The 57,292-nt window shown below is 62.5% G+C and carries 53 protein-coding genes (2 of these 53 running past the window's edge); 27 read left to right on the top strand and 26 right to left on the bottom strand.

Features of this window, described 5'->3' with window-relative positions; all coding sequences use genetic code 11:
* The 6 genes in view from AC244_RS07900 to AC244_RS07880 are tightly spaced (at most 52 nt apart) and all read left to right on the top strand, a layout consistent with a single transcriptional unit that may run on beyond the window.
* Positions 1 to 2,714 carry the 3' portion of a DUF4159 domain-containing protein gene (locus AC244_RS07900; RefSeq protein ID WP_053248214.1) on the top strand. Its footprint begins 94 nt before the window's first position, so 2,714 of the gene's 2,808 nt are visible here — the last part of the coding sequence; its start codon lies off the left edge, out of view; its stop codon occupies positions 2,712 to 2,714.
* 10 nt (positions 2,715 to 2,724) lie between these two features.
* Entirely contained in the window at positions 2,725 to 4,794 is a 2,070-nt protein-coding gene (locus AC244_RS07895; RefSeq protein ID WP_053248213.1) for a hypothetical protein, read from the top strand.
* A complete protein-coding gene (locus AC244_RS07890; protein ID WP_053248212.1) occupies positions 4,791 to 5,264 on the top strand; it encodes a GNAT family N-acetyltransferase in 474 nt (157 codons plus the stop codon). The genes AC244_RS07895 and AC244_RS07890 overlap by 4 nt, the downstream gene beginning before the upstream one ends.
* Before the next feature lie 52 nt (positions 5,265 to 5,316).
* Entirely contained in the window at positions 5,317 to 6,510 is a 1,194-nt protein-coding gene (locus tag AC244_RS07885; protein ID WP_053248211.1) for a glycoside hydrolase family 5 protein, read from the top strand.
* An 8-nt stretch (positions 6,511 to 6,518) separates the two neighbouring features.
* Positions 6,519 to 6,641, top strand: coding sequence for a hypothetical protein (locus AC244_RS38590; protein WP_268750763.1), 123 nt, complete (start codon positions 6,519 to 6,521; stop codon positions 6,639 to 6,641).
* A 23-nt stretch (positions 6,642 to 6,664) separates the two neighbouring features.
* Positions 6,665 to 7,036, top strand: coding sequence for a GNAT family N-acetyltransferase (locus tag AC244_RS07880; RefSeq protein ID WP_053248210.1), 372 nt, complete (start codon positions 6,665 to 6,667; stop codon positions 7,034 to 7,036).
* Between the two features lie 21 nt (positions 7,037 to 7,057).
* Here the strand turns inward: AC244_RS07880 and AC244_RS07875 are convergent, their stop codons facing one another.
* The gene (locus AC244_RS07875; protein ID WP_053248209.1) at positions 7,058 to 7,618 is read right to left on the bottom strand and encodes a GNAT family N-acetyltransferase; all 561 of its coding nucleotides are present in this window, start codon (positions 7,616 to 7,618) and stop codon (positions 7,058 to 7,060) included.
* Positions 7,619 to 7,875: 257 nt separating this feature from the next.
* Here AC244_RS07875 and AC244_RS07870 point away from each other — a divergent pair, with 257 nt between their 5' ends.
* A complete protein-coding gene (locus AC244_RS07870; protein ID WP_053248208.1) occupies positions 7,876 to 8,853 on the top strand; it encodes a glutathione S-transferase family protein in 978 nt (325 codons plus the stop codon).
* 54 nt (positions 8,854 to 8,907) lie between these two features.
* On the opposite strand, the gene AC244_RS07865 is transcribed toward AC244_RS07870, so the two are convergent.
* On the bottom strand, positions 8,908 to 9,417 hold the full coding sequence (locus AC244_RS07865; RefSeq protein ID WP_053248207.1) for an NUDIX domain-containing protein: 510 nt from the start codon (positions 9,415 to 9,417) through the stop codon (positions 8,908 to 8,910).
* 68 nt (positions 9,418 to 9,485) lie between these two features.
* Here AC244_RS07865 and AC244_RS07860 point away from each other — a divergent pair, with 68 nt between their 5' ends.
* Both AC244_RS07860 and AC244_RS07855 read left to right on the top strand, forming a co-directional pair.
* Positions 9,486 to 10,388, top strand: coding sequence for a metallophosphoesterase family protein (locus tag AC244_RS07860; protein ID WP_053248206.1), 903 nt, complete (start codon positions 9,486 to 9,488; stop codon positions 10,386 to 10,388).
* A gap of 202 nt (positions 10,389 to 10,590) precedes the next feature.
* On the top strand, positions 10,591 to 11,142 hold the full coding sequence (locus tag AC244_RS07855; RefSeq protein WP_053248205.1) for a tetratricopeptide repeat protein: 552 nt from the start codon (positions 10,591 to 10,593) through the stop codon (positions 11,140 to 11,142).
* Positions 11,143 to 11,206: 64 nt separating this feature from the next.
* On the opposite strand, the gene AC244_RS07850 is transcribed toward AC244_RS07855, so the two are convergent.
* The gene (locus AC244_RS07850; protein ID WP_082366766.1) at positions 11,207 to 12,106 is read right to left on the bottom strand and encodes a DUF3313 domain-containing protein; all 900 of its coding nucleotides are present in this window, start codon (positions 12,104 to 12,106) and stop codon (positions 11,207 to 11,209) included.
* Positions 12,107 to 12,395: 289 nt separating this feature from the next.
* On the opposite strand from AC244_RS07850, the gene AC244_RS07845 reads away from it, so the two are divergent.
* The 5 genes from AC244_RS07845 (at position 12,396) to AC244_RS07825 (ending at position 15,264) form a co-directional block, all read left to right on the top strand.
* On the top strand, positions 12,396 to 12,914 hold the full coding sequence (locus AC244_RS07845) for an RNA polymerase sigma factor (RefSeq protein WP_053248203.1): 519 nt from the start codon (positions 12,396 to 12,398) through the stop codon (positions 12,912 to 12,914).
* Positions 12,915 to 12,917: 3 nt separating this feature from the next.
* Positions 12,918 to 13,745 carry an anti-sigma factor family protein gene (locus AC244_RS07840; protein ID WP_053248202.1) on the top strand — a complete coding sequence of 276 codons (828 nt, stop codon included), beginning with the start codon at positions 12,918 to 12,920 and terminating at the stop codon, positions 13,743 to 13,745.
* Positions 13,746 to 14,224: 479 nt separating this feature from the next.
* Positions 14,225 to 14,434, top strand: a complete 210-nt coding sequence (locus AC244_RS07835) for a cold-shock protein (RefSeq protein ID WP_053248201.1) — start codon at positions 14,225 to 14,227, stop codon at positions 14,432 to 14,434.
* Between the two features lie 187 nt (positions 14,435 to 14,621).
* A complete protein-coding gene (locus AC244_RS07830; protein WP_053248200.1) occupies positions 14,622 to 14,846 on the top strand; it encodes a hypothetical protein in 225 nt (74 codons plus the stop codon).
* Positions 14,847 to 14,883: 37 nt separating this feature from the next.
* Positions 14,884 to 15,264 carry a DUF6481 family protein gene (locus AC244_RS07825; protein WP_053248199.1) on the top strand — a complete coding sequence of 127 codons (381 nt, stop codon included), beginning with the start codon at positions 14,884 to 14,886 and terminating at the stop codon, positions 15,262 to 15,264.
* A gap of 116 nt (positions 15,265 to 15,380) precedes the next feature.
* On the opposite strand, the gene leuA is transcribed toward AC244_RS07825, so the two are convergent.
* Together leuA and AC244_RS07810 are read right to left on the bottom strand one after the other, a co-directional pair.
* Positions 15,381 to 17,090, bottom strand: a complete 1,710-nt coding sequence (gene leuA, locus AC244_RS07820) for a 2-isopropylmalate synthase (RefSeq protein WP_053248198.1) — start codon at positions 17,088 to 17,090, stop codon at positions 15,381 to 15,383.
* 445 nt (positions 17,091 to 17,535) lie between these two features.
* Positions 17,536 to 18,120 (bottom strand): ATP-dependent Clp protease proteolytic subunit, encoded by a 585-nt coding sequence (locus AC244_RS07810; protein ID WP_053248196.1) that lies wholly within the window; start codon positions 18,118 to 18,120, stop codon positions 17,536 to 17,538.
* A gap of 240 nt (positions 18,121 to 18,360) precedes the next feature.
* On the opposite strand from AC244_RS07810, the gene AC244_RS07805 reads away from it, so the two are divergent.
* Positions 18,361 to 18,939, top strand: a complete 579-nt coding sequence (locus tag AC244_RS07805; protein WP_053248195.1) for a HupE/UreJ family protein — start codon at positions 18,361 to 18,363, stop codon at positions 18,937 to 18,939.
* A 50-nt stretch (positions 18,940 to 18,989) separates the two neighbouring features.
* Here AC244_RS07805 and queF read toward each other — a convergent pair whose 3' ends face one another.
* The 3 genes from queF to AC244_RS07790 form a co-directional block, all read right to left on the bottom strand.
* Positions 18,990 to 19,454 carry a preQ(1) synthase gene (gene queF / locus AC244_RS07800; RefSeq protein ID WP_053248194.1) on the bottom strand — a complete coding sequence of 155 codons (465 nt, stop codon included), beginning with the start codon at positions 19,452 to 19,454 and terminating at the stop codon, positions 18,990 to 18,992.
* Positions 19,451 to 20,371 carry a cation diffusion facilitator family transporter gene (locus tag AC244_RS07795; protein WP_053248430.1) on the bottom strand — a complete coding sequence of 307 codons (921 nt, stop codon included), beginning with the start codon at positions 20,369 to 20,371 and terminating at the stop codon, positions 19,451 to 19,453. The genes queF and AC244_RS07795 overlap by 4 nt, the downstream gene beginning before the upstream one ends.
* 153 nt (positions 20,372 to 20,524) lie before the next feature.
* Complete coding sequence (locus tag AC244_RS07790) at positions 20,525 to 22,075, bottom strand: MFS transporter (protein WP_053248193.1); 1,551 nt, start codon at positions 22,073 to 22,075, stop codon at positions 20,525 to 20,527.
* A gap of 182 nt (positions 22,076 to 22,257) precedes the next feature.
* Between AC244_RS07790 and AC244_RS07785 the strand changes: the two genes are divergently transcribed.
* Positions 22,258 to 23,181, top strand: coding sequence for a LysR substrate-binding domain-containing protein (locus tag AC244_RS07785; RefSeq protein WP_053248192.1), 924 nt, complete (start codon positions 22,258 to 22,260; stop codon positions 23,179 to 23,181).
* A 76-nt stretch (positions 23,182 to 23,257) separates the two neighbouring features.
* On the opposite strand, the gene AC244_RS07780 is transcribed toward AC244_RS07785, so the two are convergent.
* The 3 genes from AC244_RS07780 to AC244_RS07775 all read right to left on the bottom strand — a co-directional run bounded on the left by AC244_RS07780 (position 23,258) and on the right by AC244_RS07775 (position 27,827).
* A complete protein-coding gene (locus AC244_RS07780) occupies positions 23,258 to 25,447 on the bottom strand; it encodes an anthranilate synthase (RefSeq protein ID WP_053248191.1) in 2,190 nt (729 codons plus the stop codon).
* A gap of 113 nt (positions 25,448 to 25,560) precedes the next feature.
* On the bottom strand, positions 25,561 to 25,605 hold the full coding sequence (gene trpLE, locus AC244_RS37450) for a trpE operon leader peptide TrpLE (protein ID WP_178385073.1): 45 nt from the start codon (positions 25,603 to 25,605) through the stop codon (positions 25,561 to 25,563).
* Between the two features lie 119 nt (positions 25,606 to 25,724).
* Complete coding sequence (locus AC244_RS07775) at positions 25,725 to 27,827, bottom strand: TonB-dependent receptor domain-containing protein (protein ID WP_053248429.1); 2,103 nt, start codon at positions 27,825 to 27,827, stop codon at positions 25,725 to 25,727.
* A gap of 454 nt (positions 27,828 to 28,281) precedes the next feature.
* Here AC244_RS07775 and AC244_RS07770 point away from each other — a divergent pair, with 454 nt between their 5' ends.
* Entirely contained in the window at positions 28,282 to 29,214 is a 933-nt protein-coding gene (locus AC244_RS07770; RefSeq protein ID WP_063934081.1) for an extensin family protein, read from the top strand.
* Here the strand turns inward: AC244_RS07770 and AC244_RS07765 are convergent.
* On the bottom strand, positions 29,211 to 29,663 hold the full coding sequence (locus AC244_RS07765) for a thioesterase domain-containing protein (protein WP_053248189.1): 453 nt from the start codon (positions 29,661 to 29,663) through the stop codon (positions 29,211 to 29,213). The genes AC244_RS07770 and AC244_RS07765 overlap by 4 nt on opposite strands.
* Positions 29,664 to 29,894: 231 nt before the next feature.
* Between AC244_RS07765 and AC244_RS07755 the strand changes: the two genes are divergently transcribed.
* Positions 29,895 to 30,401, top strand: coding sequence for a DUF1993 family protein (locus AC244_RS07755; protein WP_053248187.1), 507 nt, complete (start codon positions 29,895 to 29,897; stop codon positions 30,399 to 30,401).
* Between the two features lie 96 nt (positions 30,402 to 30,497).
* Here AC244_RS07755 and AC244_RS07750 read toward each other — a convergent pair whose 3' ends face one another.
* The 9 genes from AC244_RS07750 to AC244_RS07710 all read right to left on the bottom strand — a co-directional run bounded on the left by AC244_RS07750 (position 30,498) and on the right by AC244_RS07710 (position 41,011).
* The gene (locus AC244_RS07750; RefSeq protein ID WP_053248186.1) at positions 30,498 to 32,177 is read right to left on the bottom strand and encodes a formate--tetrahydrofolate ligase; all 1,680 of its coding nucleotides are present in this window, start codon (positions 32,175 to 32,177) and stop codon (positions 30,498 to 30,500) included.
* A gap of 122 nt (positions 32,178 to 32,299) precedes the next feature.
* On the bottom strand, positions 32,300 to 33,526 hold the full coding sequence (locus AC244_RS07745; protein WP_053248185.1) for a DUF2333 family protein: 1,227 nt from the start codon (positions 33,524 to 33,526) through the stop codon (positions 32,300 to 32,302).
* 3 nt (positions 33,527 to 33,529) lie between these two features.
* A complete protein-coding gene (locus tag AC244_RS07740) occupies positions 33,530 to 34,819 on the bottom strand; it encodes a DUF6638 family protein (RefSeq protein ID WP_053248184.1) in 1,290 nt (429 codons plus the stop codon).
* A 132-nt stretch (positions 34,820 to 34,951) separates the two neighbouring features.
* Positions 34,952 to 35,359, bottom strand: a complete 408-nt coding sequence (locus tag AC244_RS07735) for an endonuclease domain-containing protein (RefSeq protein ID WP_053248183.1) — start codon at positions 35,357 to 35,359, stop codon at positions 34,952 to 34,954.
* Between the two features lie 112 nt (positions 35,360 to 35,471).
* Complete coding sequence (locus AC244_RS07730) at positions 35,472 to 37,388, bottom strand: AAA family ATPase (protein ID WP_053248182.1); 1,917 nt, start codon at positions 37,386 to 37,388, stop codon at positions 35,472 to 35,474.
* A 2-nt stretch (positions 37,389 to 37,390) separates the two neighbouring features.
* Entirely contained in the window at positions 37,391 to 38,539 is a 1,149-nt protein-coding gene (locus tag AC244_RS07725) for a hypothetical protein (protein WP_053248428.1), read from the bottom strand.
* Between the two features lie 72 nt (positions 38,540 to 38,611).
* Positions 38,612 to 39,700, bottom strand: a complete 1,089-nt coding sequence (locus tag AC244_RS07720) for a hypothetical protein (protein ID WP_053248181.1) — start codon at positions 39,698 to 39,700, stop codon at positions 38,612 to 38,614.
* 165 nt (positions 39,701 to 39,865) lie between these two features.
* On the bottom strand, positions 39,866 to 40,252 hold the full coding sequence (locus AC244_RS07715; protein WP_053248180.1) for a c-type cytochrome: 387 nt from the start codon (positions 40,250 to 40,252) through the stop codon (positions 39,866 to 39,868).
* 162 nt (positions 40,253 to 40,414) lie between these two features.
* Positions 40,415 to 41,011 carry a thymidine kinase gene (locus AC244_RS07710; protein ID WP_053248179.1) on the bottom strand — a complete coding sequence of 199 codons (597 nt, stop codon included), beginning with the start codon at positions 41,009 to 41,011 and terminating at the stop codon, positions 40,415 to 40,417.
* A gap of 271 nt (positions 41,012 to 41,282) precedes the next feature.
* Between AC244_RS07710 and AC244_RS07705 the strand changes: the two genes are divergently transcribed.
* From AC244_RS07705 to AC244_RS07680, 6 genes are all read left to right on the top strand, one after another.
* Positions 41,283 to 42,239 (top strand): choline ABC transporter substrate-binding protein, encoded by a 957-nt coding sequence (locus AC244_RS07705; RefSeq protein WP_053248178.1) that lies wholly within the window; start codon positions 41,283 to 41,285, stop codon positions 42,237 to 42,239.
* Between the two features lie 82 nt (positions 42,240 to 42,321).
* On the top strand, positions 42,322 to 43,167 hold the full coding sequence (gene choW / locus AC244_RS07700) for a choline ABC transporter permease subunit (protein ID WP_053248177.1): 846 nt from the start codon (positions 42,322 to 42,324) through the stop codon (positions 43,165 to 43,167).
* Positions 43,164 to 44,213, top strand: coding sequence for a choline ABC transporter ATP-binding protein (choV, locus tag AC244_RS07695; protein ID WP_053248176.1), 1,050 nt, complete (start codon positions 43,164 to 43,166; stop codon positions 44,211 to 44,213). Before choW ends, choV begins: the two co-directional genes overlap by 4 nt.
* 89 nt (positions 44,214 to 44,302) lie before the next feature.
* Positions 44,303 to 45,046: a HugZ family protein gene (locus tag AC244_RS07690; protein ID WP_053248175.1), complete on the top strand. Its 744-nt coding sequence runs from the start codon at positions 44,303 to 44,305 to the stop codon at positions 45,044 to 45,046.
* 119 nt (positions 45,047 to 45,165) lie between these two features.
* Complete coding sequence (locus AC244_RS07685; protein WP_053248174.1) at positions 45,166 to 45,510, top strand: ArsR/SmtB family transcription factor; 345 nt, start codon at positions 45,166 to 45,168, stop codon at positions 45,508 to 45,510.
* Between the two features lie 238 nt (positions 45,511 to 45,748).
* Positions 45,749 to 46,795: a Gfo/Idh/MocA family protein gene (locus AC244_RS07680; RefSeq protein WP_053248173.1), complete on the top strand. Its 1,047-nt coding sequence runs from the start codon at positions 45,749 to 45,751 to the stop codon at positions 46,793 to 46,795.
* Here the strand turns inward: AC244_RS07680 and AC244_RS07675 are convergent.
* Both AC244_RS07675 and AC244_RS07670 read right to left on the bottom strand, forming a co-directional pair.
* On the bottom strand, positions 46,790 to 47,926 hold the full coding sequence (locus tag AC244_RS07675; RefSeq protein ID WP_053248172.1) for a Gfo/Idh/MocA family protein: 1,137 nt from the start codon (positions 47,924 to 47,926) through the stop codon (positions 46,790 to 46,792). The genes AC244_RS07680 and AC244_RS07675 overlap by 6 nt on opposite strands.
* A 12-nt stretch (positions 47,927 to 47,938) precedes the next feature.
* Positions 47,939 to 50,197, bottom strand: coding sequence for a glycoside hydrolase family 9 protein (locus AC244_RS07670; protein WP_234716869.1), 2,259 nt, complete (start codon positions 50,195 to 50,197; stop codon positions 47,939 to 47,941).
* 344 nt (positions 50,198 to 50,541) lie between these two features.
* Here AC244_RS07670 and AC244_RS07665 point away from each other — a divergent pair, with 344 nt between their 5' ends.
* Positions 50,542 to 51,870: an aspartate aminotransferase family protein gene (locus AC244_RS07665; RefSeq protein ID WP_053248171.1), complete on the top strand. Its 1,329-nt coding sequence runs from the start codon at positions 50,542 to 50,544 to the stop codon at positions 51,868 to 51,870.
* Between the two features lie 87 nt (positions 51,871 to 51,957).
* The gene (gene ade / locus AC244_RS07660; protein ID WP_053248170.1) at positions 51,958 to 53,655 is read left to right on the top strand and encodes an adenine deaminase; all 1,698 of its coding nucleotides are present in this window, start codon (positions 51,958 to 51,960) and stop codon (positions 53,653 to 53,655) included.
* Positions 53,656 to 53,670: 15 nt separating this feature from the next.
* Here ade and aac(6') read toward each other — a convergent pair whose 3' ends face one another.
* The gene (aac(6'), locus tag AC244_RS07655) at positions 53,671 to 54,135 is read right to left on the bottom strand and encodes an aminoglycoside 6'-N-acetyltransferase (protein WP_053248169.1); all 465 of its coding nucleotides are present in this window, start codon (positions 54,133 to 54,135) and stop codon (positions 53,671 to 53,673) included.
* A complete protein-coding gene (locus AC244_RS07650) occupies positions 54,135 to 55,772 on the bottom strand; it encodes an alpha-glucosidase family protein (protein WP_053248168.1) in 1,638 nt (545 codons plus the stop codon). Before AC244_RS07650 ends, aac(6') begins: the two co-directional genes overlap by 1 nt.
* A gap of 179 nt (positions 55,773 to 55,951) precedes the next feature.
* Between AC244_RS07650 and AC244_RS07645 the strand changes: the two genes are divergently transcribed.
* A complete protein-coding gene (locus AC244_RS07645) occupies positions 55,952 to 56,866 on the top strand; it encodes a sugar kinase (RefSeq protein ID WP_053248167.1) in 915 nt (304 codons plus the stop codon).
* A 54-nt stretch (positions 56,867 to 56,920) separates the two neighbouring features.
* On the opposite strand, the gene der is transcribed toward AC244_RS07645, so the two are convergent.
* Positions 56,921 to 57,292 carry the 3' portion of a ribosome biogenesis GTPase Der gene (gene der, locus AC244_RS07640; protein ID WP_053248166.1) on the bottom strand. Its footprint extends 1,062 nt past the window's final position, so only the last 372 of its 1,434 coding nucleotides appear in the window; the start codon falls outside the window, past its right edge; its stop codon occupies positions 56,921 to 56,923.

The raw sequence follows: 57,292 nt of genomic DNA, 5'->3' as shown, positions 1-57,292 counted from the left end.
CGAAGCCGGCGGCCGAGGTGTTTCCGCCGTTGCGCATTCTCGCCTCGGTGCTCAAGCGCGAGGAGACGCCGTCGAAAAGCCCATGGTGGCTGACCCTGCTGCGCATGCTGATGGCGGCCGCGGTCATTCTCGCGATCGCCGATCCCGTCGTGAACCCACGTCAGAATACGCTTGCGACCGGCGGCCCACTCGCGATCGTCGTCGACAACAGCTGGGCCACTGCCACCGATTGGGAACAGCGCGTCGACGCCGTAAGCACGCTGATCGATGATGCGGAAGCGCGCGACCTTGCTGTCTCGATCGCCTTCACCGGCGATCGCCAGCACGATGCCACGCCAGGCTCGGCCGCGACTGCGCGCAACAGGCTTGCCGCTGCCGCCCCCATCCCGCTTGCCGTCGACCGCGGCCAGGCGATAGCCGCGCTGAAAACCGCATTTGAGGGCACGAAACCCGGTACGCTCGCCTTCGTCAGCGACGGCATCGAGGCAACGGACCAGAAGACGATGGCAGCGCTTGCTGAGGTTGGTGCTGCCGAATTGCGGCTGATCGAGGCCGATGGCAGCCGCACCGTGGCGCTGACCGATACCAGTAACGGTTCGACCGGCATGTCGGTGACGGCAACGCGCCTGCGCAAGGACGGTGCGCTGACCCTGCCGATCGTCGCCTATGATACGCGCGGCCGCGCCATCGCCGACGGACAGGTCGCCTTTGCCGCCGGCGATGGCGTTGCGAAAGGCAGCATCGAAGCGCCCTTCGAACTGCGCAACGACTTTGCCCGCATCGGCATCGAGAATGCGGCGACCGCCGGCAGCGTGCACCTGCTCGACGATGGCTTCCGCCGTCGCCGCGTCGCCCTGTTGAGCGGCGAAGCCCGCGACCTGTCGCAACCGCTTCTGTCGCCGCTCTACTACATCAATCGCGCTCTTGCACCCTATGCCGATCTCGTACAACCGCACGAGACGGATCTCGCCGTCGCCATTCCGGAATTGCTGGAACAGAAGCCATCCGTGCTGATCATGGCCGATATCGGCCGGCTGCCGGAGGAGATCTACCCGAAGCTGTCGAAGTGGATCGACAATGGCGGCATGCTCATCCGCTTCGCCGGCCCACGGCTTGCCGCTGCTCCCGCCGACGATCCGCTGGTGCCGGTGACGCTGCGCCAGGGCGAACGCGCCCTCGGCGGCGCGCTTTCCTGGTCCGAACCGCAGCCGCTGGCCGACTACCCGGCCAACAGCCCGTTTGCCGGCATGGCACGCCCGAACGACATTCTCGTCAAACGGCAGGTGCTGGCCGAGCCGACCGCGGATCTTGCCGAGCGCACCTGGGCAAGCCTTGCCGACGGCACGCCGCTGGTAACGACCTCGGCCCGCGGCGCCGGTCGCATCATCCTCTTCCATGTCAGCGCCGAGGCCACCTGGTCGAACCTGCCGATCTCAGGCGACTTCGTCGAGATGCTTCGCCGCAGCGTCCAGCTTTCGCGCGGCGGCGGCGTTGCCAACGAGGGCAAGGCGCAGCAGCAGACACTCGCGCCTTACCGGCTGCTCAATGCCGACGGCGTGCTCGTGGCCGAGACCGGAAATGCCCGGCCGCTTGACGTCATCCCCGGCAAGGCGCCGGTTGCTACGGCGGAAAACCCGCCGGGCCTCTATGGCTCGGAAGACGGGTTCACCGCGCTCAACCTGCTGCCCCGCAACGCCGAATTGCAGCCGATCGACATGACAGCCGCCGGCGCTCACACCGTGCAGCAATTGGCCGGCTCCGAGAGCTGGTCGCTGAAGCCGGCATTGTTCACACTGGCGCTGCTACTGCTGCTTGTCGACGCGCTGATCGTGCTGTTCCTGGGCGGCGCCTTCTCGCGGCCGCGCGCAGCAAAGGCAATGACCGCAGCCCTGCTGCTGGCAGCAAGCGCCTTCCTCGTTTCGCCGCCGGATGTTCTGGCCGACGACAGCCGACCGGAAGACGCGGCCATTCTCGAACGCCTCGACACGACGCATCTGGCCTATGTCGTGACCGGTGAAAGCGAAGTCGACCGCCTTTCCGACCGGGGCCTGATGGGGCTCACCGACTTCCTCACCTATCGCACGACGCTGGAGCCCGGCACACCCGTCGGCCTCGACATCGCCAAGGACGAACTCTCCTTCTATCCAATCATCTACTGGCCGGTTTCCGCATCGGCGCCGATGCCGAGCCCACAGGCCGTCAGCCGCATCGATGCCTATATGCGCGCCGGCGGCACCGTGCTGTTCGACACGCGAGACCAGTTCTCCTCGCTCGGCGCAGCGTCCGGCGGCACCAGTCCGAACACCGAGAGGCTGCAAGCGATCCTCGCCAACCTCGACATCCCGCCGCTGGAGCCGGTGCCGACCGATCATGTGCTGACCAAGGCCTTCTACCTCCTGTCGAACTTCCCGGGGCGTTACACCGGTAGTCCGCTCTGGATCGAGGCGCAGCTCGACAATCGCGAAGAGGCAAGCAATCGCCCAGCCCGCTCGGGCGACGGCGTGACGCCGATAATGATTACCGGCAACGACTTTGCCGGCGCCTGGGCGGTGGACGCCAATGGCATCGCGCTCTTGCCGACGGTGCCGCCGGACGAGATGCAGCGCGAATACGCCTTCCGCTCCGGGGTCAACATCATGATGTATATGCTGACCGGCAACTACAAGGCCGACCAGGTGCACGTGCCGGCCCTGCTCGAACGGCTCGGACAGTGAGGGCCGATCGATGACCGCCGATTTCTCACCTTTCATCCCCTGGCCCTATCTTGCAGTGCTTGCCATTGCAGCCGCGGTTCTCGCCGCACTCGGCATCTGGCGTGGCGTGCGCGGCGCCTGGGTTCGTGCCGCAGCCCTTGCGGCTTTCTGCCTGGCACTTGCCAATCCGATCCTGTTTCAGGAGGAACGCGAGCCACTGTCGACCATCGTTGCGGTCGTCGTCGACCGCAGCCAGAGCCAGGACTATGCGAGCCGGCGCGAGCAGACCGACAAGGCGCTTGCCGACCTCAAGGACCGGCTCGCCCGCTTCCCGCAGATCGAGACCCGCATTGTCGAGGCTGCCGACAGCGAGGACAGCGAAGCACCATCGACGCGGCTCTTCTCCGCATTGACTTCCTTGCTTGCCGATGTCCCGCCGGCGCGGGTCGGCGGCGCGATCTTCATCACCGACGGCCAGATCCACGACGTCCCCGACATCAATCAGAAGCTCGGCTTCGACGCGCCGATCCATGGGCTGATCAGCGGCAGACCGGACGAGTTCGATCGCCGAATCGAGATTGTCAGCGCACCGCGTTTCGGTATCGTCGGCGAACAGCAGAAGCTGTCCTTCCGCGTCGTCGATGACGGCGCGGCACCGGGCGGAACCGCCGAGGTGACCATCCGCCTCAACGGCAACGAGATTGCCACCGAGGTCGCCGAACCCGGCACCGACGTGCCTTTCAGCTTCACCGTGCCGCGCGGCGGCAACAACATTCTCGAATTCGCGGTGAACGGCGTCCCCGGCGAAGTCACCGAAACCAACAATCGCGCCGTCCATGTGCTCGACGGCATCCGCGAGAACCTGCGCGTCCTGCTCGTCTCGGGCGAGCCGCATGCGGGCGAGCGCGCCTGGCGCAATCTTTTGAAGTCCGATGCCGCCGTCGACCTCGTGCACTTCACCATTCTGCGGCCGCCGGAAAAGCAGGACGGAACCCCGATCAACGAATTGTCGCTGATCGCGTTTCCGACGCGTGAACTGTTTGTCGACAAGATCAGCGAGTTCGACCTGATCATCTTCGACCGCTACCAGCACCGCGGCGTCCTGCCGATCCTCTACTACGACAACATCGCGCAATATGTGCAGAACGGCGGCGCGCTTCTGATCGCCGCCGGGCCCGAGCATGCCGGCAACGACTCCATCGCCGCAACGCCCCTGTCGGCCGTGCTGCCGGCGAACCCCACGGGCGTCATGAACGAAAAGGGCTTCTACCCGCGCCTCTCGGACGAGGGCAAGAAACACCCCGTCACCCGCGGCCTCGAAGGTGCGGCAAGCGAGCCGCCGCAATGGGGCCGCTGGTTCCGCACCGTCGACGTCGACCGGCCGCTCGGCCAGACCGTGATGGAAGCGGCCGATGGCAAGCCGCTACTGGTGCTGAACCGCGTCGGCAAGGGACGCGTCGCCATGCTCCTGTCCGACCAGGGTTGGCTCTGGGCTCGCGGCTTCGAGGGCGGCGGCCCGCACGTCTCGCTCTATCGCCGCACTGCCCACTGGCTGATGCAGGAACCGGCGCTGGAAGAAGAAGCTCTGACGGCGCGCGCCGCCGGCCGCACGCTGGAGATCACCCGCCAGACCATCGAAGGCGACCCCGGCCCCGCCACCCTCACCTACCCCTCGGGAAAGACCGAGGAACTGACGCTGACCCAACGCGAGCCCGGCCTTTACCGCGCCGAAGTCAAGACCACGGAGACCGGCCTGTTCGAAGTCGCCAATGACGAGCTGACGACGCTTGTTCACGTCGGCAATGTCGACGCGCCGGAGTTCAAGGCGGCAATCTCGACCGAGGACAAGCTGCGCCCCTGGGCTGAAAAGACCAAGGGGCTGGTGCGCCGACTGGCAAGCGCCGACGGCGCCATCGACCTGCCGTCGATCCTGCCGGTGCGCGGCGCGATCCGTGTCGCCGACGACCAGCGGCTGTCGCTGCGCATGACCGACGAGACGGTGCTTAGGGGCATCAACTCGCTGTCGCTGTTTACCGGTCTCTTCGGCCTTGCCGCCCTGTTGTTCCTGATATCGGCGACCTGGTACCGCGAGGGCCGATGACCGATCCGAGCCTCGCCATCAGCAACCTGCGCGATGTGCCGTATTTTGCGGATGATATCGCCGACCGCGTCTGGCGGGCCTGGTGGGAGCCGCGCGGCTTTCCGCGCGGCCATATCGCCGAGCTGGTTGCCGGCAGCCTTGGCGACGATCACATTCCTTTTGCCATCGTCGCCCATCGCGGCGCGACCTTCATCGGTACCGCATCGGTGATCGAATCCGATCTGGACGAGAGGCCGGCGCTTGGCCCCTGGGTCGCGGCGGTCTGGGTAGAGCCTACCTTTCGTGGGCTGGGCATCGGGGCAAGCATCGTTCGCCATGCGGCGCAAGCGGCTTTGGCCACCGGCGTCGAGAGCGTTTATCTCTGCGCCTTGCCACAGAAGCGCGCGTTCTACCAACGCGGCGGCTGGCAGCTCGATGAAAAGGATGTGGGTGAAAGCCGGCTTGACGTCTTCAGCATGCGCCGTTCCTGATTTAGGCCATAATGACTGTCGACATCGCAGGGACAATTTTGGAGCCCTGTACATGCGTTTGATAGCCTCCTCCCTCCTCGCCCTCGCCTTAACTGGTTCAGCTGTCACCGGGCCGGCCCACGCTGCCGATCTGATCGGCTTCTGGGACAAGCCGCAGCATGGCGGCAACAGCTTCAACCGGCTGCCACCGGACGAGGCCTATTTCAAGGCGTTGTCCGACTACGGCGCCACCTGGGTTCGCCTGTCCTACGACAAGTGGAATCCGGCCAAGCGCGACTATCTGATTGGCGACGCCGACAAATATGAGGGCATTCCGGCCGCCGACCTTACGACGCTGAAAGAAACCCTCGACCGCGCCGACAAGGCCGGCTTGAAGGTCGTCATCACCCCCTTGTCGCTGCCCGGCATGCGCTGGTCGCAGAACAACGGTAACAAGTTCGACGGCCGCATCTGGCAGGACAAGGCCTGGTGGGCTCAAGCCGCCAGCTTCTGGCGCGATCTTGCCCGCGAGCTCAAGGACCATCCTGGTGTTGCCGCCTACAACATCATCAACGAACCGGCGCCTGAAAAGCAGAATGGCCTTGCAGAACATGCAGACAGCAAGGCAATGCTTGACTGGTATGCGGGCAAGAAGGGCGGCGCCTCCGACCTCGTCGCCTTCTACGAAACGGTGATTGCCGCGATCCGCGAAGTCGATCCGGCCACCCCGATCATGGCCGACGCCGGCTGGTATGCGGCAGCCGACGGTTTCAACTATTGGCCGTCCGGCCTCGGCGACCAGAAGGTGCTCTACAGCTTCCACATGTACGAGCCCTACGCGGCCACCAGAGCGCCCAACATGAAGCGCGAAAAGCCCTACGCCTATCCCGGCAAGGTGCCCTTCGGCGAAGGCGAGGAAAACTGGGACAAGGCGCGGGTTGCATCCTACCTCGACCGGCCGGTGCAATGGGCGAAAGCCAAGGGCATTCCGCTCAACCGCGTCGTTGCCGGCGAGTTCGGCTGCATGCGCCGGTGGACCGGCTGCAAGGCCTATCTCGAGGACGTTCTGACGACGCTCGACAAGGACAGCCTGCACTGGGCCTTCTACAGCTTCCGCGAAGACAGCTGGGACGGCATGGACTACGAACTTGGATCGAAGAAGGTCCACTGGAAATACTGGGACGCGATCGACGCCGGCACACCGGATCCGGTCAAGCGCACGGCAACGCCGGAGTTCGAGCCGATAGCCAAGCGGCTGGCAAAGTAGGAGTACCCATGTTCGAGATCACCGACGCACCGCCGGCCGCAGCACTACTGCATGTTTCCTTAAATCGTATCCGATTTAAGGGTAAAAACATGCAGCAGTTCAAAGTGCTACAGCGACCTTTGCGCGTCTGATAAGACGCGCGGCGCTGTAGGCCATCAGCAACGGGCTGACGGCCTTCAACGCCTCCGATGTCGGGCCATCCGAGCGGCGGGCGCTGGCGGTGCTCGTCGGCGGTCCCGACCTCGAGGGAAAACGCGGAGGGCTCAGCGGCTACACCGCCTGGGGCTGGCTGTTCGTGCAATGGCTGTGGCTACCGGAAGACCTGCGCGGACAGGGCCTGGCGGGCAAACTGCTGGCGGCGGCCGAAGAAGAGGCCGTTCGCCGCGGCTGCCACGGCGCTTGGATCGACACGTTCAACCCGCAAGCCCGGCGCGCCTATGAACGCCAGGGCTACGAGGCCTTCGGCGAGCTGCCCGACTTCCCGCCGGGCCGCAGCCGGGTCTTCCTGAAGAAACGGCTGGCTTAGTGGTTAGCGGCGGCGGCGTTATCAGACGGCAAGCGCCAGTTCGATATCAGCCTCCGATGCAGTTGCACCGTGGGCCGCCGCATCATCCCGCCAGCCGATGACACCGGAAAGGCCGGCATGCACACCGTCTGCCATCGGCACCACCAGCACCCGTGCCGGATCGACCGGGCCTGGAAATTCCAGCGCCGCGTAACGGACCTTCTCAAAACCGAGCGGCTGATAATAGGGTGGGTCGCCGACGAGGATGACGGCGTGTGATCCCTTCCGCCGGGCGGCCTCGACGGCGATGCGCACGAGTTCCCGGCCGATGCCCATGTTCTTGTGCGACGGCCGCACCGCAAGCGGCCCAAGCAGGTGACCCTTGATCGAACCGGCCATCACGGGCGTCATCCGGACCGAGGCAATCGTCTCGCCATTGTCGGTGCAAATAAAAGACAGCGACCGATCATGCGGACCCTGTTCGCGGATACGCGCAGCCGCCCGTGCAAACCGGCCGGGGCCAAAGGCTTCTTCGTTGATGATTTCGATGGCTGCGTCATGGGACGCGTCTTCGGTCAGATAGACGAGGTCGTGCTTTTTCATGGGATCAGGAACCAGGCATACGAACGGACATGGGGATGGCTTCGCCGAAGGGGCGTTGGCAGCATCAGCGTCGTCGCAGGTTTCCCAAGAAGGTCATGAGTACGGTTCGTTCCGGACACAGAGAAATTTTCTGAAATCGCCGATACCAGAAAATTGCCCGATGTCAAAGCCCAAAACGCACTGTTCAGAAATCGATACCTACCGCAGGCCGATAAAGCCGTTATCTATGAAAAACGAAAACCCGAAGGAGATCGCCCATGGGCAGGCTTGTAGACGGCGTCTGGCAGGACGTCTGGTATGACACGGCGGCGACGAAAGGCCATTTCAAGCGCAGCGAATCGCAGTTCCGCAACTGGATCACATCAGATGGTTCGCCAGGCCCATCCGGCGAAGGCGGCTTCAAGGCCGAGGCCGGGCGTTATCACCTCTACGTCTCGCTTGCCTGCCCCTGGGCGCATCGCACGCTGATCTTCCGCAAGCTGAAGAAACTCGCAGACCTCATCTCGGTCTCGATCGTCGATCCACTGATGCTGTCGAAGGGCTGGGAGTTCAAGGGCAAGGACGGCGGCACGGTCGATCACCTCTTCGGCTTCGACGCCCTCTGGCAGGTCTATGTCCGTGCCGATCCCAGCTATTCCGGCCGGGTAACCGTACCAGTGCTGTGGGACAAGCAGAAAAACACCATCGTCTCGAATGAATCCGCCGAAATCATCCGCATGTTCAACTCCGCCTTCAACGGACTGACAGGCTCGAAGGACGATTTCTATCCGGAGGACCTGCGCACCGAAGTCGACGAGTTGAACGGCCGCATCTATGGCGCAGTCAACAACGGCGTCTACAAGGCAGGCTTTGCCACGAGCCAGGAGGCCTACGAGCAAGGCGTCACCCCACTGTTCGACATGCTCGACGAACTCGAAGAACGGCTCTCAACCCGACGCTACCTGACCGGCAGCAAGCTCACCGAAGCCGACTGGCGGCTGTTCACGACGCTGGTGCGCTTCGACCCTGTCTATGTCGGCCACTTCAAGTGCAACATCCGCCGGATCGCCGACTACAAGAACCTGCACGGCTACCTGTGCGACCTCTACCAGGTGCCGGGTGTGGCCGAGACGGTCAACATGCATCACATCAAGGACCACTATTACCGCAGTCACACGATGATCAACCCGACCGGCGTCGTGCCCGTTGGCCCGATCCTGGATCTGACCGCGCCGCGTGGGCGGGAAACCATCTAGGCGGCAGCTTAGGGCGCCGTCGCGCGTTCAGGGCGCACGGCGGCGCTTTGCACCCTACCAGTAAGTGTCGAAAGCAGCGCTGCCCGCCAGCTCGGCAAGCCGGCGGCGGGTGGCCGGAGTGGCATCGTCAGGCAGATCGCCCAGCGCGAAGAAGCCGCTTGCGGCGATCTCGAGATCCGGCACCTTCACCCTTGTCTGGCGCACGCCGTCGCAGCGGTAGAAGACCACGTGATCACGACGGCTCGTGCGCCTGTTGTAATAGACCTGCACCAGCGTCGGCGGGACCGTCGTCTCCAGATTGCCCTCCTCGCGCAGTTCGCGCAGCAGGCCTTCGAGCGCGGTCTCGTTCCGGTCCAGCCCTCCGCCCGGCAGGTGCCAGCCGGGAAGATAGGAATGCCGCACCAGGAACACGCGTCCCTCGCCGTCAAAACAGGCGGCGCGCACGCCGATCGTCATGCCGCGCGACAACGCGTAATAGCCATGGGCCAGACGCATCAGGACGCGAAGATACCAGCGCCGCATCTCCGGTGGCCGCTGCTGTTCCAGATGCCATTCCTCCCGCATTTACTGCCAGACCGGATTAATCCGGCGACATGATTCCCCTCAACCGGAATATGCGCTAGACGGGGACGATGTTCAAACTCGCCCATATCTCCGATGTCCATCTCGGCCCTCTGCCCGACCTCTCCTTGAGGGAGCTTGCCTCCAAGCGCATCACCGGCTTCGTCAACTGGCACCGGAACCGTAGAAGGCACTTGTTCACGGGCACGCTCGACTGCCTGATGGCCGATATCGAGAAGCACGATCCCGACCACATGGCGATCACCGGAGACCTGGTGAACCTCGCCTCGTCGCGGGAGATCACGGCGGTCACCGAGTGGCTCGAAGACGCCGGCGATCCCGCCAACATCTCGATCGTCCCGGGCAATCACGATGCCTATGTACCCGGCGCCTACGAGAAGACGACGCGCGCCTGGTATCCCTATATGCGGGCCGATGGCGCCCCGACCAATTGGCACGAGGGCCACCGTTGTTTCCCCTATATGCGGGTGCGCGGCCCGGTGGCGCTGATCGGCTGCTCGACCGCAGTGGCGACACCGCCCTTTGCCGCCAGCGGGTATTTCGGCCAGAGGCAGGCGCGCGCCACCGTCAACCTGCTGCGCCAGGCGGGCGATGCCGGGCTCTTCCGCGTGGTGATGATCCACCATCCGCCGATCCGCGGCGCCACCTCGCTGCACAAGCGCATGCTCGGCATCCGCCGGTTTGCAGCGACGATCTCGTCGGGCGGCGCCGAACTGGTGATCCACGGCCACACGCACCTGAACACCGTCTATACGCTGAAGGGCCCGAACGGCCCCGTGCCGGTCGTCGGCATCTCCTCCGCGTCGCAGGGCCCGGGCGGCCACAAGCCGCAGGCCGCCTACAACCTGTTCACGATTGCCGGCGAGGCCGGCAACTGGCACCTCACCCGCGAGCGCTACGCGCTCAACGCCGATGCGACCGGCGCGACGTTGGTCGAAACCACCCGGTTCTAACACATGCTGTGTGCATTCGCTCTCGTGCAAGGCGGTTGAGCGAGCGGCCGGGCCGGACTTTGCCGGAATCTCGTCGCCGGGCGAATAATTGCGCATCGTCATGCGTCACACTCCCGTTCGGGTTCCCACAACCGGCAGAGCGATCTATTCTCTGTGCCGGAAATGGCGTGCTCGGCGCCGTTGCAGATGATGGGAGATAGGCATGATGTACCGCAAGACCATTCTATGTGCCCTGTTTATGGCCAGCACAGCTGCCTTTGCAGGCCAGACGGCCATGGCCGCCGGCGAGGACACCAGCGAGCCGCCGAAGAAAACCAAGACGAGCAGCGAATGCACCAACGGCAAGATCTGGGATGCCAAGAAGAACGCTTGCGTCAACGCCAAGAAGAGCGACCTCGGCGACGACATCCTTTTCGAGGCCGCCCGCGAGCTTGCCTATGCCGGCCAGTATGAGAACTCCATCAAGGTTCTCGGCGCCGTCAAGGATCAAAAGAGCGCCCGCGTCCTGAACTATCTCGGTTATGCCAACCGCAAGGCCGGCCGCATGGAACTCGGCATGCAGTATTACAAGCGCGCGCTTCAGGCCGACGAGAACTATGTCCTCGCCCGCTCCTACATGGGCCAGGCCCTGATCGAGCAGGGTCAGATCGAGGATGCCCGGGTGCAGCTGGTCGAGATCCGCGATCGCGGCGGCGAGGATAGCTGGGCCTATCGCTCGCTGCTGCAGTCGCTCGGCGGCGTCAGACAATATTGATGCATGCCCTCTGCCTTCCCCAACATGGGAAGGCAGCCGCGGCATCGACCCAAGAAGCCTTTCCTCAGCTGCGCTTCTCCTCGGTCCATTCCGGCGGCAGGCCCAGCGCGCCGCCGACGATGCCCGTCACGCCCGAGCCACGCCCGAAAATGGCGCAATCGGGATCGGTCGACTTGCCGGTGACGGCATAGGAGACGCTGTTCGAGACGTTCTTCATCGACGGCAGCTCGAAGCCGGACTTCATCGGGTCGTTCGATTTTGCCAGCAACGCGCTGAAATCGTCGGAAAAATCGCCGGCCAGTTCGAACGCGTCGGCGGCGGTCGACGCGCGCGAACCATTGGTCAGGATGTTGGCTCCGCGCGCCCATGTCAGCCCGGCGATCTGCTTGCCCTTCGCATCGAAGGCCTCCGCCTCGACGGCGAGACTGCCAAGGCCGATCGGAATGCGCGGTACCGGCACAGGGGCGACCGCCGAGGTCACGGTCGACACGCCGGCGACGACGGCATTCGTCGCCTTGACCTTGCTGACCACGGAGCGCACGGCCATATCCGCCGGCTTCGATACCGGCACGACATCGAAATGTGCGCTCAACGCCTCGCATAGCGACCGGTCGATGGCCGTTGCCACCAGTTTCTTCTGCGGATCGCCGAGCTTGCCGACATCGGCATTGGAGGCAAAGGTTGTCGGAATCAGATGCACGGTCTTGACGTTCTTGGTCGAACCTGAATCCACCCGATACTTCGTCTTGGTCACCATGCCATCGCTGGCGACGAAATCCTTGTAGGACGACAGCGAACCGGTTTCGCTGAGAGACGCGCTCTGGCAGGCGGCAAGGCCTGCCAGCAACGCGGTGAGCCCCGTGATCCGGATGCAGGCCAGTGCTGGCCGCAACCGATCAGGACGCGATCGCCCCGTGGATCGCCGACCGTCAAGGCCTGCACTACCGCATTCTTGTTTGTTCATTCACACTTCCCCCGGCAACGACCTGCAGTTGTGCGGATGAGTGCCGATCAGATTCGGGCCGAACTTTGACGCAATGCCGGCCGGGCCTTGCAGTTTACCGTAACGACTACCCGGCAGCGCGGGTGCGGACGAGCGAAGGTTTTTGGGATAATGGCGCGCGAAAGAACAGATTTCGCTTTCCGATCCGTGACTTCCCTTGCAGACTAAGGACCAAATGTTTCATATCATTCGCCGTGGATATTACTTGGCGAATAAAGACACGATCCCGCACGTTTCATTTGGAAGAGCAATGCGCCCAGCGGCAGAAACGAAGGACTTCAGACGCGACTTGGTCAGCCTGCTGCCCAAATTGCGCCGTTTCGCGATGACATTGACGCGCAATGCACATGATGCCGATGACCTTGTCCAGGAAGCTTGCGAAAGAGCGATTACGCGCAGTCACCTCTGGAACGGAGAAGGCCGCCTCGAAAGCTGGATCTACGCAATGACGCGCAATCTTTGGGTCGACGAAATCCGCAAGCGGAAGGTCCGCACCGGCAGCGGCACGATCGATGTGTCCGACCAGGATGAACTGAGCGTCGAGGCCTCGGCCGAGAAAGCGGTCTACGCCAACCAATTGCAGAAGATGATCCTCTCTATGCCCGAAGGCCTGGCAAGCACCTTCCTTCTGGTCAATGTCGAAGGCCACAGCTACCGCGAGACCGCCGATATCCTCGGCATCCCCATCGGCACGGTGATGAGCAGGCTGTCGACGGCGCGCCTGAGGCTCGCGGCGATGATTTCCGAGAACACCGAAAGGAGGGCTTGACCGTTGCAGCAGACGAAAGGTCACGCGCTCGAAATCCGGTTGTGCGCCTACATAGACGGCGAACTCGGCGAGGCAGAGAAGACTGAACTCGAGACACTTCTCGCTCGCGACGAGGACGCCAAGGCGTTGTACGAAAAGCTGAAGGCGGGCAGCGCCTTCGGCAACACGGCTTTCGAAGATTTCTTGCACGATCCCGTTCCGCTGGCTCTGGTGCGCCAGATCAAGCAGGGCTCCGGCATTAACCCCAAGGCGGAACGCGTAACGATCGCGGCCGCCAATGTGCGCAGTGCACGCATCTGGCCGCGCGTGGTGGCGGCATCCGTGGCGCTGGTGTTGGTCGGTGGCGCCACCGGCTTTATCATCGGCACGGCCAACAACGTCGCCGAGCCGACGAAGCTGGCGTCGGCTCGCACCTGGCTTGACGACATCGCCGATTACCACCGCATCTATTCGCGCCAGAAGGAACGCCTCGTCGAGGTTCCGGCCTCCGACGCGCCGAAGATCGAGACATGGCTCGCCTCCAGCGTCGGTGTCCCGTTCACCATCCCCAATCTGACCGGCAAGGGCCTGAACTTCGAAGGTGCGCGCCTGCTTGTCGCCAACAGCAAACCCGTCGGACAGCTCATCTATCGCAATGCCGATGGCGATGTGTTTGCGATCTGTTTCCTCAAGGACAGCAACAGCCCGCAATCCGACAAGTTCTCCGAAAGCATCCGCGACGATCTCGGCATGGTTTCCTGGCAGCGTGGCGGCGCGTCTTTCGTCGTCGTCGGTCCGTCGTCCAGCGTCGGCCTGCACGAGCTCGCCGAAGCGGTCGCAACGACGATCTGAGCCAACGCCTTCTCAGCCTGGTTGAGCCGCAACCTCCGCCAAAATTCGGGAACCGATCCACGGCAGCGCCTGTTCCGAAGGCGGATTTCGATGTCATGAAAATCATGACATCGGCCACCGCAGGGCAGAAAGCATAATTCGTGCGACCGTATTTGGATTAAGCAGAAATTTGTGTAGGCAACCAAACGGTTACGCCCGCGACCACGCCGCAAAATACATATGCCGCAACGGCCAAATATTGAGTTCGAATTGGGTTGCCACAGCCACCGAAAAACTCGTAAAATCCGGCAAGAAAAAACCAACGGTTGACATTTCAATACTTTGTCTCTATCTCTGGCAAATCGATATTTGCTTGCTGAGCTTTGGTTACCGCGCATTTAGCAACCGCGCCCTGAACGAACCTTCCTTTCAAAAATCGCTATCACCATCCGCAACGCTTCCGCGTCGCGGTCGTTCAATATGCTATGAGAGGGTTCATCATGACCACCGGCACAGTTAAATGGTTTAATTCCACCAAGGGCTTCGGCTTCATTCAGCCTGACAACGGCGGCCCGGACGCATTCGTCCACATCTCCGCCGTCGAGCGCGCTGGCATGCGCGAAATCGTCGAAGGCCAGAAGGTCTCCTACGACATGGAGCGCGACAACAAGTCGGGCAAGATGTCTGCCTGCAACCTTCAGGCAGCTTAAATCGGTATCGGCTCTCCCTTGACCACGGATGTACTGGCACTGTCGAGAGCATGATACCCATCAAGGTCAGGCAAAATGCCTGGCCTTTTTTCGTTTTCGTGCACCGAATGCACGCCCACCGCGACTGCATTGCGCATCGGGAATGATGCCAGAAAACGTAGGCGCGCCTGAAAGATCGGGATCCCCAATGACAGAGACCCATAACAAATCGCGCCAGCGGGCTGAGATTGCCTTTGCCAAGGAGCAATCGCAGTTCTTTGCCCGTGACAGCGCGGTCGAAGAGCTCGACGCCATCGTCCAGGCTCGCGAAGAAAAGACCCTGCGCCTGCGCGAAGCTCGTCTGGCAAAGGAGTTGCAAGATCGCCTGGCGGCCGCCGCCGCCCCCGTTTCGAAACGTGTCAGAAAGGCCTGACTTTCAGTCAGGGTGACACCTCAACTGGAATAGAGACTTGAGAAACATCAGAAACAGTGAACTCACCGACCGTCGCAGCGCCGCTGCCGATGCGAAGAAAGCGCTTCTTCAAGCCTATCGCGCCGCAAAAGAGGCCGCAGAACCGACCGAACTCGCCCGTCAGGCTCAGCGTCAGGCCGTCGCTGCCGCCCGCGAGGAGCGGCGTATCAACCGCGAACGCGTAAAGATCGAGGAGCGCGAGCGTCTGCAAGCCGAGGCGGCAGAACGCGAAGCGGCAATCACCGCTGCCGCGAGAGCCGAGGCCGAAGCGCGCGAAGCCGCCGACAAGAGCCGCATCTCACGCGTGATCGAGGACGAAGCGGCCCGCAAGGCAGAGCGCGACCGGCGCTACGCCAACCGCAAGGCGCGACAGGGCTGAACGCCTAGAATGGCCCAAAGCCATCATCGCCGGCCTTGCCGGAAGACCGCCTTTCAGTGAATTAGATTCCGAATGAAAGCGCCGCGCGTCGATCTCGACGCGCGGCGTTTTGCTGATCAGGCGTTTTTCATCTCCAACACGCGGTTGGCAGCCGAGACGATCGCTTCCAACGAGGCCGCCACGATGTTGGTGTTGATGCCGGCGCCGAACAGCTTGCCGCCGGGATGCTCCATCTCGACGTAAGCAATGGCGGCGGCGTTCGAGCCGTGCTGCAGCGAATGCTCGGAATAGTCGGCGACCGAGAGATCGACGCCGAGATAGATCGACAGCGCGTTGATGAAGCCGTCGATCGGACCGGTGCCCTTGCCCTCGATGCGCTTGATCTCGCCGTTGTCGGCGATCTCGGCCGAAACCACGCGCACACCCTTGTGTTCACCCACCGGATAGGTGTGGTGATCGACGAACTTGATGCGCGCGCCCGGCTGCTCGACATAACGCTCGATGAAACGCTCGTGGATGCGCTTGGAGGGTAGCTCCTTGCCTTCCTCGTCGGTGATGCGCTGGATGTCTTCGCGGAACTCCACCTGCAGGTTGCGCGGCAGGTTGATGCCGTAGTCTTCCTGCAGGATATAGGCGATGCCGCCCTTGCCCGACTGCGAATTGATGCGGATGATCGCCTCGTAGGAGCGGCCGACGTCACGCGGATCGATCGGCAGGTACGGCACTTCCCACAACGGCTTGTTGGCGGTCTTGATCGCCTTCATGCCCTTGTTGATCGCATCCTGGTGCGAGCCGGAGAACGCCGTATAGACCAGCTCGCCGACGTAGGGGTGGCGCTCCGGAATGACCATCTGGTTGGAATACTCGTAGACTTCCTTGATCCGCTCGATATCGGAGCAGTCCAGCTTCGGATCCACGCCCTGGGTGAACATGTTCAACGCCAGCGTCACAACGTCGACATTGCCCGTGCGCTCGCCATTGCCGAACAGCGTACCTTCGACGCGGTCGGCACCGGCCATCAGGCCGAGCTCGGTCGCCGCGATGCCCGTGCCGCGGTCGTTGTGTGGATGCAGCGAAATGATCAGGCTCTCGCGATTGTCGAGGTTGCGGCACATCCATTCGATCTGGTCGGCATATATGTTCGGCGTCGCCATCTCGACGGTCGACGGCAGGTTGAGGATCAGCTTGTTGTCCGGGGTCGGCCTGATGATCTCGGTGACCGCGTTGCAGATCTCCAGTGCCACTTCCAGCTCGGTGCCGGTGAAGCTCTCCGGCGAATACTCGAAGCGATAGCCGCCGCCGGCCTTGGCCGCCATGTCGGTGATCATCTTGGCCGCGTCGGTTGCGATCTGCTTGATGCCGGCAACGTCCTTGGCAAACACCACCCTGCGCTGCAGTTCACTCGTGGAATTGTAGAAATGCACGATCGGCTTGTGGGCGCCCTGCAGCGCTTCGAAGGTCCGGGTGATCAGCTCCGGCCGGCACTGCACCAGCACCTGCAGCGACACGTCTTCAGCGACGTTGCCCTCTTCGATGCACCAGCGGGCGAAGTCGAAGTCCGTCTGCGAGGCCGAGGGAAAGCCGATCTCGATTTCCTTGAAGCCCATGTCCAGCAGCAGCTGGAACATGCGCGCCTTACGGTCATGGCCCATCGGGTCGACGAGCGACTGGTTGCCGTCACGCAGGTCGACCGAGCACCAGATCGGCGCCTTTGTGATCGTCTTCGACGGCCAGGTACGTTCGGCAAGCGCAATCTGCGGGTAAGGCTGATACTTTACCGCCGCTTCCGGCATGCCGTTCTTGATGGAATGGGATTTCTGGATCATTGCAGCTTCTCTTCATCACTGAGCGCTCTGGCCGCTTTGCCATAACCGATCGGGGATCGGATTGCGATGGCAAATGCCGCGGCGGGCGCGTTTGTCCTAAAACTCTATGGGATTCGAGGAGCATCTGCCGGCATGGCTTTTCGGCCGCCGGGCGCTCCTCAGCGAACCCGGCAACCGCGAGTAAGGCCGAGAAGAAGAAGCGAGGCGAAGGCGCGCAGCGGCGCACGATTGTCATCGTGTGCGGCAGAGATCGTAGCGATCTGATATGCGTTAGCCTTGGTCATGCCAAAGCCTATACACGGCTTGCCGAAACGGAGCAAGGCTCCGCGGAGCTGAAACATGACGAGGGCCGCCCCTCGCGCGATGCTCGGCAAAGCAAAAGGGCACCGGCGCTTCCGCCGATGCCCTTTGCGATCTCAACGCCGTTGCCGACGGAATGCCGTCCTCAGATATCCGAAACCGAGGTGATGATGCGCGAGACGAGACCGTAATTCTTGGCCTCTTCAGCCGACAGCCAATAATCGCGTTCCGTGTCCTTGGCGATCTTTTCGACCGTCTGGCCGGTCGCTTCGGAAAAGATCCTGTTCAGGCGCTCGTTCATCTTGATGATTTCGCGTGCCTGGATCTCGATATCGGAAGCCATGCCGCGGGTGCCGCCCGACGGTTGGTGAAGCAGGAAGCGGGTGTTCGGCAGGCAAACGCGACGCTCCTTGGGCACGCCGACATAGATCAGCGCGCCGGCCGATGCGACCCAGCCTGTGCCGATCGTCCAGACCTTCGGCTTCACGAACTTGATCATGTCGTGAATGCTGTCGCCGGATTCGACGTGGCCGCCGGGCGAGCTGACGAAGAGGCGAATGTCGTCATCGCTGGCAGACGCAAGCGCCACGAGCTGCGAGCACACCTTCTGCGCCAGTTCCTGCGTGATCGTGCCGTAAATGAAAATCGAGCGCGACTTGAAAAGGTTCGCCTCCGTTTCCTTGCCCAAGGGCAATTCGGTCTTCTTGTCTTCCTCGTCGTTGTCGTTCATCCGTGTTTCTCCGGCGTCTCATGAATTTCTCTGTCAAAGTCAGATAATGCGACTCGACCGCGAAGACAATGCAACAAACCGGAGGGGCGACAAAGCGGCAAACCGGACTGTGCCTATGGTAAACGCTGCCACCGCCAAATGCCGTATGGACAGAGACCCAAAGCCCAATAAGATCGATCCCGTCAAAAAGCAGCAAAGACGGGGCTTCCTCCCAGGCCCTGTCGATCCATGGGGACAGACATGAACAGACGCATCCTGATTGCGGCGGCGGCGCTGATGGCATCCACAGCACCCGCCTTCGCACACCTCAGCCCGGACGAGCACGGCTCGTTTGCGGCCGGCTTCTCGCATCCGCTCTTCGGCCTCGACCATATCCTGGTCATGATCGCCGTCGGTCTCTGGGCGGCGCAGATCGGCGGTCGGGCGCTATGGATCGTGCCGACGGCCTTCGTTTCGATGATGGCCGTCGGCTTCACGCTGGCAACCGCCGGCATCGGTCTTCCCTTTGTCGAGCCCGCGATCCTCGCCTCGGTCGTCGCACTGGGGTTGCTGGTGGCCATGGCCGTACGCCTCGATACATCAGCGTCGGCAGCGATCGTCGGCCTCTTCGCGCTCTTCCACGGTCATGCGCATGGCGGCGAGCTCGGCAGTGCCGGCGCGCTTGCCTTCTCGGTCGGCTTCCTGATTGCCACTACCGCCCTTCACGCAGCCGGCATCGGTCTTGGGATGATGCTCGGTCGCCTCTCGGGCGGCGGCGCGCTGGCGCGCGTTCTCGGCGGCATCACGGCTCTCGCGGGCGCAACCTTGATCTTCGGCTGACGGTCGTAACAAGGCGCAAAACGAAAATGGCGGGCCAGGCCCGCCATTTTCTATCCGCGACCGCGATAGGTGGGAACGCCCTGGTCGGGCAACCAGAGCCCTTCCGGCGGCTTGCCGGTCTGCCAGAAGACATCGATCGGAATGCCGCCGCGCGGATACCAGTAGGCGCCGATGCGCAGCCATCGTGGCGACAAGAGCGTCACCAGCCGCTTGGCAATGTCGATGGTGCAATCCTCGTGAAAGGCGCCGTGATTGCGGAAGGAATGCAGGAACAGCTTCAGCGACTTCGATTCCACCAGCCATTCATCCGGCACGTAGTCGATGACGATATGGGCGAAGTCAGGCTGGCCGGTCATCGGGCAGAGCGAAGTGAATTCCGGCGCGGTGAACCGCACCAGGAAGTCCGCGCCCTGGTTGCCGCTCGGCACGCGCTCAAGCACCGCTTCGTCGGGGCTCTGTGGCAGGTCGACCTTCGCGCCCAATTGCGACAGGCCGGATACGTCAGTCTTGCTCATTTCCGTGGTGCTCCACTCACTTTTACGCGCACGCCGTGCGCCTTTTCACCTTCCGGCTCGACATGGATCGCGATCTTGGCGCCGGGATGAACGGCGCGGATCGCGTCCTCGATCCGATCGCAGATATCATGCGCCTCGCCCACCGGCATCATTTCGGGCACGACCATGTGGAAATCCACAAAGATCACCGGGCCTGCCTGGCGGCTCTTGAGGTCATGCACCCCGAGCGAACCCTTGGCATTGGCGGCAATCGCAATCTTGATCGCCTCCTCCTCGTCGGCTGGCACAGCCCGGTCCATCAACCCGTCGATCGAGCGCGATATCACCATCCAGCCCTGGAAGAGGATGTTGCAGGCGACGATCACGGCGAGCAAGGGATCGAGGATCGCGTAACCGGTGGCAATGGCAAGAACAAGGCCGATCAAGACGCCGATCGAGGTCACGACGTCGGAGAGAATATGATGGCCGTCGGCGCTCAATGCCGGCGAGCGATGCTTCCGGCCGGCGCGGATCAGCACATAGGCCCAGATGGCGTTGACGACACCCGCTGCGAAGTTGATCGCCAAACCCAGCGCCGGGGCCTCCAGCACCACCGGCGCCATCATCGCCGGCACGGCTTCCCAGACGATCAGCAGAGCGGCAACCACGATCAGCACGCCCTCGATGACGGCGGAAAAATACTCCGCCTTGTGATGCCCGAAGGGATGGCCGGCATCCGCCGGTTTCGCCGCATAACCGATCATCAGATAGGCGATCACCGCCACGATCACATTGACCGTGGACTCGAGGCCATCGGACAGAAGGGCCACCGAGCCCGTTACCCACCAGGCGAGAAGCTTCAGCCCCAAGACGGCCAGAGAAAGCGGAATGCCCCAGAAGGCAAGCCGCAGGACGGTTCGGTTTTCGGATCCAGACATCTTCTTCATTCCTCATGCAGATGCAAACGAGTTGCAAACGCAAGCCCATTGAAACGCAAAACCGCCCGCGCGAATTTCGCGCAGGCGGTTACTGGAAAACATATGTGCCAATGATGCCGGCTTGTCAAAGGGTTGATCGGCTCACTCCCGCTTTCACGGGTCCATAACTGTGGTCCGCAGCGGGCCGGGTTCACCGGCTGCGCCGTCGATCACGTCGGCGCTCTTCCCAAGATACAGAAAGACGACCACGGCCGTTGCCGCAGTAATGGCGGACAAAAGCCAGAGCAGTGCGCTGAACGCATCATTATAGGCCTGAAGCATAGCGGCCCGCGCCATCGACGGCACCATGCTGCCCGCCGCCGCGACGTTACCGGTGCCAAGCCGCTGGGCGGCACCAGCGGCATGTTCGCCCGCCGCCGGGCCCAGATTCATCTGCGTGAAGGCAGAGAGAAGTGCCGTCACCACCGCAAGCGCGACACCTTCGCCTGCAACACGGGTGGTGCTGAAGATCCCCGTCGCCATTCCTGCCCGCTCCTTCGGCACCACGCTGACCGCAAGACCATCCATCAATCCCCAGGGCAGGCTGATGCCGATGCCGACAAGCAACAATGGCCAGACCAGTAGCTCCGGCTGCGAGCCCACGGGAAACTGGCTGAGCCAGGCAAGTCCGGCGGCCGACAGCAGCAGCCCCGTCCCGCAGATGACCGCCGGCGCAAACCAGCGCGTCAACAGACCGGCGGCGATCGGCAAGACGAGAAGCGGAGCGGAGAGCGCAATCATCATCCGCCCTCCGGCAATTTCGCTCATGCCTTCGATGCCGATGAAGCGCACCGGCAGAAGAATGAGCAGGACAACGAAACCGTAGGCCGGCGCCGCGGCGAGCAGTTGCACGCCGACGAACCGCGGATATCTGAACAGCGACAGGTCCAGCATCGGCCGCGCCACGGAACGCTCGATCCGGTAGAAGGCAAAGAAGAAGACAACGGCGGCCACCAGTACAGCGAGGACGAAAGGATCGGTCCAGCCAACGTCGGGCATCTGCAGGATGCCGTATGTCAGAAATGCCAGCGCCAGCGTGAAGGTCGCCGCCCCTTTCCAGTCAAGACCCGCGGCATTCGGATCGCGCGTTTCCCGGAGAAAGACTGCGCCGAGCACGAGGGCAAGGGCCGCAAGCGCAACAACGAGCAGAAAGATTGCCGGCCAGCCAAACGCCTCGACCACGAGGCCTGAGGCGATCGGGCCGAAGGCAAGGCCCACGCCAAAACTCGCGCCGACCACGCTGAACGCCCGCAGCCGTTCCCCCTCTTCAAACTCCTGCGCCAATGACGCCATGGCGCCGGAAAACGCAGCGGCCGCTCCGACACCCTGCAGGGCTCTGAGAATGTCGAACCAGACAATGTCGCTGGCGAAAGCAAGACCGAGCGAGAACAGGCCGAAGGCTGCCAGCCCGCCAAGGAACATGCGCTTGCGGCCATAGGTATCGGCAAGCGCGCCAGCCGCCATCAAGGTGCTGCCGAAGGTCAGCATGAAGGCGTTGGTGACCCAATTGAGCGCCAGCGGGCTTCCGCCCAGCGTGCGACCGATCGAAGGCAGTGCCACGGCCGGTCCGGTGAAAGTCAGCGGCATCGCCGCGGCGGCGCAGCAAACGGCGACAAGAACGAACACCCGTCCGGCGTTGCCCCCACTCCTGATCTTCTCTCTCATGTCTTGTGATTCCGCTGTGTTCGAGCAAATGAAAACCCGCCGGGCGGACGCAAGATGGCCGGCCGAATGATCCGTGTCAGTGGGTACCGATTGACGTGAGCAGGATAGATTGGACACAATGGGCGGAAAATACCGCCATCACTCCGGTCATGGCGGAATAAAACGCTCGAATAGGAGAGGACATGGATCGCTTGAGCGGGCTGACGGCCTTTGTGCGAACCGCCGATCTCGGCAGCTTTGTCGCCGCTGGACGGGTGCTTGGCTTATCCGCTTCGGCCGTCGGCAAGGCGGTGACAAACCTCGAGAAGCAGCTTGGCGTCCGTCTCTTTCAACGCTCGACACGCAGCCTCCGGCTGACGGAGGAAGGGCGGCTGTTTCACGAGCGCTGCCGCCGTGTGCTCGACGATCTCGACGATGCTGAGGCCTCGCTCGCCCGGGCGGTCGCGGCGCCACGCGGGCGCCTGCGCGTCAGCGTGCCGATCGTCAGCTATCACCTGCTGTTGCCGGTGCTGCCGGACTTCATCGAACGCTACCCCGAGGTCGAACTCGATCTCGATTTCAACGATCGCATCGTCGACCTGATCGACGAGGAGGTTGATGTCGCCATTCGCAGCGGCGACCTGCCGGATTCCCGTTTGATGTCGCGAGCCCTCAGGCCGTTTCGGCTTCTGCTTTGCGCCGCCCCGACCTACCTGGCCGATCACGGCGCTCCCGAATGCCCACGGGATCTCGACGGTCACCGCGCGGTTCGCTTTCGGTTTCCCAACAGTCGCAAACTACAGGATTGGCCGATTGTCATGTCAGGCCCGGGCACCATGCCGCTGATGCAAACGGTTTTGACCTGCAACAACATGGAGGCATTGCGGGGCGCCGTGATCAGCGGTCTCGGCATAGGCTGCATGCCGGATTTTCTGGCGCGCGGACCGCTTGCCGATGGCACGCTTCGAACGGTGCTCGACGCCCATCTCGACGTCCCTGGCCAGTTTCATCTTCTCTGGCCGTCGAACCGGCATCTCTCGCCGAAGGTCCGCGTCTTCGTCGATTATCTGAGCGAGCGGCTGTTTGCCGATCGCTGCGAAATTCCTGCTGCGCCCCTCGTCCCATGAAGACGCCTGAAAACCCAACAACGAAAAGCGCCGCCCCTTGTTACGGAGGCGGCGCCTGACTGTCTGCCAATGCTCCTTAAGCGGCCTTGACCTTCGCCCGCTTGGCGAGATGCGCGACCACGTTTTCGATCATGCGCATGCCGGCATCACCACCGAGCGTCATGATCGATTCCGGATGGAACTGCACGGCGGCCACCGGCTCCTTGGTGTGCTCGATGCCCATGATCGTGCCGTCTTCGCTTTCGGCGGTGATCATGAAATCGCGCGGCAGGCTGGATGGATCGGCAAAGATCGAGTGGTAGCGACCGACGGTCACTTCCTTGCCGAGGCCGGAAAACACGATGCCGGGCTCCAGCACGCGGATGCGCGACGGCTTGCCGTGCATCGGGATCGCCAATTGCCTGAGGTCGCCGCCATAGGCTTCGGCAAGTGCCTGCAGCCCGAGGCAGACGCCGAAGATCGGCAGATCGCGGGCGCGCGCCTTCTTGATCGTCGCCTTGCAGTCGAAATCCTTCGGATTGCCGGGTCCCGGCGAAAGCACGACGAGATCCGGCTTCACCCGATCGAAGATCTCCTCGGCCACCGGCGTGCGCACCGTCGTCACCGTCGCCCCCGTCTGGCGGAAGTAATTCGCCAGCGTGTGCACGAAGCTGTCCTCGTGGTCGACGAGCAGGATGTTGACACCCGCGCCGACGGCAGCGACGTCGCGGCTGGCCTTGCCGCTGTTGGCGGATTTCGCGTCGCGAATGGCTGCGATCATGGCAGAGGCCTTCAGTTCGGTTTCGGCTTCTTCTTCTTCCGGGTTTGAATCGTAGAGCAGCGTCGCGCCCGCCCTCACCTCGGCAATGCCATCCTTGATGCGGATGGTGCGGAGCGTCAGGCCGGTGTTCATGTCGCCGTTGAAGCCGACCATGCCGATGGCGCCACCATACCATGCGCGCGGGCTCTTCTCGTGGCTTTCGATGAAGCGCATCGCCCAGAGTTTCGGCGCACCGGTCACGGTCACGGCCCAGGCATGGCTGAGGAAGCCGTCGAAGGCATCCATGTCGTCGCGCAGGCGGCCCTCGATGTGGTCGACCGTGTGGATCAGCCGCGAATACATCTCGATCTGACGGCGGCCGATGACCTTGACCGAGCCTGGCACGCAGACGCGGCTCTTGTCGTTGCGGTCGACGTCCGAGCACATGGTCAGCTCGGATTCGTCCTTCTTGGAGTTCAAGAGCTTGAGGATCTGCTCGCTGTCGGCGATCGGGTCGTCGCCGCGCTTGATCGTGCCCGAAATCGGGCAGGTCTCGATGCGGCGGCCGGATACGCGCACGAACATTTCCGGCGAGGCGCCGACCAGATATTCCTGGTTTCCGAGGTTGATGAAGAAGGAATAGGGCGACGGGTTGATCGCCTTCAACCGGTTGGAGATCTCCGACGGCTTGCTGTCGCAGCGCTCGAAGAATTTTTGGCCGGGAACGACTTCGAAGAGGTCGCCGCGGCGGAAGCTCTCCTTCGCCTTGACGACGAGTTCGGCATATTCGCCGGGACGATGGTCGCCATGCGGCGGAATGCTGTCGACGGTCTGGAAGGGTTCGCTGGCGATCTCTTCCGCCTTGCCTTCGGTCGAAAGCCCGTCCTTGGCGAAATCATAGCGGTCGATCCAGGCTTTGGCGGCATAGTGGTCGACGACGAGAATCTCGTCCGGCAGGAACAGCACCATGTCGCGCTGGTCGTCCGGGCGCTTCAGCTTCAGGTCGATGGCGTCGAACTGGAAGGCGAGATCGTAACCGAAGGCGCCGTAGAGGCCGAGGCTCGCATCCTCGGCCGAATGGAAGAGATTGGTGACGGCCCGAAGCACGGTGAAGACCGTCGGCATCTTCGAACGCTCTTCCTCGGTGAAGACGCGGTCGGGCGCGTTGATCGTCAGGTCGAGACGGGTCGCCGTCGAGGCGACGAGTGTAATGTCGGCAACGGTTTTCAGATGCCCTGCGATGATCGACAGCAGCACTTCGCCGCGGCCGTTATAAGCTTCGATCCAGAGCGAGCGGCCGAAGGAGGAGATGCCGAGCGGCGGATCGACGACGGCGGTGTCCCAGCGGGTGTAGCGGCCCGGATATTCGTAGTTGGACGAAAACACCGCGCCGCGGCGCTCGTCCAGCCTGTCGACATAGCTTGAAATCGCATCCGCATAGGAGGCTTCGCGCCGCCGGCGGATGACGACGATGCCGCCCTTGGTGGTATAGCTTTCCGCGCCGTCTTCGAGAATTGCCGTTGCCATTCGTCTCGCTCCGTAAAAGCCCGGTTTTCCCACGCGGCCAGAATACGAAAAAGCCGCCTCGAAATCTCCGGGCGGCTTCATGTCTCAATCACGCATGACTGGTCAAGGCCGCCTCAGCGAGCCCACCACCAGATCGAAATGTTGCGTGCATTTGTCATGGGCGAAAGTGTTAGCGCGGGTTGCGCCCCTGCGCAAGCGGGAAAAAGCGACGTCGCAGAGGCAAAAGAAAAGGCGGCCACAAGGACCGCCTTTTCGACTGGAGCGCGTCTGCAATCGCTCAGAACTTGGCCTTCGCCGTGACGAGGAAGGTTCGGCCGCGGCCGGTGTCGATCGTGCTGCCGGCAATGGTGCTCGACGACGGAGTGTAGGTCTTGTCGAACAGGTTCGTCACCGTCGCCGTCACTTCGAAGCCGTTCTCGAACTTGTAGTTCGCGAACATATCGACCAGGCCGTAACCTGGAACGGTCGGCGGTGTGCGGTTGATCGCACCGACGTCGGCATTCGATACGGCGTAGAAACGTGTGCCGACAGTTAGGCGCTGGTCTTCGAGGAAGCGGGCACCGAGCGTGGCGCTGACGATATTGTCCGGCAGAAAGCTCTGCACACCGAAACCGTTGATCTGTGACGGCAGCTTGCTATCGGTATACGTATAGGCAAGGTCGCCGAAGACGTAACCGGCATCATAGGCCGCCTGCAGCTCGAAGCCCTGGACGGTCGACTTGCCAGGATTGTTGATGAAGAAGACCTGGCTACCACCGTTGCGCAAAGCAGCCGTGATGTAATTATCGATGCGGTTGTGGAAGTAGTTGGCCTTCAGGCGCAGGCTGTCACTGGAGTCGAGCAGGCCGTCGAAGGTGAAATTCGCACCGATTTCCCAGCCCTTCGAGATTTCAGGCTCGAGGAACGGATTGGGGAAGAACATCTGGAAGCCGCCCGGGTGGGAGCCGCCGGCAAAGGTCTCGTTGACCGTCGGCGAGCGCGAGGTCTCGGCATAGGTCACATAGGGCTGGAACCAGTCCGTCGGGTTGAGTGCGAGCGTGACGCTCGGGTTGAGACGACCGTCGGACTTGTCGACCGTGTAGGGGCCGGCCGGAAGGCCGATTGGATTGCCGGCAGAGACGGCGCCGGAGCCATCGAGGCTGTAGTGGTCCCATCGCAGGCCAGCCGTCAGGTCGGCGATGCCATAGGTGAAGGTCGTGTTGCTGAAGACGCCGGTCGTGGCATTGGTGCCGCTGCCGTTGACGCCACCGGCCGGCCGCGCCGCGCTGTTGATGACATCGTAGTCGTCACGGAAATATTCGACGCCATAGTTGGCCTTGACCGCGACGTCACCGAGATCGAACAGCGAGGTGTTGGAGATGTCGAAACCCTTGCCCGTGTCGGTGATGCGGCGACCGGCAGCAGAGCCACCACCGGTGATGTTCGCGTCGTACTTCATCCTCAGCCGGTTCCAGTAGGCGTTGGCGCGGAAATCGATAAGCTCGTTATCCGGCGTATAGGAGTAGCTTGCAGCCAGCGTCTGGTTCTTCACGTTCTGGAAGTAGGAGTTGGCGAAGAAGTCGTTGTCGTAGGTGATACCGCTGAACTTGAAGGTATGGTCCTCGTCCGGCGTCACCTCGAACTTCAACATGCCCGACAGCAGGTCTTCCTCGGTGAAGGGAACCTGACGGCCATCGCCATTGTCATAGTTGCCGGGGTCCGCCTTGCTAATGCCACCCAGCACCGAGAAGACGTCGTTGAAGCGGTAGGCGCCGATCAGCGATTCCGACCAGCCGGCCTCGTTGCTGCCGTAGGTGGCAGAGGCGATGCCGCCATAATTCTTGCCGTCCTGGATCAGGTCTTCGACGTCATAAGTCCTAAAGTTGACCGAACCGGCCAGCGCGCCGCCGCCGACGCCGTTGACGGCACCGCGGGTCACGTCGATCTCAGACAGGAACGCCGGATCGAAGTAGGCAAGACCTTGCGCTTCGTGACCGGTGAAGCGGAAGTTCTGGCGCACGCCGTCGATCATCATGTTGACGCGGCCGGAACCTTCGAAGCCGCGAATGTTGACGGCCACGCCCGGATTCTGCGGATTGTTCGCCGTCGAAGTACCGGGCACGCCGCGCAGCAGATCGTCGGTTTCAAGCCCGGACTGGAGGTCGATCTGGTCGGTCGTCACCACACTGACGGGGCCGGCCTTGGCATAGGGATCGCCCGTGCGCGCGCCCTTGACGACGATCGGCGAAAGGAAGGTCTCGCCCTTTTTGGTGGCCTCGGCCTTCTGCTCGTTTGCCTTTGGCTCGTTCGTCGCGGTCTGCGCGAAAGCACCAGTGGCAGCGGAAAGAGCAAGTGTAGTCGTGCAAGCCAGAAGAGCCAGGCGACGGTGCCGGTTAAGCATGGACCAATCCTTTGAAATCATGGGCCGGGCTTGCTGTTGAGCGGCGAACTCAAGGGGCTGGCTGGGCGTGGGTTCGAATGTGTTGCGACATTGCGTCGCCTCATTTATGCCGCATAAAAAACATGAGTATTATTGTCAACATAGAAACGCATCCCCCACAATTTATGGGATCGTCCCAGTTCGGGGCGTTGCCGAACTGCAACGCTCTCATACCAAGTCTCGACGATAGAAACCTATAGGATGGCCCATGGCTGGTCTCTGGCTAGGCGCGGTGCGCAGGGCGATGCTGACGCATCGAGCAAGCATCGCAACGACGCCAGAGACCAACCATGGACCATCCTATAGGTTTCTATCGTCGAGCCTTGGTATTAGCCATCAAGCCGATGAAACCAGATGCCCTTCCATGCGTTCCTCTCCCTCGGGGCCTGCCCCGCGGACATGTGAAAGGAAACGCATGCGTTGCCATATCCCCCTGATTTTCTTGTCGTCATTGCTGCTCACGGGCGCAAGCCTTCCCAAAACCGGCCCCCTTCCCTCCAACAAACCACCGACCGACGCACAAGCCGAGGCACCGATACCCGCTCCGGAAAAGAAGCCGGAGACGCCGGTGAAGGAAGAGGACGGAAATAAGAGCCAGCCGCCGCCAGACGGAGAACAGGGCAGCCAAGCGCCGACGCCTGAACCGAAGCCGACGGAAGGCACGGAAAACGGGAAGGTCGACGACAAGGGAGCCGACGGGAAGAAGGGCGACGCCGCCGGAGAGGAAAAGAGCAAGGACGACAAGGCGGACGAGGTCCCTGTCACCTACCCGCCTGTCGAAATCGAAAATCCAGCCGATTACGCCAAGTGTCTGTCGGAGCTGAAAACATTTGGCACCGTCTTCACCGAAGCCAAGCGGATCGACGATGGCAAGGGCTGCGGCATCGACAAGCCGCTCGATGTCACCAGCGTGTTGCCCGACGTCAAGCTGGCGCCGAAGGGATTGATGCGCTGCGAGGCCGCACTGGCATTGGCGCGCTGGACGAAAGAAGCAGTGCTGCCGGCGGCCGACGTGGCGTTTGCCAAGGGTACGACGGTGAAAACGTTGAACCAGGCCTCCACCTATGTCTGTCGCCTGCGCAACAATGGCGCGACGGGCAAGATCTCAGAGCATGCGCATGGCAACGCCGTCGACATCGCTTCGCTCACGCTCAGCGACGGCAAGACCATCGAGATCCAGCCTCGCGACGAGGATGGCACTATGACCGGCGCCTTCCAGCGCGCAATCACCGCTTCCGCCTGCCTCTATTTCAAGACCGTGCTCGATCCGGGCAGCGACGCAGCGCATGAGACGCACCTGCATCTCGACGTGATCGAGCGCAGGAACGAATATCGCTATTGCCGCTAGTCCACACTATGACCCAGGGCGACGAACTCGCCTTCGAAACGCCCGGCAAGGTCGCCGCCATCGAGCAGATCTGCGACGACGACGATGCGTGCCTTGCCCCGACGGTGAAACAGCCGCAGGAAGCCCGGCCATTGCCCCGTGTCTGCCAGGGTTGACCGGGCGGAGAATGCACCGGCAACCGGCTTCAGATACTCCATCCGGTTGCTCTGGATCACAAGGCGGGCCGTAACGCCGGCGCGGCTCAAGCGCACGTGCAGCAGCGACCAGGCGGAAAGGATCGACAGCGCCGAGGCGCTGCCGCCGAACACGGTTTCACGGTGATTGATGTTGGGAGCGAGCGGCGCAGAAAGCCGCACATGCTCCTCCGTCGCCTCGTCGACATGAACCTGCATCGCTGCGGAAAGCGGGATATGGTTGTGAAGATAGGCTTCAAGGTCCAGTGGAGTCATGGGAGACACATATCCATTTCGAGCTTAAGACGCGTTCGTCAGCGGGCCATCACAACATGAACATAGAGACGGCGATGCAGACAATACCCACCACCTTTCATCGCCAGCCCGCGAACAATCCGCAAGGCTCGCACGGCATCAAAGATGGCGCCGACGCCTTGCAGGATCAGGTTCCGTTTCCCAGATAGCAGTCCAGGAATATCACCGTCCCCCAAGCCCGAGGAAACCTCCATGACGCTCACAATGTACAGGCTCTCCGTCCCCACTTTCGTTCATGGCTTCAATGTCCTCGGCAAGCTGCTCGACAAGGCAGAGGCCCATGCCGGCGAAACGGGCCTTTCGCTCGATGAACTGGTCAACGCCCGGCTGGTCGCGGATATGCTGCCGCTCTCAGGCCAGGTGCAGCGCGCCAGCGACACGTCAAAGGGCACCATCGCTCGGCTGACCGCGCTTCAGGTGCCCAGCTTTCCCGATGAGGAGAAAACGTTCGGTGAGCTGCGTGAGCGCATCGGCAAGACCGTCGCCTTCCTGGAAACGGTTCGGCCGTCGGATCTCGAGGGCAGCGAAACCCGCGAAGTCACATTGAACTTCACCAAGCTGAAGATGACGCTGAGCGGCGAGGATTATCTGCTGAAGTTCGTGTTGCCGAACTTCTACTTCCATCTGACCACCGCCTACGACATTCTCCGCCACAAGGGCGTTCCGGTCGGCAAGGCGGACTTCATCAGCCTCAGCTGAGGCTGCGTATGAAACAGGACGCGGTAGAGCTTTAAGGTCAGTCCACAACGCCTCAAATCGATTCCGTTTTGAGGCGTTGTGGATAACCGTCGACGGCTAGAACAGACCTTCGATATAACCCTGCTGGTTGAGATAAATCTTCTCCGACGATGGCGCCTTCGGTAGGCCCGGCATCGTCATGATCTCGCCGGTAATGACGACGATGAAGCCGGCGCCGGCGGCAAGCCGCACTTCGCGGACCGGCACCGTGTGGTCGGTCGGCGCGCCACGCAGGTTCGGATCGGTCGAAAACGAATACTGCGTCTTGGCCATGCAGATCGGCAGGTGGCCATAGCCCTGATCCTCCCAGGTCCGCAGTTGATCGCGCACCGACTTGTCGGCGATCACCTCGCTGGCGTGGTAGATGTCCTTGGCGATCGTCTCGATCTTGTGGAACAGCGACATCTCGTCGGGGTAAAGTGGCGAAAACTGCGAGTGGCCGCCTTCGGCAAGCTCGGCTACCTTTCGCGCCAGTTCCTCGATGCCGGCCGAACCTTCGGCCCAGTGGCGGCAGAGCACGGCTTCGGCACCGAGCGTTGCAACATAGTCCTTGATTGCCTGCACCTCGGCCTCGGTGTCGGAGGTGAAGTGATTGATGGCGACGATCGCGGGCACGCCGAATTTTTTGACGTTCTGGACGTGGCGGCCGAGGTTGGCGCAGCCCTTGTGCAGCGCCGCCAGGTTCTCCTTGCCGAGATCGTCCTTCTTCACCCCGCCATTCATCTTGATGGCGCGCACGGTTGCGACGATGACGGCGGCATCGGGTTTGAGCCCTGCCTTCCGGCACTTGATGTCGAAGAACTTTTCCGCACCGAGGTCGGCGCCGAAACCGGCTTCGGTCACCACGTAATCCGCAAGTTTCAGCGCCGTCGTCGTCGCGATGACCGAGTTGCAGCCATGGGCGATGTTGGCAAACGGACCGCCATGCACGAAGGCCGGATTGTTCTCCAGCGTCTGCACCAGGTTCGGCTGCATCGCATCCTTCAAAAGCACGGTCATGGCGCCATCCGCCTTGATGTCGCGGGCAAAGACCGGGCTCTTGTCGCGCCGGTAACCGATGATGATGTTGCCGAGGCGCTTTTCGAGATCCTTGAGGTCGGTTGCCAGGCAGAGGATGGCCATGACTTCCGAGGCAACCGTGATATCGAAACCGGTTTCGCGCGGATAACCATTCGCGACACCACCGAGCGGCCCGACGATGCTGCGCAGTGCCCGGTCGTTCATGTCCATCACCCGGCGCCAGGCGATGCGGCGGATGTCTACGTTCTGCTCGTTGCCCCAGTAGATATGGTTGTCGAGCAGCGCCGCGAGCAGATTGTGCGCCGAAGTAACCGCGTGGAAATCGCCGGTGAAATGGAGGTTCATGTCCTCCATCGGCACCACCTGTGCGTAGCCACCGCCGGCGGCCCCACCCTTGATGCCGAAGCAGGGGCCGAGCGACGCCTCGCGGATGCAGACGATCGCCTTCTTGCCGATACGGTTGAGCCCGTCGCCGAGACCGACCGTCGTCGTCGTCTTGCCTTCGCCGGCAGGTGTTGGATTGATCGCCGTCACCAGGATCAGATGGCCGTTCTTGCGGTCCTTCTGGGCGGCGATGAATTCCGCACCGATCTTTGCCTTGTCGTGACCGTAGGGCAGCAGATGCTCCGGCGGAATGCCGAGCTTTGCACCGATCTCCAGGATCGGCTTCTTCTTCGCGGCGCGCGCGATTTCGATATCGGACTTGACCTCCGCCATGGGTTTTCCCCTCCCCCCAAGCTCACATTTTTTACCCCACCCCTTATGGGATGAAGCTTGCTGTCAGCATCGCTGCGGCATGCGGCTCCAAGCTGGAGTCGCATGCCGTCAGGCGTAAATTTCTATCGTGCGAGGATGTCGCGCATCTCGACGATGTTGGAGCGCACCCGCAGGATATAGAAGCCCATGGTCGCCAGATGCGTCGGCATGATCCAGCCGGCCTCCTCGCCGTTGGAGATGATCAGCGGCTGGATGCGAAGTGCCGAGCGCAGTTGCTTGATCGTCTCCGTCCAGATCGGCGTCAGGCCACGCTGGGCGACGATGTTCTCGAAGTCGGCGCCGGCGGCCGAGAGGATGCCGTAATAGCCGTAGAGCTGGCCGTAGGCGAACCAGAAACGGTCGTCGGCACGCGTGTCGAACCAGCCGCCATTGTGATTTTCCGACCTCTCCCGAATGATCGCCGAGGTGTTGCCGAGATCGTTGGCGATGCGGTCGAGGAATTCGACCAGGTTGTCGGCGCGACCGTCAAAGATGGCCTCGCACTTGGCAAGCGAGGTGTTGAAGGTGCGCATGTCCCTCATCGCCGCGCGATAGAAGCTCGGCGTCGGGGTCTTCGGGCCAAAGGGATTGAGGCCGAAGTACCAGGTTTCCTCGTCAAACTGGATGTTGCCGCGCGCGCGCTGCAGATCGTTGTTGATGCCCGACGTTCCGCGAACGCGACCGAGCGAATCGACCAGCTCCACCGAGGTACGGCGAACCGCCTGGTTGATGCCGCGCTGGAACGATGCCTTGTTGTCGAGCCAGGGCGTGTCGTCCCAATCGAGACCGAAGAAGCCGACCTTGTAGAGCAGCATCGACGAAATCCAGGCGTTCTCGTTGACGTTGAAATCGATGAGGTCGGCTGCGGCATCGACGATCGCCGAGGTCTGGCATTGGGTTCCGGCGGGCAATTGCACGGCGGCCAGAGCCTCGGGCGTGGCTTCGGCCGGCGCAGCAGCGGCAGCCGCCGCCTGATTCGTTGCCGGCGCGCCGGTCGTCGTTTGTCCCGTCGTCGCACCCGGCCCGCTCACCGGAGATCCGGCCGGCACCTTGCGCTCGGCAAGCTTGTAGCGATCGACATAGTCAGGATCGAAATTCGTCCAGGCCTGTGTCTGCCAGATGAAGTATCCGTAGAAGAAGATCAGGCCGAGCAGGATGATGCCGATCGGCCCCTTGATGATCCAGCTGCGCGCGCGATACCAGTTTCCAAGCGCAACGAACGGCCACAGCAGCCAGGCAACGGCCAGGCCGATGCCGCGACCGATCGCGGTAAAGACACGCTGGAAAAACGCGACGATCGGATCAAACATGTCCTATTCCTCTCTGAGGCCGTAAAGCTTGTGGCGGAAGGCCGCCTTGTCCTTGAGATATGTGCCGGTCAGTGTCGCCACAACATATTCCCTGAACTTTTCGCTGTAACGCTCATAGGCGTCATAAAATCCCTGCTTGTCGAAGACGAAGCGGGAAACGAAATCGCGAGGAACGAGCTGGGCGATCAATCGGTTGACCAGCCACTGGTCGGGATGCGTCGGGGAGGCCCTGACCAGCATGAAGCGGTTTGCCGGCGCGACATCCTGCATCCTGATGCTGCCGGTTGTCTGCACGGTGCGCAGCATTTCCTGCAGGAAGGGATAGGCCCCGTCGCTCGCGACGAGGGCGGCATTGCGGTGCATCCAGGTCTGCAGCCAGATGCGGTCGGCCCGGGCAAGATCCGTGGTCGGATCGGCGTCATTGATCAAGCCGCGCACCACCATGTCGGCACGATGCTGGTAAAGTCCGGAATCCTCGACCCAGGACGTCTGCGGCAGTTGCAGCCGCTTCGTCGAGGCCAGAAAGTCGTAGATGCGAGCGTGATCGTCGATCGCGATATAGCTGACCTGCCAGGGCCGTGACCGGCGAAAACCGGGGACCGACGGATCGCAGATAACCGTCGTCGTCTTTTCGTCGAGGAAGACATAGACACCGCCGAAATGATTGGCCCAGAAGGCATCGTGGCGGAAAACCAGCTGATCGGGCACCAGCGCGTTCTGGCGGATGTCGCCGGTCACCTTCGCCAGCTCGACCATGCGGTTCAGCATGTCGTCGTCCGCCCAGGCTGTCGGCACCTTCTTCAGCCGGTCGACGAGGCCTCGCAGTTCGGCCGCCTTGCCGAGCATATCCTCGGCCGAGAGCACCCGAAAGCGCACCTCGTTGATCGACAGCAGATCGTCGATGTCGTCGACGATGGAGACCGAATCCTCGATCTCGCCGTAGAGCGCATCCTTGATCGTCACCGCGTTGATCGCGCGACTGTTGGCGTTGAAGAACTCGTGCATCAACGCCGCCGTGTTGGAAAAGCTCGTATGCACGACCGGCAGTTCCGCCTGATCCGGCGTCATGATGATGAAGCGACGGTTGACCCGGTTGGGGTCGAGATAGTCGCGATCGCCAAGCTCGTCGGCGATCTCCGGCGAAAACCCGGTCATGTCGATGCTGAAGCGTGTCAATGCCGTCGGACGCAGGCCGAATCCCTGCAGCGCCTTGTTGTAGCGCGCGATCAAATGCGGCTCGGAGATATCGAGCAGCCGTCCATAGATAAGCTCGGCTTCGAGCAGACGTTTCATGCCTGCACCCCTACTGTGGCACCGTCGCAACGCTGCGCACCGCCATCGATTTTGGGTGGGCCAGACAGGCGTCCGCGTCCCCTCTCCCCGCATGCGGGGAGAGGGCTAGGGTGAGGGGCCAATCTCCGTCGCTCAATCATGGCTTTCGCCTGCTGGAATGAACGTCAAATCCAATGTCCTCACTGCCCCCGTCAACCGCTTCTCCAGAACTGCAACAACCGTATCCAGGACCGCGTCGCGCTCCTTGAAGATTTGCGTATTCCAGAAGCGAGCGACACTCCATCCATTGGCGACCATGTACATATCGCGAATTGAATCGCCACTCCTATTCGCGTGCTGACTGCCATCCACTTCGACGACGAGGTGGTGATCCCGACAGGCAAAATCAGCAAAGTAGCTGCCTATCGGAAATTGCCGCACGAATTTGTAGCCGTTCAGCCGCCGACCTCTGAGTTCTGCCCACAGCAGAGCTTCGGCTTCGTTATCCGTGCGTCGCAGAAGGCGGGCACGTGCGGTCTCTTTTTCGTTCGCTCCCCTCACGCCGGCCCCTCACCCTAGCCCTCTCCCCGCGCGCGGGGAGAGGGGATGGCGTCGCGCCGCGGCTGACCACAGCGAAAAAGGCACGGAAGAGCTTCATGCCCTGCCGCAGCCATCAGCCCTGCCACCGGCCGTCGCGTATCATCGCCTCGATCTCGCGGATCGCCTTTTCGCGCTGGCGCTCGCGGCGGATGATGTCGGTGACGGCGGCATCGTCCGACTTGTCGGTGTAGCGGAATTCGCTGTCGGCGTAGCGGTTGATTTCCTGCAGCACCATCTCGATGGTGATCGGGCCGCGAAGCGCCTCGATCATCGCTTTCTTCTCGTCGTAACCCTTGTGCATGAACGAGCCGGCATCTCTAAACCAGTCGTCGGGCAATTCGACGTCCATCGCCCTGAGCTTGACCGCGTCGGTGATGTTCTTGATCGCCCGGCCGGTAAAGCGCGGCTCGGCCTCCTTGATCATGTGCAGATAGGCGCCGACATCGGCGAGCGTGGCGAGCGCGCCCTTCTCCTTCTGATAACGCTCCCAGACGGAAACGAGGCCCTCCTCCTGCGGTCGCGAATGCGCCTCGTAGGATTGCGACACGGCGCGCTTGATCTCCTGCCCCTCGAACAGCGCGTGCTCGCCGAGCGGGATCTTGTGATTCTTGCCGACCAGCAGCGCGAAGATGTCGACATAGTCATCTTCCGTCTGCGGCCCGTCGACCAGCCAGCGGGCGCCGGCGCGCTGGCGCAGCGCATCGTCGACGTTTTCCGGATAGTTGGAGAACATGCCGAAAGTGCAGTTGCCGCGCACCACCGTCGAGGCGCCGGCAAAGCTTTCCATCAGCACCGCCGTCACCTCGTGCTGGCCGGCAGATGCCCGGTCGTCTGAGCGCTTGGCCGCAACCTGGTCGACGTCGTCGATGGTGCCGAAGCCGATCGCCCGCGGGTTGACGACGTTGTTGACGAACTCCTTGCAGTTCTGACCCGACTTGCCCTGATAGGACGAGATCTGGTCGACGCCGAAATTCTCGTAGTGGAAGGCGTAGCCGGCGATCTCGCAATATTCGTTGAGCATGCCGGCGAGCATCTGGATCAGGATCGTCTTGCCGGTGCCCGGCATGCCGTCGCCGATGAAGGTAAAGAGGAAGCCGCCAAGCTCGACGAAGGGGTTCATCTGCCGGTCGAAGTCGTAGGCCATCAGCATCTTGGCAAGCTTCAGCGCCTGATACTTGGCGATGTGGTTGCCGATGATCTCTTCCGGCTTCTTGAAGGTCATCACCAGCGGCTTGCGCTTCTGGCCGGGCGCGACATCGAAGCCGTTGAGCGTGAAGTCGTCCTGGTCGAGACGGATATGCACATTCTCGAAGCTTTGCAGGCCGGTAAAGCGGCCCTTGCGCGCGATCAGCCCTTCGATGGCGACGCGCGAAAAGGCACGCGCACGCGCCGTCAGCGCCAGATCGTCGGCCGCGCCGGCAATACTCCGGTCAAGTGCTGCAATCAGCCCCTTCAAGGCATCTTGCGGCGTGTCGAACAGGAAGTCCGGCTCGACCGCATCGTCCACCGGCTCGCCCTCGCCCGACAGCGTCGAGCCGAGATAGGCGGCAAGCGTGAAGGCGCAGATGTAGGCAGAGGCGTTGAGCAACGCCTTGAACTGGTTGGCGTCCTCGCCGGCGAGCGGCGCGGTCGTATTACGGGCCTGCAACTGTTCGAGGTTCGTCTGCCGTGCGAAGACGTCGGCAACAGCCAGCGCCACCTGGATACCGCGGCGGGTCCTGTAGAGAACGGCGTGCTGCGCCGGCGACAGCATCGGGTCGCCCTGCCGCACCGCCTGGATGGTCTTAACAAGCTCGACCTCGCGCGTGCGGCGCTGGCCGCCCGTCGAAACCGTCGAGACGAAACGTCGGCCTGTGCCGGCAAGCGGCGCGCCGGCCAAGGCCTCGTCCCGCTCGAGGATCACCAGCTTGGTCACCAGCCCCTGGGCGATCGCCTGGTGCTTGGCGATCTCGTCCTCGTGCAGCGTCGTCAGCCCGGTATTGAGTGTCATGCTTAAACCTCGCTCACGACCTGGTTTCCGGAGATGACATGGACCTTGTAGTCGCCGAAGACTTCAGTCGCCTCGCCCGATGCATAGAGCGCCTGATAGGCGTCGTGCGGCACCAGCGCATGCTTCTCGTAGGACGATACGCCCATACGCGTGGCCTCCAGATTGTCGGTGTCGATGTGGAATTCTTCCTGCGCCGGGGTCGTCGACCAGAAGCCGCGCTTTGCGGCGCGTTCCGCCTTGGAAAACACTTCCTGCACGGTCCAGGTCAGGAGCCAGGCATTTTCCGGCTTGCGCACCTTGGACAGGATCTCGTTGATCCTGGCATTGTTCTCGGTGATTCCGGCCGAATAGAACGGGCCAAGCACGATGCGCCGCAACTGCTTGGGATGCAGTTCGGGAAAATCCTTGTCCATATTGGTGGCGATCGTCACCGGTGTCAGCGAGTAGGCGCTGTTCTTCGAGGCGAAATCGTCGAAGCGGCTGGCAAGCTCCGGATTGAGCAGGCCGCCGACCGGCAGCGGGATCTCGACCTGCGGGTTGAGCTTGCCGTCCTCGGTGACGAGCATTTCGACGATCTTCTCGGAGGAATCCTCGATCGTCGCCATATAGACCATCGGCAGGGTCTGGGTGCCGTCGAAAGCGCCCCAGCTCACCACATAATACGGCCGCATGGTCTTCGGGTTGACGGCAACGCGGATCGTTTCCGGTAGAATGAAAGGCGAGAAGATCTCGCCCTTGCCGATCTGCTCGAGATAGAGGCGCTCGGCCATGCGCGATTGCAGCGCTTCGGGAAAAGCCTTCTGCCTCAGGATGAAATCGGCCATCTCCTCGCGCAGCGCGTCGGCCGAGGGAATATCCGCAAGCCGCTTCGCCGCCGCCTGGCGGTCGTTTTCCAGTTCGAGCACATTCTGGAAAACCGGAAAGCCGCTCTCTGCCCGGGAGATCCTGAACTGATCGACGAAGCCGATGCGGTTCTCCCAGCAGGCGATCGACGCCTTCAGCCGGGCGAGATAGGGAACGATCACCTCGCCGACCACCGTGTTGCGATAGAGCGGCGAATTGCGGTCGCCGAGAAACAGCTCGAGCCCGGCAAGCGCCGAATGGATCGAGGTGAAATACTGCGTCACGGCGGCAGATGCGGCGACTTTCATGCGGATCCCCATGGCGCGTGCCGCGAGGCAAACTCGGATCGGATCATGCGCATGCCCATGCCCTGGCGCCGATCACTGCTGCACGTAGTTGGCGGTGTTGTGCTTGTCCATCACCGCCTGGAACCGGCGGGCAAAGGCGTCGTCGGCCAGCTTCTTGCGGCGCTGGATATCCTGCGTCGACAGCATGTTCTTCTCGTGCATTTCAAGCAGGTCGCCGATATGGCGCTGGGCCGCGGCTCCAATGCCGGCCATCGTCTCCTCGGCTGCCGTGTCAACTTGGCTTCCAAGTGTGTTGATCTTGTGGGCGACGTCCTGCTGGGCCGCCGTCTTCAACGAGTCTTCCAGCGCCTTGTAGAGCACGATGCGCTGTTCGGTATCGATCGTCAGCTTGTTGATCAGCGTGTTCTGCGCGGCGATCTGGTTGTTGAGCGAATCGACGAAGGTCTGGAACATCGAGGTGTAGCGTTCGAGCGTCTGGCTTTCGGCCAGCAGTTCCTGCTCTTTCGCCTGCTTCTCGTTGTATTCCGTCGCCAGTGCCGAGCGCTCGCCTTCAAGCTCGGTGCGCACCTTCTGCTCGGTCGAGGCGGCGATGCGGTTCTCGATATCGAGCAGCAGCGGGTTCAGTTCCTCGATGCGCTTCTGCACCGCTTCGAGATTGGACATCGTGCCCTTGCGGCGCTCGATCACCTGGATCAGGCTTTGCTCGGAGGTCTTGTAGCGCTGGTCGAGGATCGACTTCTGGTCCTTGAGGATGCCGACAATAGTGTCGGATTTCGACAGCAGCTCCTGGAGGTTGCCGGCAAGCGACATGTTGCGCACCCGGTCGGTGCGCATGCGCTGCATCTTCTGCTTGGAGAAGATGCCGATGAACTTCTCGTAGCCGGTGTAGTTCTTCATGCTCTCGAACTCGGAGCCGAAGATGTTGGTCGCATCTTCCAGCCCGATGATCAGGTCGGCGATGTTGGCCTCCATCACCTTCTGCTGGCTGATCACGTCCTGGATGCGGGCGTTTTCGATATCGAAATTGACATCGCCGAGCTTGGTCTCGGCCTTGGCGAACTGCTCCAGCACGACGCCGGATTGCTCGAGCTTGCCGCGCATCTGCTCGACAACGCTTTTCGTCTTCTCGATTTCCGCGTCAAAATTCTGAAGAGTCGCCATATCATCCCCCTGGATCGGTTGAGGCAACAGGTGCCATCCGGGCCAAATTACTCAGCCTTCGATTGCAGTTATATAAAGGGTGTTTATCGAAAGAGAACAAGTCTCGACCGCCGGCTTTTTTGGTCAACCGTCCCGTCGAAGTGCTTGAGATATCGACGGCATTGCCTACTTGGCGGCCGACGGATCCCTGAGATAGGCAATGACGTCGGCAATCTCCTGCGGCTTCTTCAGCCCGGCAAAGCTCATCTTGGTGCCGCCCACCATCGCTTTGGGGCTCAGCAGATACTCGCTCAGCGTCGCCTCGTCCCAGACATGCCCCTCGGACCCGAAGGCCTTCATGGCTTCCGAATAGCTGTAATCGGAGACCGAGGCGGCTGGGCGGCCGATGACGCCCATCAGGCTCGGCCCCACCCGGTTGTTGGGCTCGGTGGCCGTATGGCAGGCGCCGCATTTGCGGAAGACGGCAGCGCCCGCCTTGGCATCGCCGCCGGCATGGCCGGGCGTGGCCGCGAGACAGAGACAGAGCAGGAGAGACGGAAGCAGACGCGGCATCACGAACCTCATCGGGGAGAAACGGGGACCAGCATGGCATCCCGACCGCGTAGCTATCAAGACACCACGCCGTCGCACCACGGCGCCGCGCGTCCAATAGAAGAAGCAAAGGATGCTGTAACGCTCCAAACGCGCCGCATAACGCCTTGAATCGAATCCGGTTTAAGGCGCAGGGTCGCAGCGCATCTTGTCTTCCCAATGGCGCCGGCAATAGGAGACATATTTCTCGTTGCCGCCGACCTCGACCTGGGCACCCTCGCGAACAACATTGCCCTGCCCGTCGAGGCGGACGACCATGGTCGCCTTGCGCCCGCAATCGCAGATCGTGCGCACTTCGCGCAGTTCGTCGGCAATTGCCAGCAGCGCCATCGAGCCCGGAAAAAGCTTGCCCTGAAAATCGGTGCGCAACCCGTAGGCCATGACGGGAATGCCGATCCGGTCGGCCACGCGCGCCAGCTGCCAGACCTGCTCCTCATCGAGGAACTGCGCTTCATCGACAAAGATACAGGCAATCTTGCCGGCGCCGTCGGTGTTGAGCTTTTCGATCAGCGCGTAAAGATCGTCGCCGCCATGGAAGGGAATGGCATCCGCATCGAGGCCGATGCGTGACGAAATACGTCCGGTACCTGCCCGGTCATCGAACGCCGCAATCAGCATGACGACGCGCATGCCGCGTTCCTGATAATTGTAGGATGCCTGCAACAGCAACGTGCTCTTGCCCGCATTCATCGTCGCATAGCTGAAATAGAGTTTGGCCATATCCTGCCGTTTCCGGAAATCGTCTTGCCGGTACATGACGAGGCTTAGCCTCGAAGGCCAGAGCCTGTTTGCGCGACCCACAGTTTTTCGCCCGACTTGACCATTTCGTGGGCATTGCGACATTCTGCGTCGCATCGTGCATCCCGTCCGCGTATTGACGCAATACACTTCCTTCGACATCAAAGCGCTTGAATTCGCTATCCAATGGTGTTTGGCTAAAACTCCAATGGTGTTTGGCTAAAACAATAATAGAGGCAGGGGAACGACAACGATGAACAAAGCACTCTCTCTCAAATTCATGCTCGCGGGCGCCGTTTCGGTGGCTGCCCTCGTTGCAGGAAACGCCGCGGCAGCCGAGCCGGAAAGCTGTGGCACCGTCCGTTTCTCCGACGTCGGATGGACGGACATCACCGCCACCACCGCCACGGTTTCCGCTGTCCTCAATGGCCTTGGCTACGAGACCGATATCAAGGTTCTCTCCGTTCCGGTCACCTACACCTCGCTCAAGAACAAGGACATCGACGTCTTCCTCGGCAACTGGATGCCGACCCAGGAAGCCGACGTGCGCCCTTATCTTGACGACAAGTCGGTCGAATCCTTCGGTCCTAACCTCGAAGGCGCGAAATACACGCTGGCGACCAACGCCAAGGGTGCTGAACTCGGCATCAAGGACTTCAAGGACATCGCCGGCAAGAAGGACGCGCTCGAGGGCAAGATCTACGGCATCGAGCCGGGCAATGACGGCAACCGCCTGATCATCGACATGGTCGACAAGGACACTTTCGGCCTAAAGGGCTTCGAAGTCGTCGAATCCTCCGAACAGGGCATGCTGGCGCAGGTCGCCCGCTCCGAAAAGGACGGCGCGCCGATCGTGTTCCTCGGCTGGGAACCGCATCCGATGAACGCCAATTTCAAGCTCACCTATCTCTCCGGCGGCGACGATATCTTCGGCCCCAACTTCGGCGGCGCCACCATCTTCACCAACGTGCGTGCCGGCTATACCACCGAATGCCCGAATGTCGGCAAGCTGCTGACGAACCTCAAGTTCTCGCTGCAGATGGAAAACGAGATCATGGGCAAGATCCTCAACGACGGCAAGGAACCGGACGCCGCCGCCAAGGAATGGCTGAAGGCCAACCCGACGGCGATCGAACCGTGGCTTGCCGGCGTTACGACCAAGGATGGCGGCGAAGGCCTCCCCGCGGCGAAGACCGCGCTCGGGCTCTGACCGGCAACAAGGCGGGGGAAGACCCCGCCTTTTTTCACCGCATCGCGCGATATTTTTGATCTGACGAGACGGATTCACCCCTGTGGAATTTCTGACCGAAAACCGCATCCCCATCGGCGGCTGGGCCAAAGCGTTCGTCGACTGGCTGACAACGAACTTCGAGCTTTTCTTCGACCAGCTCGCTCGCTTCCTGTCGGGCGTCGTCGGCATTCTGCTCTATATCCTGCAGACGCCGCACCCGCTGATCGTGCTTGCGGTCATCACCGCACTCGCGTGGTGGTTCCGCCGCTCACTCGGCGTGACGCTGTTCACCGGCCTCGGCCTGCTGCTGATCATCAACCAGGGCTACTGGAAGGAAACGACGGAGACGCTGGCGCTGGTGCTGGCCGCGAGCGTCGTCAGCATGGCCGTCGGCGTTCCGCTCGGCATTGCCGCCGCGCGCCGGGCCTGGGTCTATGCCGTCATGCGGCCGATCCTCGATCTGATGCAGACGATCCCGACCTTCGTCTACCTGATCCCGGCGCTGATCCTCTTCGGTCTCGGCATGGTGCCCGGCCTGATCGCGACCGTGATCTTCGCCATTCCGGCGCCGATCCGCCTGACCCGCCTCGGCATCATCTCGACGCCGCCCTCGCTGGTTGAAGCGGCACAGGCCTTCGGCGCAACGCCCGGCCAGGTGCTGCGCAAGGTCGAGCTTCCCTTCGCCATGCCGCAGATCATGGCGGGCCTCACCCAGACGATCATGCTCTCCCTGTCCATGGTGGTCATCGCCGCACTCGTCGGCGCCAACGGCCTCGGCGTTCCCGTGCTTCGCGCGCTGAACTCGGTCAACGTCGCGAAGGGGTTCGAGGCCGGTCTCTGCATCGTTATCCTCGCGATCATCCTCGACCGCCTGTTCCGCTCGTCCGACGAAGGAGAGGGTGCATGACCGACGCCGTCGTTTTCAAAAATGTCGACATCATCTTCGGCAACAATCCGCAAACCGCGCTGCAGATGGTCGACCAGGGCAAGACCCGCGACGAAATCGGCGCCGCCACCGGTCTGGTGCTCGGCGTTGCCGGCGCATCGCTGGCGATCAACGAGGGCGAGATCCTGGTTTTGATGGGCCTCTCCGGCTCCGGCAAGTCGACCCTGCTTCGCGCCGTCAACGGCCTTGCGCCCGTCGTTCGCGGCGAGGTCGAGGTCAAGACGGCAAACGGGCCGCTCAACCCCTACCGCACCACGGCAAAGTCGCTGCGCGACTTCCGCATGCACACCGTGTCCATGGTGTTCCAGCAGTTCGCGCTCTTGCCCTGGCGCACCGTCGCCGACAATGTCGGCTTCGGTCTCGAGCTTGCCGGCATGCCGGACGCCGAACGCAAGGCCCGCGTCGGCGAGCAGCTTGAGCTCGTCAACCTGACGAAGTGGGCAGATCGCAAGGTCAACGAGCTGTCGGGCGGCATGCAGCAGCGTGTCGGCCTTGCCCGCGCCTTTGCGACCGGCGCGCCGATCCTCCTGATGGACGAGCCGTTCTCGGCGCTCGATCCGCTGATCCGCACCCGGCTTCAGGACGAACTGCTTGAATTCCAGCGGCGCCTGAAGAAGACGATCGTGTTCGTCAGCCACGATCTCGATGAGGCGTTCCGCATCGGCAACCGCATCGCCATCATGGAAGGTGGCCGCATCATCCAGTGCGGAACCCCGCAGGACATCGTCAGAAACCCGGCGAACCAGTATGTCGCCGATTTCGTCCAGCATATGAACCCGATCAGCATGCTGACGGCCAAGGACGTGATGCAAACCGGCGTTGAGCGTGGAGCGACCATTGCCGGCGTAACGGCGACCGCCAAGCCGACGACGCCGCTCGTCGACATCCTCGATGCCATGTCCCGCCAGCCGGGCAGCGTCGGCGTCGTCGACAACGGCTCCGTCGTCGGCACGATCAACGCGCAGAACATCGTCGAAGGCCTGACGCGACATCGCAGCAAAAGTTGACGAACGCACACAAGAAGCCAATAAAAGCCCGGAATCCGTTCCGGGCTTTTTCGTCTGGAGCCGGGCTGAAATTCAGGAAGGACTGACGAATGAGCGACAAACCGAATGTGTTGCGCGAAACCGATGACGAGGCCCGCACGCTGGCGCATACGCTGCTGCGCGGCGCGCGCAGCGGCTCGCTTGCGGCAATCGAACCGGAGAGCGACGGCTTCCCCTTCGTCAGTCGTGTGCTCGTCGGCATGGATGTCGATGGCGTGCCGGTGATCCTGATCTCCAAGTTGTCGACCCATACCAAGGCGCTGCTTGCAGACACGCGCGCCTCGCTGCTGACCGGAGAGCCCGGCAAGGGCGACCCCCTCGCCCATCCCAGGCTCACTGTGCAGTGCGAGGCCGAAGCGGTCTCGCACGATTCTGAAGCCCATGCGCGCATCCGCGAGCGATTCGTTCGCCGTCATCCGAAATCGAAGCTCTATGTCGACTTTCCCGATTTCGGCTTCTTCCGCCTGAACCCGTTACGCGCCAGCCTTAACGGTGGCTTCGGCCGCGCCTATGTGCTGACGGCACAGGATCTGGTGATCGAATCACCGGCGACGGCATCGCTCGCCGCCATGGAAGCAGGCGCTATCGAACATATGAATGCCGATCATGCCGACGCGGTCAGATTTTACGCTGAGAAACTCTGTAATGCCGCTGCAGGCGACTGGAAAGTCGTCGGAATCGACGCTGCCGGGCTCGATCTCGCCCAAGGCGACCAATTGAAGCGGCTCGAGTTCCCTGCGCCAATGCGGGACAGTTCGGAGTTACGGCCACTTTTGCGCGAACTTTACGGTTAATCGCTCGCCAGCTACCCCCATTTCTTGCAGTAGGTAGTTGCCCTTTTATGCATCACGACTAATTATCGTCCTTCGTCAACCATAACTACGTGTGATGTAATTTTCGCATGGAGCACGCAATGCAGCCACTTTCGCCTGAAAAACACGATGAAGCCGAGATAGCAGCCGGCTTCCTCTCGGCCATGGCAAATCCTAAGCGCCTTCTCATCCTCGATTCCCTTGTCAAGGAAGAGATGGCGGTCGGCGCATTGGCCAATAAGGTGGGGCTGAGCCAGTCCGCTCTGTCCCAGCACCTGTCCAAGCTGCGAGCCCAGAATCTGGTCAGCACTCGGCGCGACGCTCAGACGATCTACTATTCCAGCTCGTCCGACGCCGTCATGAGAATTTTGGGTACGCTCTCCGATATCTACGGCGTTGCAGCAAATGCCGTGGAAGAAAAGACCTTGGTCCGCCGCTCGGCCTGACCTAATCAGTCCGCAACAGGGATCATGCCCTGAAGTAGCCCCACACGAGAAATCGCGCGGGGCTTATTCTTTTCTGGAAGATCGGCAGACGGGGCAAGCCATTGCCCGGCCGAAGCGGCCCGCTGCCCTGATAACATCGACCGTCAATGTTGCTCGGAGCTTGCCGCCGATGTTTACGCGACCTTGAGATTTCCGGGTCAGGATGCGCCCCGAGCGAAACAGCCGGGACATCGGGTTAATGCAAGACAAGGTCCGTTGGGGCATCGCTGGTACCGGCGCGATCGCGAACAGCTTCGCGTCCGACATCCAGTTTACCGGCAATGCCGTGTTGGCCGCTGTCTATTCCCGCAGCAAGGAGAGGGCCGATGCCTTCGCCGCCCGGTTCGGCGGCATCGCCAGCCATTCCAGCATCGAGGCCTTCGCCGCCGATCCGGGTATCGACGCGGTCTACGTCGCCTCGCCCAACGCCGTCCACCTGGAGCACGCCATCGTCTTCCTGTCGGCTGATAAGGCCGTGCTGGTCGAAAAGCCGCTGGCGACCTCGTTCGACGACGCGCGTTCGCTCGCCGCCTTGGCCGCAGCCAAAAGCCTGTTCGCCATGGAGGGCATGTGGTCCTGTTTCCTGCCGGCGATCACAAAGGCGCGCGCCCTGCTCGATGGAGAAGCGCTGGGTCGCATCCGGCATGTCAAAGCCGAGCTTGCCTATGAGAAGCCGTTCGATCCCACGAGCCGCTTCTTCGACGCCAGGCTCGGTGGCGGATCGCTGCTCGACCTCGGCATCTATCCGCTGTCCGTGTGCCTCAACCTGTTCGGGCACCCGCAAGCCATCGACGGCCGCTGGCAAAGCGCACCCACGGGCGTCGACCTCCAGGCGGAAATGCGCCTCGCCTATACCGGCTTCGAGGCGCATCTTTCCTGCGGTTTCGACCGTGACGGCGATAATCGCTTCATTATCGACGGAGACCGCGGCACGCTCGTCATCGACGCGCCGTTTCTGAAGGCGAAACGGCTGTTCCTCGGCAATAACGGCCTGGTGCGCAAGGTTATCGCGCCAAAGGGCCAGGGCCTGTGGGCAAAGGCACTGACGCGAATTGCCAGGCGTACCTCGCTGCCCGGCCTTCAGCGCTTCGATCTGCCCTTCCCCGGCAACGGATTGCAATTCGAGATCGAAGCGGCAAGTGCGGCGATCCTGGAGGGCTGGCACGAGCATATCCTGATGCCGATGTCGCGCAGCACCCACGCGGTCGAAATCATCGAGAAGATCCGCGCCCTGCCGCCGTCATAGATCGAGCGGGCGATAGCCTTGGCGGCCGTTGTTGAGGGCAAGCACGATCTCGGTGAGGTGGCGCGCCGTCGCTCCGGAAAAGAACGGCGCCTCCCCACGCGTGATCGCATCGGCCTGAGCAGCAATGCCACTGACAAAATCGATCTTTGAGGGATAGGCGGGCAAGACCGGCGCCTTGGCCCTGGTCGGATAGCGCACCTTGTTTCCGGCGTAGAGCCGGACAGGCAGCTTGCGACCGGTCTTCCACTCGACCCAGTCGAGAATGCGGTGCTGCAGCGAACGCTTGGCACCGAAAGCTTCGACATGAATGGGAGAGCGGTTGTCCCAGAGATCGCGCACGACGATGGTGCCCTTGTCGCCGATAACAGTCAGCGAACGGTCGCGCGGGGCCGCAAGCCCGCAGGTCACACGCGCCGTCACGCCTGAGCGGAAGGAAAGGCAACCGACAGAGAAATCCGGGCCAAGGCTTAAGCGTTCCGTGCCCGGTCCCTTGTCCGGGAAAGTCAGGGCAGAAACGGCGCTGACCTCGGCAACCGGTCCGAAAAGCGAAACAAGCCAGCTTGCCGCATAGCCCGCATGCTCCAGCGTGCAGCCGACTTCGAACTCATGCACGCCGGGCCAGCGGGCGCCGGAACGGCTGCGCCATTCGCGCCAGTTCGCTCTAAACACCGGGCCGTCTTCCATTTCCGCATAGACGAGGCGCGGCGCGCCGATGGCGCCGGCCGCAAGCAGCGAGGCACAGAGCGCCTGCGCTTCGCTGAGTGCATTGGCCGGCGCGCCGCCAAGCACCAGCGCCCGCTCTCGCGCCAACTCTACGAGTTCACTCGCCTCCTCGACGCCCATGGCCAGCGGCTTTTCACAATAGACGTGCTTGCCGGCGAGAAGCGCTGCGCGGTTTACCGTATAGTGGCTCTCCGGCGTCGTCAGGTTGACGACGATCGCCACCGCCGGATCCGCCAGCACCTCGTCCAGCGTCGCGTAACGGTTGACCTTCCAGTAGGCGGCAAACTCCGTCAGGCGTGTTTCGTCGCGATCCCAGACGCCAACCAGTTGGAGCTGCGGATGGTTGGCAAGCGTCGTCATGTAATAGTCGGCAACGAAACCTGTTCCGACAAAGGCTATCCCGGTCATCACTGCAGCCCCCTAGCGTGCATCGGCAAGGAACGACGCGACATAGACCAGCGGCGCATTCCAGTTGATGGTGATCTCATTGGAGCCATAGGCCTCGATATCGTCGACATAGCAGGTCTGGGGCGCGCAACCCTGCAGCCGCTGCTTGGCGATGGCATCCACGGGCGTCGAATTCGGCCCACCGGCAAGCGAGCCGACCGGCGGATTGGGCAGCGTCGGGTCCACCTGATGCGCGTACCAGCGGCTATGCTGATTCTCGGGCGAGCGCGCGCCGTAACCGGTGATGTAGGAGAGCGCCATGGCATTGCGGCCGAGAATATAGTCCATGCTCTCGCGCGCAGCATTGAGGAAGGCTCTATCCCCCGAAAGGTCGAAGGCCACCGACAGGACGATGATGTTTTGCAGGATCAGTTGGTTCGATCCCCAGTCGTACTGGTGATTTCCAGGGCGATAGATCTGCCCGAACGGCTCGGCCGTCTGCAGCTGAAGGAATGTCCCCGCCGCCGTCAGAACCGAGCTTCGCACCATGTCGCGATCGGCCCTGGGCAAGGCCCCGCCGTAAAGCGCGAGTTGCAGCCGGGCGAAGCCGGCAACGTTGCGCCAGTGAAACGCACCGGTCGGCGGCAACACCTCGCCTGCCCAGTGCGGAGAAGCGCGCAAGGCATCGAGATACTTCGCCTCTCCGGTTGTCAGGAACAGTTCTGCCGCGGCCCAATAGAGTTCGTCGGAAACGTCGTCGTCGTCATAGTCGCCGCCGCCTGAAAGGCCGTCCGATTTCGGCGCGAACAGCGTCGGATTGGCATTGGCCGCCACCCATGCCTTGCGCGCGGACGTCAACAGCCTTGCGGCGAAGGTCGGATTGTCCTTGGCAAAGAGCCGTGAGGCCTGCGCGGCCACTGCCGCCACATCGAAGGTCGCGGCCGTCGAAGGCCGGTGGAGCGCCCGCGGTTTCGGATCTTCGCTCGGCAGCATCGGTGGCGAAGTCCACTCGGTATCGTGGATCTTGTGATGCACCATCCCGGCGAGCGGCTCGCCGTCGGGCACCATCATCGAAAGCAGGAATTGCAGTTCCCATCGCGCTTCGTCGAGCAAATCGGGAATGCCATTGCCGCTTTCGGGAATGCGCGAAAGCCGATCGCTGAGGACAGGCGACGTAGCACCGCCGAAAACGCGGCCGCGCTCGAACGTGGCCAGCAGCTGCGCGACCGAGATCGCCCCGTTGACGGCGTACTTGCCATGATCGCCGGCATCGTACCAACCGCCGGAAACGTCGAGACGATAGGAGCAGGACCAGTCGCCGTAGAGCGTGGCGGCCTCAGCGCCAGTGAAGCAGCCGACGGATTTGTCGCCCTCGTTCGGCGCGACACCGACATGCCCGGCAGGCCGCGCATAGGCCTTGCCGGCGATATCGCCCCGGATCTTGATGCCGCTGCGCTGCGGATAGAACCAGGAGAGCGCATCGACCCGCAGGCGGCCATAGAGATCGTCGGAGATCGAGAAGCGATCGCTGCTCCAGTCGCCGGAGACCAGCCTATAGTCTTCGCCGGGAACGGCATAGGCGGAAAAATCCGCCACATGCGTGCTGACGCCGGCGGACGGATCGAAGCCGCTCGGCCGCGTCGTCCCCTCGCCGACGACGACATCGCTTGCATCGACCAGCTGAAAGGAAATGGCGCGGCGCGCCTCCGAGACCACCGTCGCCCGCTTCGGGCCGTCAGTGAAATAGCCGAGCTGGTTGACCCGGATGGCCGGCCCCTGGTTCGCCCGCTTGTCCGCAGCGGGAGGCGCAGCAATCTCGACCAGCGACAGGTCGTCGATACAGAAGCGCCAGGTTTTCTCGGCGCCGCCGAGCGGGAAAACCAGCTGGGCCTCTTCCTCTTCCGACGCCATGAAGTCTGCCGAAAACGGCGCACGCCCGGGCGTGCCGCCGACGCTGAACTCGCCCTGCACCGTCCAGGGCTCGGCACCGCGCTGGATGCGGGCCGGTACGGCACGGGCGGGATCGGCCGTGGCCGACAGTGAAAGCCTGTAATGAAGGCGCGGTTCGAGTTTCAGTCCGTTGATGCCGATAAGCCGGTCCCAGGTTTCGCCGCCTGCCGAAACATCGGCGCAAAGCTGCCCCGCGCGCCGCGTCAGCACCACGCCTTCGCCGGCCCAGAAGCTGTCTTGGCCTTGCTCGAAGCGGCCGTCGACGATCAGGTCGGCGCCCGCTGCCATGCCAGGCAGAATGAGGACGACAATAGCCGCCTGCGCGATCCCCAACCTCGACACCGTCTCGCCACTCCGTTTTTTTCGACACCGGATCGCACCGTCGGACAACGCGAGGAACACTGCCGTCGACCCGGCGGTACACGGCGCGGTAGCGTTGACGCAAACAGGTTAAACTTGAGAAAACGTCCGGGCCTACGACGAAAAAACCCGCGTACTGCCTCGGTCGAACAGGCTTTTTTTGCGGCGAACCACACACGTCCGCGAAATCGAGACACCCCCCGCACCGTTGCACGCGCAGCGCCCGAGGCTTGACCCGAACCGGCGCCCTGATAGTTTGACCAAAGGGTAAAAGAATCCGAGCGGGCGCTGCTGCCCGACACAGGACCATGCCGAGGAGAACTGGAATGTCGAACCGTCTGAATACCACGCCTAACGACCTGCGCGCCTTCTGGATGCCGTTCACCGCCAACCGGCAGTTCAAGAAGGAGCCACGCCTCTTCGTCAGCGCGAAGGACATGCACTATACGACCCATGACGGTCGCACGGTGCTCGACGGCACGGCCGGTCTCTGGTGCGTCAATGCCGGCCATTGTCGCCCGAAGATCACCGAGGCGATCCGCGAACAGGCGGGCGAACTCGACTATGCGCCGGCCTTCCAGCTCGGTCATCCCAAGGCTTTCGAACTGGCGAACCGCCTGGTCGATATCGCGCCTGCGGGCATGAACCACGTTCTCTACACCAATTCCGGCTCTGAATCGGTCGACACGGCGCTGAAGGTGGCGCTGGCCTATCACCGCGCCAAGGGCGACGGTTCGCGCTTCCGCCTGATTGGTCGCGAGCGCGGCTATCACGGCGTCAATTTCGGCGGCATCTCGGTCGGCGGCATCGTCTCCAACCGCAAGATGTTCGGCACGCTCCTGACCGGCGTCGACCACATGCCGCACACCCACCTGCCGGCCCAGAACGCGTTTACCCGCGGCGAGCCCGAGCACGGCGGCGATCTGGCGACAGAACTTGAGCGCATCGTCACCCTGCACGACGCCTCGACGATCGCCGCCGTCATCGTCGAGCCGGTTGCAGGTTCGACCGGCGTGCTGATCCCGCCGAAGGGCTACCTCAAGAAGCTTCGCGATATCTGCACCAAGCACGGCATCCTGTTGATCTTCGATGAGGTCATCACCGGTTTCGGTCGCCTCGGCACGCCGTTTGCCGCGCAATATTTCGACGTGACGCCGGATATCATCACCACGGCGAAGGGGCTCACCAACGGCGTGATCCCGATGGGCGCGGTGTTCGTGACCTCGGAAATCCACGACGCCTTCATGAACGGTCCGGAACACCTGATCGAGTTCTTCCACGGCTACACCTATTCCGGCAATCCGATCGCCTCGGCCGCAGCGCTTGGGACCCTCGACACCTACAAGGAAGAGGGCCTTTTGACACGCGCCGCCGAGCTTGCCTCCTATTGGGAGGACGGCCTGCATTCGCTCAAGGACTGCCCGAATGTGATCGACATCCGCAATGTCGGCCTGATCGGCGCGATCGAGGTGCAGCCGATCGCCGGCGAACCGACCAAGCGTGCGTTCAACGCCTTCCTGAAGGCCTATGAAAAGGGCCTCCTGATCCGCACCACCGGCGACATCATCGCGCTCTCGCCGCCGCTGATCATCTCCAAGGCGGAGATTGACGAGCTGTTCGACAAGCTTCGCGACGTGCTCGTCAACAATATCTGATAACGTCGTCCACCTGAGAATACGGCCCTTTCCCCGGCAACGGGGAGAGGGTTAATCTTATCTACAGACCGAAAATGAGGGGTGCAGATGTCCGCGGCGTTGGAACGAATGATCGACCAGGGCGTCGGCCGCGAGCCGGCCGACATCGTGCTCAAGGGCGGGCGCTTCTTCGATCTGGTGACGGGTGAGTTGATTGCCTCCGACATCGCCATATCCGCGGGCCGCATCGTCGGCACCTATGGCGACTATGAAGGGCGCGAGGAGATCGATATCTCCGGCCGCATCGTCGTGCCCGGTTTCATCGATACGCATCTGCATATCGAATCCTCGCTCGTCACGCCGCACGAGTTCGATCGCTGCGTGCTGCCGCTCGGCATCACCACCGTTATCTGTGACCCGCACGAGATCGCCAACGTGCTCGGCACCGAGGGCATCCAGTTCTTTCTCGATTCCGCCCTCGAAACGATCATGGATATCCGCGTGCAGCTGTCGTCCTGCGTGCCCGCAACGCATCTGGAGACGGCGGGTGCCGACCTGCCGATCGAAAGGCTGCTGCCTTTCCGCCACCATCCGAAGGTGATCGGCCTTGCCGAGTTCATGAACTTCCCCGGCGTCATCCACAAGGATCCCGTATGCCTGGCCAAGCTCGAGGCGTTCCAGGGTGGCCACATCGACGGCCATGCGCCTCTGCTGCGTGGCAAGGACCTGAACGGCTACCTCTCGGCCGGCATCCGCACGGAGCATGAATGCACCACGGCTGAAGAGGCGATGGAGAAGATCCGCAAGGGCATGCACATCCTGGTGCGCGAAGGCTCCGTCTCCAAGGACCTGCACGCGCTGATGCCTGTTATAACCGAGCGGCTTTCGCCCTATCTTGCGCTCTGCACCGACGACCGCAATCCACTCGATATCGCCGAGCAGGGCCACCTCGACTACATGATCCGCACCGCGATCGCCGCGGGCGTCGAGCCGCTGGCGATCTATCGTGCCGCCTCGATCTCGGCCGCGCGTGCCTTCGGCCTTCGCGACCGCGGGCTGGTGGCGCCCGGCTGGCGCGCCGACCTCGTCGTGCTCGACAGCCTCGAAAGCTGCCGGGCGCAGATGGTGTTTTCCGGTGGCCGCCGCGTGACCGACGCACTGTTTGCCACCCGCAAGCCGGTTGCGCCCGTCGGGCTCGACAGCGTCAAGGCCGGCCACGTCAATGCCAGCGATTTCGGCGTGCCCTACTCCGACAGCGAGACGTCGGTCATCGGCGTCCTGCCGGGCAAGATCATCACCGAGCATCGCCGCTACCGGCTGCCGGCTGATGGCAACGAGACCGGCGTCGACCTTGGTCGCGACATCATCAAGGTGGCGGTGATCGAGCGGCACGGCGTCAATGGCAACCACGCCAACGGCTTCGTGCAGGGCTTCGGTCTCAAGAAGGGCGCGATCGCCTCGACGGTCGGCCATGACAGCCACAACATCTGCGTCGTCGGCGTCAACGTCGAGGACATGGCGACCGCCGCCAATCGTCTTGGCCAGATCAAGGGCGGCTTCGTCGTCGTCGAGGATGGCAAGGTTACCGGCGAGATCGCATTGCCGGTGGCGGGTCTGATGAGCCTGGAGCCGCACGAATCCGTGCGCGACACCTTGCATCACCTGCGTCAGGCTGCTTTTGCGTCGGGCGCCACGCTGGAAGAACCCTTCCTGCAGCTCGCCTTCCTGCCGCTGCCGGTGATCCCGCACCTGAAGATCTCAGACCGCGGGCTTGTCGATGTCGACAAGTTCATGCTGATCGGCTGAGCAAGGTCGGCTCGCTCAGTTGTCGGTGAACGACGCCGAGAGCTCCTTGCGAAAATAGACGACCCGCTCGGTTTCCTCGAAACCGAGCGCGGTGTGCAGGCTCTGGCTTTCCAGGTTGTCAGTGTCGGTGTCGGAGGCAAGCTCCCGGCAGCCGTGGCTGACGGCCCAGCGCTCGGCAGCCGTGATCAGCGCCCGCGCCACGCCATGGCGCCGGTAGCGGGGAAGCACATAGATACCTTCGAGAAAGGCAACCGGTGACGTCTCGCAGCCATTGACGTAATCGGTGCGCAACGACACCTCGGCAAAGCCGGCAGCGACACCGGCATCGTCTTCGCAAAGGAAAGCGGCCTGCCGCTCCCCGGCGGCGAGACAGGCGTCTATCTCGCCGCGGTGGATGCCAGCCGGCGTATCGGACCAGAGCGCCAGCCGCATATCCAGCCAGCGTCCGACCATGTCTGCATTCATCAGCAACACGCGCATCAATGTTTCCCGCAATAGGCGCTCAAGCCGTCGAGTTTCAGCACCCCACCTGTCACCTGCGCCGATTGGCCCGGCAAGGGTATGGCTTCCACGACCGTATCGGCGACAAGGAATTCCTGCGGCTCTCGCGTCAGGTTGAAGACGAAGAGCAACCGCTCGCCGTTCCTTTCGCGGATGAAAGCCAGAAGGTCGCGGTTGCTCTCGAGAAACGACATGTCGCCGTCGTGCAGGACCGCATGCGATTTGCGAAAGGCCAGCATGGCGCGATAAGGGTTCAGCACTGTGACAGCGCCAGCCTCCTGCGTATCGACCGCCAGCCGCGCCTGTTCAGCCGGCACCGGCAGCCACGGCTTGCCCGCAGAGAAACCGGCATTCCTGACGGCCGCCTCCCACACCATCGGCGTCCGGCATCCGTCCCTCCCCTTGAAGGACGGCCAGAAGCGGATGCCATAGGGATCGCGCAGGTCCTCGAAGGCGACGTCCGCCTCAGGCAGGCCGAGTTCTTCGCCCTGATAGAGGCACACCGAGCCACGCAAGGTGGCGAGCAGGGTGATTGCCAGCTTGGCGACCACGTCCCGTTCCGCCTCGCTCTCGGCAAAGCGGCTGACATGGCGCATGACGTCGTGGTTGGAAAAGGCCCAGCACACCCAGCCGTCGGTGACCGCCTTCTGGAAATTGTCGACGCAGCGGCGGATGTGGCTGGCGGTGAAATCCGGGCCGAGCAGGTCGAAGGTGTAGCACATGTGCAGCTTGTCGCCGCCGCTGGTATAGGCCGCCACCGTCTTCAGCGACCGCGCCCCGTCTCCGACCTCCCCCACCGTCGTGCGCCCGCCATAGCTGTCGAGCAGCGCGCGGAATCGTTGGAGAAATGCAACGTTCTCCGGCTGGCTCTTGTCGTAGAGATGGTCCTGCATGCCATAGGGATTGACATCGGGCGCATCGTTGCTGGTCGCATCCGGATCCGGCACCAGCGGCGGATTGTCCCGGAGATGGCGATCGTGGAAATAGAAATTCACGGTATCCAGCCGGAAGCCGTCGACGCCACGGTCGAGCCAGAAGCGCGCCGCATCGAGCGCCGCGTCCTGGACTTCAGGATTATGGAAATTGAGATCCGGCTGCGAAGCGAGGAAGTTGTGCATGTAATATTGCTTGCGCACCCCGTCCCATTCCCAGGCTGGCCCGCCGAAGATCGAAAGCCAGTTGTTGGGCGCAGTGCCGTCCGGCTTCGGGTCGGCCCAGACATACCAGTCTGCCTTCGGGTTCTCACGACTTGCGCGGCTTTCGACGAACCAGGGATGGCGGTCGGACGAATGGGAAATCACCTGGTCGATGATCACCTTGAGGCCAAGGCGGTGCGCCTGCGTCAACATTTCGTCGAAATCGGCAAGTGTGCCGAACATCGGATCGACATCGCAATAATCCGAGACGTCATAGCCCATGTCGGCCTGCGGCGAGGTGAAGAACGGCGACAGCCAGATGGCGTCGACGCCGAGCGAGGCGATGTGGCCGAGCCGTCGCGTGACGCCCTTGAGGTCACCGATGCCATCGTCATCGGTATCCTGAAACGAGCGCGGGTAGACCTGATAGATCACCGCGCCGCGCCACCAATCGTCACCCGAACCCTGCTGAGACGCCATGCCCTGCCCCCGTGAAGCCGATCTGTGCGCCAAGATGTAGCCTCGCCCGGCGCGCGAGTAAACGCCGGACTGCAGCCACGGCACCGCTCAAATCCTTATGCGCGGGAAAACAATCTCTTGCCGAGACCGGTCTTGAACCTTATCCCGTCAGCACGGGAAAACCAAAGGGAGAGAAGACGTTGGCCGGAACGATGCTTTCGATCGGGGAGTGCATGGTCGAATTGATGCAGGCTGAGGGCGGTCTGCTGCGCAAGGGTTATGCTGGCGACACCTTCAACGCCGCCTACTACGCGCGGCTGTTCATGCCGAGCGATTGGTCGGTCGGCTATTGCTCTGCGGTCGGCACTGACACGGTTTCCGACGAAATGCTCGCCTTCATGGCCGAAAAGGGCATCGACACCACGCCCGTTCGCAAGATCGAGGGCCGCACGCCGGGCCTCTACATGATCCATCTGAAGGACGGCGAACGCAGCTTCTCCTATTGGCGCTCGGCTTCCGCCGCACGACTTCTCGCCGACGATCCCGACCACCTGCGCCGGGCCATCGAAGGCTCCGACCTCATCCTGTTTTCCGGCATCACCCTTGCCATCCTGGCGCCCGCGGCGGTGGAAACGCTGCTTGCCGAACTGCGCCGCGCCAAGGCCGCGGGTAAACGCGTCGTCTTCGATCCCAACATTCGCCCTCGCCTGTGGGACGACGCCGAGCGCATGCGCCAGACACTGACGGACGGCGCCCGCGCAGCCAGCCTGGTAATGCCGAGCTTCGACGACGAAGTCACGCATTTCGGCGACGGCTCGATCCAGGCGACGATCGAGCGCTACAAGGCGCTGGGCGTTGCCGATGTGGTGGTCAAGGACGGGGAAAAGGGTGTGACGCTGGCTTTTGCTGGCGCCGAGATCGACCATGTGCCGGCCACGCCGGTCGAGCGTGTGGTCGACACCACCAGCGCCGGCGACAGCTTCAACGGTGCCTTCCTCTCGCGCCTCGTTGCGGGCGATACGCCGAGCACGGCCGCAGCCTTTGCGGCCCGCATCGCCGCCGGCGTCATCGGCCATCACGGTGCGCTCGTCGACAAGAGCAAACTCGTCGGCTGAGGCTTCGCTTCGGCTTCCCGCCAACCGCGGTCATAGGCGCTGAGGCCAGTGGGCTCAGCGCTTCTTGCGGGACTTGCTCTCGAACGGATTGTCCGATGCACGATAGTGGATGCGGATCGGCACACCAGGTAGATCGAAATCGCTACGCAGTCCGTTGATCAGGTAACGCGTATAGGATTCCGGCAGCGCGTCGGGACGCGTGCACGAGATCATGAAGCCCGGCGGGCGGGCCTTCACCTGCGTCATGTATTTCAGCTTCAGGCGACGGCCGGAAACGGCCGGTGGCGGATGCTGCACCTGCTGGGATTCGAGCCAACGGTTGAGGCGCGCCGTCGAGATGCGACGGTTCCAGGTCTTGTCGGTGTCGATGATCGCCTGCATCAGGCGGTCGAGACCGTAACCGGTATGGCCGGAAATCGGAATGGC

Origin of the sequence: Ensifer adhaerens (assembly GCF_001270265.1) — a bacterium.
Lineage (GTDB): Bacteria > Pseudomonadota > Alphaproteobacteria > Rhizobiales > Rhizobiaceae > Ensifer > Ensifer adhaerens_B.
Note: the sequence above shows the minus strand (reverse complement) of the source record. Positions and strands in the feature narration are given on the sequence as shown.

Bases quoted from the DNA above. Each gene is read 5' to 3' on its own strand.
- AC244_RS07895 (WP_053248213.1), top strand. From the start codon at position 2,725: ATGACCGCCGATTTCTCACCTTTCATCCCCTGGCCCTATCTTGCAGTG.
- AC244_RS07890 (WP_053248212.1), top strand. From the start codon at position 4,791: ATGACCGATCCGAGCCTCGCCATCAGCAACCTGCGCGATGTGCCGTAT.
- AC244_RS07885 (WP_053248211.1), top strand. From the start codon at position 5,317: ATGCGTTTGATAGCCTCCTCCCTCCTCGCCCTCGCCTTAACTGGTTCA.
- AC244_RS38590 (WP_268750763.1), top strand. From the start codon at position 6,519: ATGTTCGAGATCACCGACGCACCGCCGGCCGCAGCACTACTGCATGTT.
- AC244_RS07875 (WP_053248209.1), bottom strand. From the start codon at position 7,618: ATGAAAAAGCACGACCTCGTCTATCTGACCGAAGACGCGTCCCATGAC.
- AC244_RS07870 (WP_053248208.1), top strand. From the start codon at position 7,876: ATGGGCAGGCTTGTAGACGGCGTCTGGCAGGACGTCTGGTATGACACG.
- AC244_RS07865 (WP_053248207.1), bottom strand. From the start codon at position 9,417: ATGCGGGAGGAATGGCATCTGGAACAGCAGCGGCCACCGGAGATGCGG.
- AC244_RS07860 (WP_053248206.1), top strand. From the start codon at position 9,486: ATGTTCAAACTCGCCCATATCTCCGATGTCCATCTCGGCCCTCTGCCC.
- AC244_RS07855 (WP_053248205.1), top strand. From the start codon at position 10,591: ATGATGTACCGCAAGACCATTCTATGTGCCCTGTTTATGGCCAGCACA.
- AC244_RS07850 (WP_082366766.1), bottom strand. From the start codon at position 12,106: ATGAACAAACAAGAATGCGGTAGTGCAGGCCTTGACGGTCGGCGATCC.
- AC244_RS07845 (WP_053248203.1), top strand. From the start codon at position 12,396: ATGCGCCCAGCGGCAGAAACGAAGGACTTCAGACGCGACTTGGTCAGC.
- AC244_RS07835 (WP_053248201.1), top strand. From the start codon at position 14,225: ATGACCACCGGCACAGTTAAATGGTTTAATTCCACCAAGGGCTTCGGC.
- AC244_RS07830 (WP_053248200.1), top strand. From the start codon at position 14,622: ATGACAGAGACCCATAACAAATCGCGCCAGCGGGCTGAGATTGCCTTT.
- leuA (WP_053248198.1), bottom strand. From the start codon at position 17,090: ATGATCCAGAAATCCCATTCCATCAAGAACGGCATGCCGGAAGCGGCG.
- AC244_RS07810 (WP_053248196.1), bottom strand. From the start codon at position 18,120: ATGAACGACAACGACGAGGAAGACAAGAAGACCGAATTGCCCTTGGGC.
- AC244_RS07805 (WP_053248195.1), top strand. From the start codon at position 18,361: ATGAACAGACGCATCCTGATTGCGGCGGCGGCGCTGATGGCATCCACA.
- queF (WP_053248194.1), bottom strand. From the start codon at position 19,454: ATGAGCAAGACTGACGTATCCGGCCTGTCGCAATTGGGCGCGAAGGTC.
- AC244_RS07795 (WP_053248430.1), bottom strand. From the start codon at position 20,371: ATGTCTGGATCCGAAAACCGAACCGTCCTGCGGCTTGCCTTCTGGGGC.
- AC244_RS07790 (WP_053248193.1), bottom strand. From the start codon at position 22,075: ATGAGAGAGAAGATCAGGAGTGGGGGCAACGCCGGACGGGTGTTCGTT.
- AC244_RS07785 (WP_053248192.1), top strand. From the start codon at position 22,258: ATGGATCGCTTGAGCGGGCTGACGGCCTTTGTGCGAACCGCCGATCTC.
- AC244_RS07780 (WP_053248191.1), bottom strand. From the start codon at position 25,447: ATGGCAACGGCAATTCTCGAAGACGGCGCGGAAAGCTATACCACCAAG.
- AC244_RS07775 (WP_053248429.1), bottom strand. From the start codon at position 27,827: ATGCTTAACCGGCACCGTCGCCTGGCTCTTCTGGCTTGCACGACTACA.
- AC244_RS07770 (WP_063934081.1), top strand. From the start codon at position 28,282: ATGCGTTGCCATATCCCCCTGATTTTCTTGTCGTCATTGCTGCTCACG.
- AC244_RS07765 (WP_053248189.1), bottom strand. From the start codon at position 29,663: ATGACTCCACTGGACCTTGAAGCCTATCTTCACAACCATATCCCGCTT.
- AC244_RS07755 (WP_053248187.1), top strand. From the start codon at position 29,895: ATGACGCTCACAATGTACAGGCTCTCCGTCCCCACTTTCGTTCATGGC.
- AC244_RS07750 (WP_053248186.1), bottom strand. From the start codon at position 32,177: ATGGCGGAGGTCAAGTCCGATATCGAAATCGCGCGCGCCGCGAAGAAG.
- AC244_RS07745 (WP_053248185.1), bottom strand. From the start codon at position 33,526: ATGTTTGATCCGATCGTCGCGTTTTTCCAGCGTGTCTTTACCGCGATC.
- AC244_RS07740 (WP_053248184.1), bottom strand. From the start codon at position 34,819: ATGAAACGTCTGCTCGAAGCCGAGCTTATCTATGGACGGCTGCTCGAT.
- AC244_RS07730 (WP_053248182.1), bottom strand. From the start codon at position 37,388: ATGACACTCAATACCGGGCTGACGACGCTGCACGAGGACGAGATCGCC.
- AC244_RS07725 (WP_053248428.1), bottom strand. From the start codon at position 38,539: ATGAAAGTCGCCGCATCTGCCGCCGTGACGCAGTATTTCACCTCGATC.
- AC244_RS07720 (WP_053248181.1), bottom strand. From the start codon at position 39,700: ATGGCGACTCTTCAGAATTTTGACGCGGAAATCGAGAAGACGAAAAGC.
- AC244_RS07715 (WP_053248180.1), bottom strand. From the start codon at position 40,252: ATGCCGCGTCTGCTTCCGTCTCTCCTGCTCTGTCTCTGTCTCGCGGCC.
- AC244_RS07710 (WP_053248179.1), bottom strand. From the start codon at position 41,011: ATGGCCAAACTCTATTTCAGCTATGCGACGATGAATGCGGGCAAGAGC.
- AC244_RS07705 (WP_053248178.1), top strand. From the start codon at position 41,283: ATGAACAAAGCACTCTCTCTCAAATTCATGCTCGCGGGCGCCGTTTCG.
- choV (WP_053248176.1), top strand. From the start codon at position 43,164: ATGACCGACGCCGTCGTTTTCAAAAATGTCGACATCATCTTCGGCAAC.
- AC244_RS07690 (WP_053248175.1), top strand. From the start codon at position 44,303: ATGAGCGACAAACCGAATGTGTTGCGCGAAACCGATGACGAGGCCCGC.
- AC244_RS07685 (WP_053248174.1), top strand. From the start codon at position 45,166: ATGCAGCCACTTTCGCCTGAAAAACACGATGAAGCCGAGATAGCAGCC.
- AC244_RS07680 (WP_053248173.1), top strand. From the start codon at position 45,749: ATGCAAGACAAGGTCCGTTGGGGCATCGCTGGTACCGGCGCGATCGCG.
- AC244_RS07675 (WP_053248172.1), bottom strand. From the start codon at position 47,926: ATGACCGGGATAGCCTTTGTCGGAACAGGTTTCGTTGCCGACTATTAC.
- AC244_RS07665 (WP_053248171.1), top strand. From the start codon at position 50,542: ATGTCGAACCGTCTGAATACCACGCCTAACGACCTGCGCGCCTTCTGG.
- ade (WP_053248170.1), top strand. From the start codon at position 51,958: ATGTCCGCGGCGTTGGAACGAATGATCGACCAGGGCGTCGGCCGCGAG.
- AC244_RS07650 (WP_053248168.1), bottom strand. From the start codon at position 55,772: ATGGCGTCTCAGCAGGGTTCGGGTGACGATTGGTGGCGCGGCGCGGTG.